The following is a 54,464-nucleotide window of genomic DNA, read 5'->3' as shown; positions in this document are numbered from 1 at the left end:
ACGCGATGGTCGTTCATCGCCGCCGCTGGCATCGTCGCGTAGACCGAGACCACTTCTTTCAGCGTCCGTCGCCGACGAGCGACAGCGCTACTCTTCGACGGCGTCGTGAGGGCCGACCGGCCCGTGGTTGGGACAGGCCCCGGCGATAGGCGTGTCGTTGAGACAGCAGTGACGCCGCTGTGTCGCGATGAGACCAGTCGTCAGCGGTTCCCCACAGCGCCGACAGCGGAGCGTGCCCATATCACCAGTTGCCCGTGCAGCGTTGTAACACCTGTGTACGGGGCGCGAGCGTCACAGGCCGAGTATCTCGCGGGCCTCGTCGGTGGTCGCCACTGGGCGACCGAGTTCCTCGGCGACCCGGACGACTCGTTCGACGAGCTGGGCGTTGCTCTCGGCCAGTTCGCCGCGTTCGTAGTAGACGTTGTCCTCCAGTCCGACCCGAACGTGGCCGCCGAAGAGGATACCCATGGTCGCGAAGGGTAACTGGTGGCGCCCGAACCCGAGGGTGTTGAACGTCGCGCCGTCGGGGAGGTCCGCGATAGCGGTGAGGAAGTGCTCCGGGCGTGGTCGCGTGAGCGTGCCGGGACCGAAGATGAGCGTGGCGTACACTGGGTCCGCGAGGTCACGGCGCGCCAGCAATCCGTGGACTTCGTTCCGGTGCCCGTCGTTGAACACCTCCAGTTCCGGCTTGATGCCCCGGTCGACCATCTCAGCGTGGAGGGAGTCGACGAGTCCGCGGGTGTTCTCGCTGGTGAGGTGGTCGTAGCGGTTCAGCGGTCCCATGTCGAGCGAGGCCATCTCGGGCGGCGGGTCGGTCCGCAGTGGGCGGTGTCGGTCGGCGTCGGGCGCACCGGTCCCACCCGTCGAGTGCTGGATGACGACGTCGTCCGTGTGCCGGCGGACGGCGTCGTCTATCTCCTGGAAGCGCTCCGTGTCGAAACTCCGTTCGCCGTTCGGTCGCCGAGCGTGGAGGTGGACCACGGACGCACCGGCGGCCTCGACCTCGCCGGCCGCTCGCCCTATCTCCTCTGGCGTCTCTGGAACGTTGGGGTTCGCCTCTTTCCCGTGGACGCCGCCGGTCAGCGCCGCGGTGACGATGACCGGGTCGCCGTCGAGGAAGGCCTCGTAGCTCACTCCTCGCCCTCCGCGTGGGCGCGATATATCTCGCAGTGGGACTCGTGGTCGAGTGCGTACCGGTCGTTACAGATGTCGGCCCGCATGGGCTGGACGAACTCCTCGACGACGGTACAGAAGGCACGGGCTTCGTCGAACGACTGGTCGGCGCTGGTATCGCGATACTCCAGATAGGGACACGGCATAGTGGGTGTAGTGAGTCGGCGGTGTTAACCGTTCACTTGCCCGCGGTGACGTGGTAACCCTCGTGTCCCCCGGTGACACGCGTGAGAGGAAAGGGCCACAAGCACCGGCCGCGTAGTACGGTGCATGTCACCCGAAACGTCCGGGATTCACCACGTCACGGCCATAGCCGGCGACCCGCAGCGGAACGCGAACTTCTACGTCGGGACACTCGGACTCAGGTTCGTCAAGAAGACGGTCAACCACGACGACAGCGGCACCTACCACTTCTACTTCGGCGACGGCGAGGGGACGCCGGGGACGAACGTCACCTTCTTCCCGTGGACCGACCGCGGCCGACAGGGCGAGTTCGGTGCGGGCCAGACGCAGGCCACGGCGTATGCCATCCCGACGGAGTCGGTGGCCTACTGGACCGAGCGACTGGAGTCCCACGGCGTCGACGTCGAGCGGACCGAGCGGTTCGGCGAGACGGTGCTCCGGTTCGACGACCCGGACGGCATCGGCATCGAACTCGTCGCGACCGACGCCGAGACGGAGGCAGTGCCATGGGACGAGAGCCCCGTCCCCGAAGAACACCAGTTGCGGGGGTTCTACTCGGTGACGCTCGCCGTCGACGCGGTCGAACCGACCGCCGAGATACTCGGCGACGTCCTCGGCTACGAACACGAGGCGACGGAGGGCGGACGAGACCGCTACCGCAGCGCGACCGGTGGGTTCGGCTCGGTCGTCGACGTCGTCGAGACGGACGACGGACGTGGTCGGATGGGTGTGGGGACGGTCCACCACGTCGCGTTCCGCGCCGAAGACGTCGCCGAACTCGAGGCCTACCGCGAGGCCTACGAGGAGAAAGGGCTCGGCCCGAGCGATATCATCGACCGCAAGTACTTCACGGCGCTGTACTGCCGCGAGCCCAACGGTGTCCTCTTCGAGATATCGACGATGGGACCGGGCTTCACCGCCGACGAGGACCGCGACGAACTCGGCGAGTCGCTGGTCCTCCCCGAGTGGCTGGAGGACGAACGCGAGGCCATCGAACGGCAACTCCCGGCGTTCGACGGGCCGACCGTCCCCACGGAGTGAGCCACTAATGTCCGACCACCGTGCCGACGACACGGCCGCGCCGTTCCGCTTCGAGTACGACCCCGCGACACTGCGCTACGGGCCGAACTGCGTCGACAGTCTGGCCGAGGAACTGGCCGCACTGAACTGTGAGCGAGCGCTCGTCGTCACCGGGTCGACGGTCGGCGAGACGGCGGCCGTGATGGACCCTATCAGAGCGGGTCTCGGTGACCGACTGGCCGGCGTCTTCGCGGAGACGACGCCAGCGAAGCGACTCGGGACGGCCTACGACGCGCTGGAGCGGTTCCGTGCCGTCGAGGCCGACGCGATAGTCGCCGTCGGCGGCGGGAGCAGTCTCGACGTGGCGAAGGTGCTCGCGACCGTCGCAGCAGCGGACCGTGGACCGGAGACCGTGGGAAGCGAGTTCGTCGAGACGGGGACGATACGGGTCCCGGACGACGGGCTCCCGCCCGTCGTCGCCGTGCCGACGACGCTCGCCGGCGCGGACCTCTCGCAGGTCGCCGGCGTCACGGCCGACCCGGACACCTGTCCCGTCGCGGAACCGGCGAGCGGCGGTATCTCCGACCCGAACCTGATGCCCGCTGCGGTGTGTTACGACCCCGAGGTGGTGGCGACTACGCCGCGCAGCGTGCTGGCCGCCTCGGCGATGAACGGCTTCGACAAGGGCGTCGAGACGCTGTACGCGAGTACGGCGACGCCGGTGACCGACGCGACGGCGATGCGTGGCCTCGACCTGTTACAGGACGGCCTGCTGGCGTTCGGCGAGGGGAACGACGACGACGCGGTGTACCAGCGACTCACGGAGGGCATCGCGCTCGTCCAGTACGGCATCTCCCGCCCGGGCGTCACGACCCTCTCGCTGATTCACGCCTTCGGGCACGGCCTCACGCGCACGTACGAGGTCCAGCAGGGTGCCGCCCACGCCGTCGTCGCGCCCCACGCGCTCGACTACCTGTTCGACGCCGTCGACGGCCGGCGTGACCTGCTCGCGGAGGCATTCGGCGTGGACGATGCCGAGGACCCCGCAGCGGCCGTCGTGGAGAGCGTGGCGGAGGTAGCCGCCGCGCTGGACCTGCCGACGCGCCTCCGTGACGTGGACGGCCCGACACGCGAGGAGTTCCCCCGAGTCGCAGAGGACGTCCTCTCGGACGCGTTCATGGCGAACGCGCCGGCGGGGTTCGACCCGACGCTCGAGGACGTCGAGCGGGTCCTCGACGCCGCGTGGTAGTCCGGCCGTGGTTTCGGTGTCGTTACGGGGTTACGGCCCAGTTGGCCGACGTTGATTACGAGACGGAGCACAGTTACCAGTAGTAACTATCATGGTCGACGGCCAGTCAGGACCGGGCCGCGCGTCGCTCGACTGCTCGCCCACCCCGGCCACGGTGGGCGCCGAAGCCGATACTACCGAGAGGGAGCGGTACGTAGAGAGGAGAGACCGATGACGGCGGAGACCACGGACGGGACGGCGGTCGATACGGCTTCCGCGACGGACGGACGCTGGCGGATGCTCGCGCTGGTCGGCGTCGCAGAGCTACTGGCGATGTCGCTGTGGTTCAGCGCCTCCGCCGTCGCGCCGGAACTGACCGCGCAGTGGGACCTCACCGCGACGGAGTCCGCGTGGCTCACCAGCGCCGTCCAGATAGGGTTCGTCGTCGGCGCGGTGCTCTCGGCGGCACTGACCCTCTCGGACGCCGTCCCGACGCGCTACCTGTTCGCCGCCTCGGCGTTCCTCGGCGCGGCGCTGACCGCGGCGCTCGGCCTCGTCGTCGACAGCGCCGGCCCGGCCATCGCGCTTCGCTTTCTCACCGGCGTCTCGCTGGCGGGCGTCTACCCGCCGGGCATGAAACTCGTCGCCGGATGGTTCAGGGGACAACGCGGCCTCGCTATCGGCGCGCTGGTCGGCGCGCTCACGCTGGGGTCGGCGCTCCCACACCTCGTCCGGGCCGTCGGCGGGGTGGGCCGTCCGCAGTTCGTCCTCCTCGTCGCCGCCGGACTGGCCGCCGTCGGCGGACTCCTCGTCCTCGGGGCACGGCCCGGACCCTACCAGTCGCCGGCCGCGCCGTTCGACCCCGGTGCCGTCCGCCGCATCGTCACCGACCGACCGACGATGCTGGCGAATCTGGGCTACTTCGGCCACATGTGGGAACTGTACGCCGTCTGGACGTGGATTCCCGTCTACCTCGCGGCGAGTTTCGCCGCTCGCGACAGCGCCGTCGCGACGCCGACGCTGGCCGCGTTCCTCGCGTTCGGCACCATCGGCGTCGGGAGTCTCGGCGCGCTGGTGGCCGGCAGACTCGCCGACGGCCTCGGCCGGACCAGCGTCACGGGTGCGAGCATGGTCGTCAGCGGGAGTTTCTCCGTCCTAGCCGGCGTCGTCTTCGACGCGCCGCTGGCCGTCCTCGTCCCCTTCCTCGCCGTCTGGGGGTTCACTATCGTCGCCGACTCCGCACAGTTCTCGGCCTGTGTGACGGAACTGGCCGAGGAGAGCTACGTCGGCACCGCGCTGACCCTCCAGACCGCCGTGGGGTTCCTGCTCACCATCGGCTCTATCCAGTTGCTCCCGATGGTCGCCGAACGGGTCGGCTGGCAGTGGGCCTTCCTCCCACTCGTCGTCGGACCGCTCGTCGGCACGCTGGCGATGTGGCGGCTCAGGAACCTGCCAGCGGCCAGCGCCCTCGCCGGCGGGAACCGCTGAGCGTCAGTCGAGTTCCCCGCGAAGCACCTTCGCCGCGACCAGAACTGGGTCCCAGACCGGGCTGAACGGCGGCGCGTACGCGAGGTCCAGCCGTTCGAGTTCGGCCACCGTGAGGTCCGACTCCAGCGCCGTGGCCAGCGTGTCGATGCGGATGGCCGCTCTGTCGCGGCCCACGATGGACCCGCCGAGGACTCGCCCGGAGTCGCGGTCGGCGGTCAGCGTCACCGTCGTCTCGTCGCCGCCGGGGTAGTATCCGGAGCGTGAGCCGGCGTCGATAGTCACCGAGACGGGATCGAACCCCGCGTCGCTGGCCGCGTCCTCGTGGACGAGGCCCACCCGGCCACACTCCAGTTCGAAGGCTTTCACGACGGCGGTACCGGCCACGTCGCCGACGGGTTCCAGATCGCCGGCGACCGTCTGTCCGATAGCGCGCCCGGCCCTGTTGGCGGTCAGCCCCAGCGGGACCCACGTCGACTCGCCAGTGACGGCGTGGCGGGCCTCGGCGCAGTCGCCGGCGGCGTAGACACCGTCGACCGAGGTGCGTCCGTAGTCGTCGACGGCGACGGCACCCGACTCGCCGAGTTCGACCGGCGTGTCCGAGAGGAGTCGCGTGTTCGGGGCGATGCCGATACCGACCAGCGCGAGGTCGACGGGCACGCGCCCGTCGTCGTGGACCACGGCCTCGACGCCGTCACTGCCGGCCAGTTCGGAGACGGCGGTGTTCAGGTGGAGGGAGACGCCCTGTTCGCGGAGGTGGTCGGCCACGCGCTCACAGACGGCGTCGCCGAACGGCGGGAGGAGGTGCGCCGACCGCTGGAAGACGTGCGTCTCCAGTCCGTGCGCGCGGAACGCCTCGGCCATCTCCACCCCGACGTAGCCGCCGCCGACCACGGCCACCCGTTCGGGGGGGTCGCGGTCGGTGTACTGCTGGACCAGTTCGGCGTCGACGTACTCGACGTCGGTGTCGACCCACTGCTCGCCGGCAGGAGAGAGCGCCGCCCGGACCGCCGCCGCCGAGTCCATCCCGTGCATCGTGAAGGCCATCTCGCGGTCGCTCCCCGGAATCGGGTCGGTGACGGCGTGGGCACCCGTCGCCACGAGGAGGTCGCCGTACGGTTGGTCGAACCGGTCGCCCTCGTGCTCGACCGTGACCGTCTCGGCGTCGGTGTCGACGCCGACCACCTCGTGTTCCCGCCGGAGGTCGATACCCCGGTCGGCGGCGTCCTCGGGCGACAGCGAGAGGAGGTCCGTCAGGTGTTCGACCTCCCCCTTGACGTAGTAGGGCGTCCCGCAGTAGGCGTAGGAGACCCAGCGCCCCTTCTCGAAGACGACGACGTCGCCGTCTGGGTTCTCGCGCGCGAACTTGCTGGCGGCACTGAGGCCGGCGGCGTCGCCACCGACGACCACGAACGGGTCGCTCATGACCAGAGACTCGGTCGGGCGGCACCTAATAGTTCAGTTACGGTGGGGTTACGTAGACGGCGACAGGGCCACCGCGTACTCGTCGCCGAACGGCGACGCTTCGGGGAGGTCGAGTCGGGCGTACACCCCGCTCGGGAGACCGATGTCGGCGAGGACGAGGTCGGCGTCGAGGCCGACGAGCCCCGTCTTCGGGAGTGCGAGCGTCACGACCCGGTCGGGGTCGACCGCGCGCATCTCGGCGGCCGTGAGCGCGGTGACGGAGTCACCGTCCGGCGTCCGGAACGCGTTCGGTTCCATGGCACGACACTCGTGTGCGAATCACGAGAGCAGTTGGTAACTACTAGTTACTCGATTACGCGGTGTAACTATTAGTCGGTGGAGTGCGAACGGCCCCGTATGAGCAAGACGTCGGAGAAACTCGAAGTATGGTGTGCGGGCGAGGACTGGTGTCCCATCACGACGACGGCGACGCTCATCGGGAAGAAGTGGCACCCGGTCATCGTCCACCGGCTCCTCGAGAGCGGGCCCTCGGGGTTCAACGAACTGAAAGAGAACGTCGACGGCATCTCCTCGAAGGTGCTCTCGGACAGCCTCGAAGACTTACAGGAGAAGGGCCTCGTCGACCGCGAAGTCGTCAACGAACAGCCGTTCCGGGTCAACTACTCGCTGACCGACCGCGGCGCGTCGCTCGAACCGGTCATCTCCGCGATGGCCCAGTGGGGCCAGGAGAACCTCCGGGAACCGGACAGCGACGACGACAGCGGTCGCTGAGAGCATCGCGTCCGGGGGTCCCGACGAGGCGTAGCGGGTCGCCGTCGACGCGCCAGCGGTCACCGCCAGTCGTCGAGGTCCAGCGACAGTGTGGCCTGTATCCACGCGTCTTCCGTCTCGGTGTCGTAGAGAATCGTCTCCGCACCGGTCGTGACGTGTCGGTAGCGGTCGTACGTCTCCGTGTGGGGCCCCGTCGTGGGGTACCTGTCGGCCGCGTCGTCGGTGTCGCTGGTGTTCGTAGCCATTGTCGTGGAAGTGGGTTACCTTACACTACTACGTACGGTCTCGTTACGTAAAATCGCTCGGTAACCGCCCGGTTATCGCGTATCCCGACGGCCCGTTCCCGGCCGTGAGGGGAAGTTAATGTGCAGGGGGTCGACGTTCCAGTCGAGTGATACGCCGTGACTGACCCCGAGTTCGACCTCAGCGCGCCCGACCTGACCCACGACGACTTCCTCGTTCTGGAGGACCCGTACTTCGAGGCCGACACCGTCGCCGTCGTCACCGGTGCGGCCTCCGGCATCGGCCGTGCGACGGCGGTCGCACTGGCCGCGAACGGCCTCACGGTCGTCGGCGCCGACATCGACCAGACCGGACTCGACGAGACGGCCGACATCGCCGAGGACTGTGGCGTCGACGGCCGGTTCCACGGCGTCGAGACGGACCTCACGGAGGACGCGGACGTGGAGGCCGTCGTCGACGCCGCCGCCGAGGAGGGCGACGTGCGCTTCGTCGCCAACATCGCCGGCATGCAACACATCGCGAGCATCCCCGAGTTCCCGATGGAGAAGTACGACCTCCTGACGGACGTGATGCTCCGGTCGCCGTTCAAGATGGCACAGGCCGCGATGCCGCACCTCCGGGACACCGACGACGGCGTCGGCGCCATCGCCAACATGTCCTCGGTCCACGGCCACTACGCGACGACGGACAAGGCCGCCTACATCACCGCGAAACACGGTATCACCGGACTGACGCGTGCCATCGCCGCGGAGGGCGACGGGACGCTCCGCGGGTTCTCGGTCAGCGTCGGGTACGTACTGACGCCGCTGATGGTGAACCAGATCGAGGACACAGCGGAAGAACGAGGCATCTCCGAACGGGAAGTCGTCGAGGACGTGATGCTCGGACAGGCCCGGACCAAGGAGATGATGGCCCCGGCGGAGGTGGCGAACCTGTTCGTCTTCGGTTTCTCCAGCCACGCGAGACACCTCAACGGCGGGGACCTGCTGTTCGACGGCGGCTACACCCACACCTACGAGTGACGGCGAGTCAGGACGACACCGTATCGGCCAGAGAACGAGTCGAGCAGGACAGTCGGGACGCCGCCAGACTCACCGCTCGGTCCCCGTTCGCTGTTGGACGAACAGATAGCCGTCGGAGTCGATTCGAACTCGCACACCGGTGTAGGAGAACGCGAGCTGAATCGAATCGGACGGGTCTCTCGTGAGGAGCGACTCCAGCGCGTCCGGGTCGATGGCGTCGTTCAGTGGCGGGAGGTCTGTCACGTCCTCACCCGTCTCGTCGGCGACGGCCTCCAGGAGTGACGTCGTCAAGTCGCCGACAGACGACCATTGGGCTCTGCGCGACTCGTCGGCGTCATCTTCGTCTGTCGATTGTGTGTCCTCTGACATAGCGTTCGACACCGTGCGTACCGGGTGTATTTCTGATACACGACATTGTCAGACCGGAGTTAAATCAGTTTTGTAAGCGGCACGCGACAGCAGGTAGCCGTGACGGACGCCCGAGTCTCGTCGAGCACCCACTCGAACATCGCTGCCGGTCGACCACCGGACCTGTCGGACGCCCCACTCTCCCGACCTGTGGTCTCGAATCGGCACGTCTGCGGGCCGTCGTCATCGACGGAGACGCGGGGACGCAGCCGACGAGAGTGCGCTCGCCAGTGGTCGCCGCGCGACGACCGCCAGTTTTTATCGCCGGCCGGCGTACCGTGGGGTATGCCAGTCACTGACGACGAGGAACTCCGCGAGATACTGGGGCTGAATCGGGTCGCCGTCGTCGGGTGTTCGGCCACGCCCGGGAAGGACGCCCACAAGATTCCGAAGTACCTCCTAGAGCAAGGATACGACGTCGTCCCGGTCAACCCGTTCGCCGACGAGATATTCGGCCGGGAGGCCTACGATTCGCTCGCCGACGTCCCCGGGGAGATAGACATCGTCGACGTGTTCCGGCCGAGCGAGGAGGTCGGCGACATCGTCGACGGCGTCCTCGAACGCGACGACGTACAGGTCGTCTGGCTGCAGCTCGGCATCCACGACGACGACGCCGTCGAACGGGCCGAGTCGGCGGGCCGCCGGGTGGTACAGGACCGATGTATGAAGCCGACCCACCAGCGACTTCTCGGGTAGCTACGTCGCCGTCTGAGCGCCGCTCTGCCGGGTTATCACCGTTCCAGCCACCGGCGTCAGACGGCTCTTTCAGCGCGTGAAAACGCTAGACCCTTTTGATTAGGACCACAGTCTAAGACTGGGTTAGAACAGCAAATGACGAGCATCGAAAGTTCAGATGGCGGGGGCAAAGCGATTACGGCGGACGTAGACGGTACGCAACCGGTTCGTCACCGGTTCGACTGGGACGAGATTCCACCGAGCGAGGCGGTCTGCCGGGCTATCGGCGTCGCGATGAACAGTGACCCGACGGAAATCGGGCCGCTGTACGAGACGGTGGACCTCGAAGCGATAGACGGCCTCCTCCGCTCTGCCGAGGACGACATCGAACTCTCCTTTACGCACGCAGGACTGCTGGTGGTCGTCCGCGGGTGCGGCGAAATCGTCGTCGACCCGGTCGAGAACTGACCGGTACCGTCGGCCGGTGCCGACCACTCGGGGGCCCACCCGACCGGGACTCGGCGGACACCGCGAGTCCGAAACGGTCGGGACGCCTCGGCACGGAGTCCCGTCGTCACGTCGCCGTGTGCGGAAGCCAACTGTTTTCCTCGCCGGGGACCTGACCGCTGATATGGACGCCGACGAAGTCGCGGCACTCATCGAGGCAGAGATTCCGGACGCAGCGGCGACGGTCACGACGCCGCGGGACCCCGACGACGACAAACACTACGCCGTCGACGTGGTGTCGCCGGCCTTCGAGGGGAAGTCCCTCGTCGACCAGCACCAACTCGTCCACGACGCCCTCGGCGAGCACCTCACCCGGGACATCCACGCCATCGAACTGACCACCTCGACGCCCGAGTGACCCGACGGCGGCGGTAGTCATTTCCCTCCCGACGTGTTACGGGGACCCATGAGCTTCGAACCCGAGGAACTCTCGCGCGAGGAAGTACAGGAGAAAGTCGACGAGACCATCGAGAACAACGAGGTGGCGCTGTTCATGAAGGGCACCGAGATGATGCCCCAGTGTGGGTACTCACGGAAGGCCATCGGCCTCATCCAGCAGTACCGCGACGACGTGGCGACGGTGAACGTCCTGACGGCCACGGAGGCCTACCGCGAGGCGCTCTCGGAGTACAGCGGCCGCGAGACCATCCCGCAGACGTTCGTCGACGGCGAGTTCGTCGGCGGGAGCGACATCCTCGAACAGTTAGACGAGAACGGCGACCTCGAAGCGACGCTGAACGCCTGACTGGCGACCCATCGCTGTCCGGTTCTCACAGCCTCGTTCGCTTCTCGAAAAACGCCGAAACAGTCGCGGCCGCCGCGGGTATCGCTGGTCGCTACTCGTCGTCTTTGATGTCGCCGAGCTTGTCGACGAGATCGCTCGTCGACGCCTCGGTGTCGAAGGAGACCTCGCCGTCGTGGTCGTTCTCGTGGACGGTGACGCCTTCGCTGTCGTCTGTGTCTACGTCCTGGTCTTTCTGTTCGGACTCGTCGTAGCTACCAAAACCCATGTGTGAACGATGGTGTGTCGCCCACTAAAATGGGACGGTCGCTCCGCTCGTCGGCGCACGGTATCGCGTCACACGTCGGCTTCCGGTCGTTTCGGTCGTCGTCTCGGGAAGCAAAGGTTCTTATCCGTGGTCGCACATCCCCTAGATAACGACATTCGATAGCCGTTGTTCTTCGACGGCCGAAGTCTTCAATCGCAGTTTCCCGCATACATGAGTACCGCAGACGAGACGCTCGAGAAGATCAAAGCACAGGTCGAGGAAGAGACGCCGGACGACATCACCGTTTCGTCGGTGACGTTCGAAGGCCCGGAGCTGGTGATATACACGCCCGACGCGAAGGAGATCGCCAACCGGGACGGTATCGTCCGGAACCTCGCACAGACCCTCCGAAAACGCATCAACGTCCGTCCGACGGCGGACGCACTGGTCCCTCAGACGGAAGCCCGGGCGAAGATAGAGGAGACCATCCCCGAGGACGCCGGCGTCCAGAACCTCGACTTCGACGACGCGACGGGCGAAGTGTTCATCGAGGCCGAGAAACCCGGCCGCGTCATCGGCCGGCACGGCGAGACGCTGGACCAGATAGCCGCCAGCGTCGGGTGGACGCCCGAGGTGGTCCGGACGCCGCCGATGGAGTCATCCACCGTCTCGAACGTCCGGAACTTCCTGAAACAGGAACGCGACGAGCGTCGGGACATCCTCGAACGCGTCGGCCGGCAGATAAACCGGCCGACGACGGCCGACGACGACTGGGTCCGACTGACGACGCTCGGGTGTTGCCGGGAAGTCGGGCGCGCCTCGTTCATCCTCTCGACGCCGGAATCACGCATCCTCATCGACTGCGGCGACAAGCCCGGCGCCGAGGGCGAGGTGCCGTACCTCCAGGTCCCCGAGGCACTCGCGGCCGGGCCGAACTCCATCGACGCCGTCGTCCTGACCCACGCCCACCTCGACCACTCTGCGCTCATTCCCATCCTGTTCAAGTACGGCTACGACGGTCCCATCTACACCACGGCGCCGACTCGTGACCTGATGGGACTGCTCCAGCTCGACTATCTCGACGTGGCCGCCAAGGAGGGCCGCGCGCCGCCCTACGAGAGCCAGCAGGTCCGGGACGCACTGAAACACACCATCCCGCTGGAGTTCGGCAACGTCACCGACATCGCGCCGGACATCAAACTCACGATGCACAACGCCGGCCACATTCTCGGGTCGGCGGTGTGTCACTTCCACATCGGCGAGGGCCGGTACAACGTCGCGTTCTCCGGCGACATCCACTACAAGGACACCCGTCTGCTGGACGGCGCGGTCAACGACTTCCCGCGCGTCGAGTCGCTCATCCTCGAATCGACTTACGGCGGGAAGAACGACTACCAGACCGACCAGGAGGACTCCGAACGCGTACTCAAGCGCGTCATCAACGAGGCCCACGAGAAGCAGGGTCACATCCTCATCCCCGCCTTCGCAGTCGGGCGTTCGCAGGAGTTGATGCTCGTCCTGGAGGAGGCGATGAGCAAGGGCGACATCCCGACGATGCCCGTCTATCTCGACGGGATGATTCGGGAGGCGACGGCCATCCACACGGCCTACCCCGAGTACCTCCGCGAGAGCCTGCGGAACCGCATCCTCTACGAGGACGACAACCCGTTCCTCGCCGAGCAGTTCCAGCAGGTCGACGGCGGCGAGGAGATGCGTCAGGACATCGTCGACGACGAACCGGCCATCATCCTCACTACCTCGGGGATGGTCACCGGCGGTCCCGTCATGTCGTGGCTCCGCCTGCTGGGCGGGGACCCCGACAACACGATGGTCTTCGTCGGCTATCAGGCCGAAGGGACCCTCGGCCGCCAGATTCAGCGCGGGCAGGACGAGATTTCGATGTCCGACAAGAGCGGCCCGCGCGCCGAGCGCGTCAGCCTGAAACTCGGCGTCGAGACGGTCGACGGCTTCTCCGGCCACGCCGACCGGCAGGGGCTCGAGACGTTCGTCGAGACGATGCACCCGCGGCCCGAGAAAGTGCTCTGCGTCCACGGCGACGAGAGCTCCACGAATCAGCTCTCCTCGGCGCTGTACCAGAACTTCAACATGCGGACGTTCAACCCGAAGAACCTGGAGACGTTCCGGTTCGTCTGAGCGTCAGTCCGCCTCCTCGTCGTCCTTGCTTCCGTCGTCCTCCTTGATGTTGAGCGCTGCGAGCAGTCGGCTGTTGATGACCTGTTCGACGATACCCACCAACACGTCGTCGTCGCTGGTGTAGTCGGAGAAGATGCCCAGTGGGACCTCGGCGCCGGCCATCTCGCGGTGGCCGCCGGCACTCCCGACGTCGTCGAAGCCCTTCTCCAGGACCTCGCCGATGTGAACTCTGGAGTCGGTCGTCCGGGCGCTGAGCTGAATCGAGTCGTCGATGATGCCGAAGACGATGGCTGTCTCGATGCCTTCGAGGGTGGCGAGGTAGTCGGCCGCCTGCGGGAGCGCGTCGCGTTCGCTGGTCCGGCCGACGTGGGAGATGAGGACGGAGCCTCTGACGCTCCGGTTGTGGATGGCGTCGGCGATGGCGTCGACCGTCGCGCCGCTGACCGCCGGCGTCGAGAGCTGTCTGAGGAGGTCCGACTCGGCGTACTCGTGAAGGTACCCCGCCGCGTCGTACTCCGCGCGCGTGACGCCCCGCAGGAAGCCGAGCGTCTCCCGGCGGATGGCGAAGAGCAGAGCCGTCGCGACGCGGGCGGTCGGGTCCATCGGTAACTCGCGGACGTACTCCGCGAGGATAGTCGCCGTCGCGCCCACGTCCTCGCGGTGGTCGACGAACCTCGCTTCGACGTCCTCGGCCGGGTGGTGGTCGAGGACGACGTCGACGGCCGTCCCCTCCGGCACCCGGTTGTTCCCGCCGGGCGTCGAGTGGTCGACGAACGCCAGTAGCGACCCTGCCGGTCGGTCCTGGACCAGTGCGGCGTCGAACGGTCGCAAATCGATGTCCAGCAGGTTGACGAACGCCCGGTTCTGCTGGTGGGATATCTCACCGCTGTAGAGGATGTGGTGTTCGTCGATGCCGGCGTTCGCCGCGATGTGGCCGAGCGCCAACGCGCTGGCCAGACAGTCCGGGTCCGGGTTGTTGTGGCAGACGATAGTGAGTTCGTCACTGTCCGAGAGGAGGTCCCACAGCGTCTGCGCGCGACTCATGTCCGCACTTGTCGCTCTGGATACAAGCATCTACTGGCGAAGACGGGTCGAGAGGACGGCGTTTGGTCGGGACGGCGCAGGTACCCTGCGTATCGGCACTCGTGCCGACCGACCCGTCCGGGGACGTGCCGACGTTCACCGTCTCCGTGGTGGCGACGGCCGTCGCCGTGGGTATCCTGTTGGGTGGTCTCGCCCGACCCACCGGCGGCCCCTCAGTCCTCGGGCGTCCGCGTCGTCAACAGCGGGACGGGCGACGAACGGACGAGTTTCGAACTCACGCCGCCGAGCGCGTACCAACTGAAGTTCGTCCGCCCCTGCGTCCCGAGGACGAGGAGGTCGATGCCTTCGTTCTCGACGTACTTCCGAATCCGGCGGTGGGGCGTCCCGTAGACGACGCTCCCGGTCACCGAGTCGAGTTCCGCCTCCGCCGTCTCGACCGCCGCGTCGACGATTGCGTGGGCTTGTTCGTCGAGTTCGCTGTCCTTGACGACCGACCGCGCGTCGGGACCGAGCGCCCCCGTCTCGACGACGTGGAGGACGTGCAGCGTCGCCCCCGTCGCCGCGGCGACGTCGACGCCCTCGGCCAGCGCTCGCTCCGCACCCTGACTGCCGTCCGTCGGCACGAGGACGCGCTGGCACGGGTACCGGTACGCCGCCTCGCCGTCAGGGTTGACGACGAGCACTGGCACCGGGGCGGCGTTGAGGACGCGTTCGGTGACACTCCCGAGCAACACGCGTTCGAGGCCGCGCCGGCCGTGGGTCGGCATCACGACGAGGTCCATCCCGTACTCGCCGGCGTAGTCGGCGATGGTCAGCGACGGGTCGCCCTGTAACACCTCGCCCTCTGCGTCTACCCCGCGGTCGGTCACGCGGTCGACCGTCGCCTCGACGACTCGCTCGCCCGCCTGTTCGAGGACGTCGACTATCTCCCCGCGGACGTCCGTGACGCTGTCGCGGTTCGTGTCCGCCACGTGCAGGACGTGGAGGGTCGCGTCGTGTGCCGTCGCGACGTCGCAGGCGTAGTCGAGGACCGATTCGGCCGTGTCGCTCCCGTCCGTCGGGAAGAGGATGTGCTCGTACATGGGCAGTCGTGACTGGCGGATGTCGGCGTGGTCGTCGGGACGACCCGCCTACACGTTCGTCGCCCGACAGGATAAAGCGCGGGGGCGAGTACGACGGGCGTCATCGAGTGGCCCGGTCCCACCGCCCGACCACGACGGCGACGGCGAGATAGGCCGGGAGCGAGACGGCGAGCACCGCCCCGACGAGACCCCAGTCGGCCGGCCCCAGCGGGACGGTGCCGAAGTACTCGTTCAGCGGCGTGTACAGCACGGCCAGTTGCAACAGGGCGGAGACGGCCACCGCGCCGGCCAGCCACGGGTTCGCGAAGGTGGGCGTCTCCCTGAGCCACCGGATGACGTAGAGCTTCTCGAACTCGATGGCGACGAACCCGGTGAACACCATCGTCATGGCGTAGGGCGTGACGGCGGGCGCGCCGTCGAGCGTCAGTACGAGGAGCCCCAGCATGACGAGTGTCGAGACGGTGCCCATCCCGCTCATCAGGCCGAGCATCCCTCGGTCGACGATACCCCGGTCGGGGTCCCTTGGCGGGCGGTCCATCACGTCGCCGCTCGCCGAGTCCGCTCCGAGCGCCACCGCCGGCAGGCCGTCGGTCAGCAGGTTTATCCACAGCAACTGCACCGCCGGCAGGACGAGGTAGCCGAACAGCGACGCGACGAAGACGATGGCCACCTCCGCGACGTTCGCACTGAGGAGGTACGCGACGAACTTCCAGACGTTGTCGAAGATGGCGCGGCCGCGTTCGACGGCCCGTTCGATGGTCGCGTAGTCGTCGTCCAGCAGGACGATGTCGCTGGCCTGCTTCGCGACGTCGGTGCCGCGCATCCCCATCGCGACGCCGATGTCGGCGTGTTTCAGCGCCGGTGCGTCGTTGACGCCGTCGCCGGTCATCGCGACGCGGTGGCCGTTGGCCTGCAACGCCCGCAGGATTCGCACCTTGTGTTCGGGCGCGGTGCGGGCGAAGACGTCGACCGATTCGACACGTTCCCGGAGCGTCTCGTCGTCCATCTCGGCCAGTTCCCGGCCCGACATCACCTCGGTGCCATCCCCAGCGACGCGGCGATAGCGGCGGCCGTCCGGACGTTGTCGCCGGTCACCATCTTCACCTCGATGCCCGCTCGCTCCGTGGCGGCGATGGCGTCCGCCACCTCCTCGCGTGGCGGGTCGATGAGGCCGGCGAGGCCGACGAAGACGATGGCGTCGTCGCTGGCCCCGTCCTCGGCCAAGTCGCCCTCGGTGTACGCCACGGCCAGAACCCGGAGGGCGTCGTCGGCGAACGTGCGGACCTGCTCGCGAATGCGGTCGGCCGCCGCCTCGGTCAGCGGTTCCGGTCCGTCGTCGGTCAGGACGTGGTCGGCCTTCGAGAGGACCACTTCCGGCGCCCCCTTCAGGTACGAGCGCTCGTCGTGGACCGTCCCCATCCACTTGCGCTCGGAGGAGAACGGTATCTCGTCGGTCCGGGGGTGTGCCCCACGCAGCGCCGCCACGTCGATACCGGCGTCCTCGGCAGCCGCCACGAGCGCCCGTTCCGTCGGGTCGCCACCGTCCTCGCCCGGCGTCGCGTCGTTACAGAGCGCGGCGGCCCGCAACAGCAGGTCGACCCGGTCGCCGGACGCCTCGCCGGCGTCGGGTTCGACCACGCTGTCGTTGACCCAGACCCTGCTGACCGTCATCTGGCCCCGCGTGAGCGTCCCCGTCTTGTCGGTACAGATTACGTCGACGCCGCCCAGCGCTTCCACCGCCGGCAGGCGGCGGACCAGCGCGTTCTCGTCGGCCATCCGCCGGACGCCGAGCGCGAGCGTCAGCGTCACGACGGCCGGCAACCCCTCGGGGACGGCGGCGACGGCGAGCGACACCGCCGTCAGCGCGGCCTGAAACGGGTCCGTGCCCTGCCAGAGCAACAGCGGCACGACGAGACTGGCGAGGACGACGACGCCGATACCGAGCGTTCGCCCGAGCGAGTCCAGTTCCCGCTGGAGCGGCGTCTCCGTCGACTCGGTCCCGGCCAGTTCCTCAGCGATGGCCCCCACCTCGGTGTCCATCCCCGTCGCCGTGACGACGGCGAGGCCCCGGCCGCGGGTGACGTTCGTCCCCTTGTACGCCATCGACGTCCGTTCGGCTAGTGGCGTATCCGCCTCGACCGGGTCGGCGGCCTTCGCGACGGGGGCGCTCTCGCCGGTCAGGGCCGCATCGTCGATTTCCAGCCCCGTCGTCTCGACGAGGCGGCAGTCCGCCGGCACGACGTCCCCGCCGGTCAGTTCGACGACGTCGCCCGGCACCAGTTGCGTGGCCTCCACCTCGGTCGTCGTCCCGTCGCGCCTGACGGTCGCGGTCGGCGCGGTCAGTTCCCGGAGCGCGGCGAGACTCTCCTCGGCGCGGTAGTCCTGCACGAACCCGAACAGGCCGTTGGCGACGACGATGACGGCGATGAGGACGGCGTCGACGGCGTGGCCGGCCCAGACCGACAGCGCCGCCGCGACCACCAGCACGTAGATGAGGACACTCTGGAACTGTGCGAGGAAGATACTGGGCACCGACCGTCCCGCGTCGCGAGCCACCTCGTTCGGGCCGTGTTCGGCCCGTCGCTCTCGGACCGACTCGGCGGACAGCCCCCCGGAGTCGCTGTCGAGAGCGTCGTACACGGCGTCGGTGTGCTGGGCGTGTGCGGGGGGGGTCCACAGCCGAACCGACTCCGCCCGGCGCCAAAATTGTTTGGCGTTGACACGAGCCCGGATTTACGTACCGTCCGACCGGAGTGTCGCCTATGGCCCCAGTTCGCCGACTCGTCGTGGACGTGCTGAAACCACACGACCCGCCGTTACTGGAGTTCACCGACCGAATCAGCGACACGGAGAGCGTCGGCGGTGCGACCACCTCCCTCATCGAACTCGACCAGGAGGTCCAGAACGTCAAGGTCACCGTGGAGGGCGACGCCCTCGACGTGTCGGCCATCGAGTCGACCATCGAGGAACTCGGCGGCACCGTCCACTCCGTCGACCAGGTCGCCTGCGGCGAGTACGTCGTCGACGACCGGCCGACGTTACAGGACGGGTGACTCCGTGGTCTCCGCACGCGAGTTACTGGCCCGCTTGCTGGGCAAGGAGGACGTCCTCGCCATCTCGCGGCGGTACTTCGTCTCCAACGGGTTCGACGGGACGCTGACCTGTATCGGCGTCGTCGTCGGAGCGGTGCTCTCGGGGGTCCCGGACGGTCTCACGGTCGTCAAAATCGGGCTCGGAGCGGCCGTCGGCCTCGGGACCTCGGCGGTCTGGAGCGTCTGGGAGATAGAGCGCGCGGAGACGCGCGCCGAGATACGCCGCCTCGAACGCGCGATGCTCACGGACCTCGACGACACCCGTATCCAGCGCGAACACCGCGGCGCCAGACTGCTCCACGCGGTCATGAGCGGGTTGGGACCGACCGTCGGCGTGCTGATTCCGCTGTCGCCGTTCCTGCTGGAGGGGACGCTACTGACCATGACTGAGGCCGCAATCGTCGCCGTCGGCCTCGGCATCGGCGTCCTCGGTGCCTTCGGGGCGTACATGGGGTCTATCTCCGGTCAGCGGTGGTACGTCGCGGCGGCCCGGATGGCGCTGGCCGGCCTCGTCGTCGCCGTCGCCAACCTCCTCCTGCCCGGTTAGGTCCGACCGGGCGACTCTGCGCGACCGGTCAGTTCCTCGGGGGCGAGGCGGTAGAACTCGAAGTCCACCACGCGTGTGGGGTCCTCGAAGACGTCTATCAGCGGAATCTCGACTCGGCCGAGGCCGTCGAGCGTCTCGCTCGCGATGTCGTCTCGCTCGACGTCCTCGAGGTCGCCGGTAGCGACCACGCTCTGCCACCGTTCGTCGACCTGTCGGTGGACGACGAAGGACACCGGTCGGTCGTCGAGGTCGGTCTTCGCACTCTCCGGGCCGACGGCGAGGCGGAAGTAGAACGTCCGGGTGTCCGCGTCGTAGCCGTACGACACCGGGACCGAGTGCGGGGAGTGGACCGCCGTTCTCGACAGTGAGAGGACGCCAGTACCGCCGGTACCGAGGAACGCGTCTACCTCGTCGTCCGTCATCGACACGGGGTGGTCTGACTCCATATCTGTACCAGTTTGGTTGGGTGGACTATAAGTCCTGACTGCCGCTCGCCGAGTCCTCACCGACGCCGTGCTCTCACTCGTCTCGCTGGCGCGAGCGGACCGTGAGGACGGGGGCCGTCGACCGGCGAACGAGGCGCTCGGCCGTGCTCCCCAGTACGACCCGGTCGAGACCCGTGTGTCCGTGGGTCCCCATCGCGACGACGTCTATCCCGGCGTCCTCGACGTACGCCAGTAGTTCGTGTCCCGGATAGCCCGTCGGCGTCGCCGTGACCGCCTCGAGACCGGTTTCGCGGGCGACGTCGGCGACCGATTCCGCCGCCTCGGCGGCCGACGCTTCGAGTCGGTCGAGCACGCCCTGCGGGATACCCATCTCCGAGCCGGTGGTGACGTCGCCGAGGTTGACCACGCTGACGGCGTGGACCCGGGCGTTGGCCCGCCGGGCGACGGCGACCCCGTGGTCGACGGCGGGCGCCGCCGCCTCGCTTCCGTCGGTCGGAATCAGCACGTCGTCGTAGCCGTCGTCGACTTGCGTGTCCTCGGTCGCACGGACGCTGAGAACCGGAACCGGTGACCGGCGGAGGACGTGTTCCGCGACGCTGCCCGTCAGCACTCGCTTGAGACCACTGCGTCCGTGGGTCCCCATCGCGACGACGTCGACGTCGTGGTCGGCCACGTAGTCGAGAATCACGTCCGACGGCCGGCCGGTCACGACCTCACGCCGGACCGGTTCGACGCTCCCCATCCCGGACGCGGTGGCATCGACGGCGGACTCGGCTTTGGCCTCCAGTCTCGCGACGAACTCGTCGTCGACGCCGCCCGCCGAGAAGGGGCCGCTGGCGGCGTTCACGTCGACGGCGGCGAGCAGGTGGACCGACGCGTCGAACAACTCGGCGAGGTACGCGCCGTGTTCGGCCGCCCTGCGCGCGTGGTCGCTCCCGTCGGTCGGCACGAGGATGGTGTCGTACATCGGTACCGGGGCGGTACGCGCGGCGAGGTGATAGTTCCACGTCACGACCGCGGCGGTGGACACGCCCACCCCACCGTGTCGAGTGTTCTGCGTTTGGGGGTGGAGGTGAGGCGAAAGGGGTGCGCGTTCGGGCGGAAATCGACGACGGTAATTTACACGATTCGTCGGGCACGGGCAGTGACTCGGCTACGCGTCGAGCCCCTCCCACCCCACCGTGTCGAGTGTTCCCGCGGTCCGTCCAGCCCCGTGGCTCATCGACGGACGTGCGGTTCGACCGTCCACCGTGACCGACCCACCACCCGTGACCGACACCCCCACCCCACCGTGTCGAGTGTTCTCACGGCGGCGTCGCTAGGGCGGACGCGTCGCCGGCCGTCGCCGCCGTCCGGTCAGATGTGCCGAGCGACGACGTTCGGCATGGCGATGTCGTCCAGTTCCCTGACGACGTCACAGACTAAGTCCAGCGGTACGTCGAACTCGTACTCGTGGTACTGTCCGCCGGCCCGACCCTCGTTACGGACGGTCCGCTGGAGGATGCCGACCATCGCGAGGTCGGCGAGATGGTCGTGCATCCGACGGCGAACCAGCGGGTCCGTCCCCGACTGGTCCGCGACGGACCGGTAGACTGGGTAAATCTCGCGAACGCGCGCCGGCATCTGGTCCTCGAACGCCAGCGAGAGCGTCGCGATGAGCGTGAGGTGGCCGTGGTGGGTCAACTCCCGCATCCCGTGGCGTATCTGCCCCCGTTCGAGTTCCTGTGAGGCTTGTCGGACGTGTTCCTCGACGATGGGTGGGTCGTCCTGCGTCCGGGCGATGTCGCCGGCCTTGTACAGGAGGTCGAGCGCCTGCCGTGCACTACCCGTATCCTGTGCGGCGATGGCGGCACAGAGCTGTAAGACCCCCTCGGAGAGCGCGTCGGCACGTAACGCGCCTTCGACGCGCTGGGTGAGTATCGACTCCAGTTCGGGCGCCTGATACGGTGGGAAGTGAATCTCCTCCTCACAGAGGGTGTCCTTGACCTTCGGCGAGAGCGTCTCCCGGAAGCCGAAGTCGTTGCTGATGCCGATGACGCCCGGTTTGACCGTCTCCAGATACCCGTTCGAGCGCGCCCGCGGGAGTTCGTAGAGGATATCGTCGTCTTCGCCGATGTGGTCTATCTCGTCCAAGACCAACAGGACCGTCCCGCCGATGTCCTCCAGTTCCTCGTACAGCATGTCGAAGACGGTCTGCTGTGGGTAGCCGGTGGTGCTTATCTGCTGGTTCGCCGGCCGCAGGAGGTTCACGAGGTTCGCCGCGACCTGATACGACGAGGAGAAGTTCGTACAGTTCAGCCAGTACACCGAGAGATCGACGTCGTCGTACTCGGCGACGTCCTGCCGCAGATGTGAGAGGAGGAACCGCGTGACGGCAGTCTTCCCCACGCCGGCCTTCCCGTAGAGGAAGATGTTGCGCGGTTGCGCGCCGTTGATGACCGGTTGGAGCGCGTTCTCGTAGGACGCCAGTTCCTCGTCCCGAGCGGCGATAGAGTCCGGCTGATAGTCCTCCCGCAACATGTCCTCGTCACGGAACACCTCCTCGTCACGGGTGAACCTCGCCATTGCCACACCGTATGGACATTCGATACATAAAACCACCGTGTCGACTGCGTCGAGTGAACCGATTTCGGCCCCGAAACACCACCCCACCGCGTCGAGTGTTTGTCCGTCGGATAGCGACTCGTCCAACGATTGGACCGAAGCCTCGTCAATGGTCCGTTCTCACTGCGGCGAAACCGGGACAATCGAAGGTTCGTCGACACGTTCCGTCGACGGCCACGCACCGAACTCGCCGGGCTGTCGGCCCGCCGTCGGTCTCCCAGAACACTCGACACGGTGGGGTGGGTGGGGAGAGTATCGGGCACTCGGTCGTCGAGTGTCGTGAGTCCACCGTCGTGCCGGACCACTCCGGCACACCACCCCGCGACGACCGGAGAAACACTCGACACGGTGGGGTGAGGGGATGGCGCAATCGGTCGGCGTCGACCGCTCTGGTGACCGTCCCCACCGCGGGCCCGAACCCATCACTCCGAGAACACTCGACGTGGTGGGGTGACGGGGCACCTGACTGCGTCGTCGCGCCCCCGTCAGCCGCCGAGGTAGAGTTTCGAGACGTCTTCGTTGTCCAGTAGTTCCGAGGCGGCGTCTTCGAACCGTACCGTCCCCTGGTCGAGTACGTACCCCCGGTCGGAGATGCCCAGCCCCTTCTTCGCGTTCTGTTCGACCATGAGGATGGCCGTGTCCATGTCGTTGACCGCCTGCACGTGGCCGAACACCTCGTCGGCGGTGTTGGGTGCCAACCCGGCCGACGGCTCGTCGATGAGGAGCACGTCGGGTTCCATCACCAGCGCTCGCGCGAACGCGAGCACCTGTCGCTGGCCGCCCGACAGCGTCTTGGCTTTCGCCTTCCGGGTGTCGTCCAGCAGGGGGAACCGGTCGTAGAGGTCCTCGATGACCTCGTCCAGCCCACTCTCGCGGGCGACACCGCCCATCCGCAGGTTCTCCTCGATGGTGAGCGTCCCGAACACGTTGTCGGTCTGTGGGACGTATCCGATGCCCTCGCGGACGATGTCCTCGGGGGCCATCCCGCCGATGTCGTCGCCGTGGTAGGTGACAGTCCCCTCCCACGGCGTCAGCATCCCGAAGGCCGTCTTGAGGACCGTCGACTTCCCGGCCCCGTTCGGGCCGATGAGACAGACGATTTCGGACGCGTTCAGGTGGAGCGTGAGGTCGTCGAGGACCTGCACCTCGCCGTAGCCGCTGTCGACGTCCGACAGTGCCAGCACGGCGTCGTCGCTCATGGACTCCCCCCGAGGTAGGCGTCGATGACGCGCTCGTCGGTCTGTACCTCCTGTGGCGTCCCCTCCATGAGGACGCTCCCCTGGTCCAAGACGATGACCGGGTCGGCGAGTTTCATCACGAAGTCCATGTCGTGTTCGATGAGCAGGAACGTCGTCCCCTGCTCGTTGAGGCGGCGTATCTGTTCGGCGAGTTTGTTCCGCAGCGTCGGGTTGACCCCCGCGGCCGGTTCGTCCAGCAGGAGTAGTTCCGGTTCGGCCAGCATCGCGCGGGCGAGTTCGACGAGTTTCATCTGCCCGCCCGATATCTTGGTCGCCGGTTGCGTGGCGAGGTGGTCTATCTCGAACTCTTCGAGGATGCGCTCGGCGTCGGCCAGGTTCGCCGCCTCGTGCTCGCCGACGTCGCCGGGTCTGAAGAACAGGTTCAGGAACGACTCGCCGGGTTGTTTGCGCGGGCCGACGAGCATCGCCTCCCGGACGGTCATCCCCTCTAGCTTCCGCGGCGTCTGGAAGGTCCGGATGAGGCCGTGGTCGGCGATTTCGTACGGTTCCATCCCCGTGACCTCTGTGCCGTTCACTTCGACGCGGCCGCCGTCCGGTTCGTAGAACCCGGAGACGAGGTTGAACAGCGTGGACTTTCCGGCCCCGTTCGGGCCGATGAGTCCCGTGATGGTCCCCCGTTCCACCTCGAAGGTCGCGTGGTCGGTGGCGGTCAGCGCGCCGAAGGACTTCTGTAAGTCCTCGACGCGGAGGACCACGTCGTCTTTCGACTGGTCGGCCGCCACGTCCGTCGCGGCGGCGTCCGCCGCCGTCGCGTCGGCGTCAGTCATCGCCACCACCTACCTTGGCCTCGCGGACGCCGGAGTCCGGCCGGTCCGGTGCCTCGTCGACGACTTTCGGCCAGATGAGTTCTCGCTGTGGCGGAAGCACGCCCTGCGGGCGGTACCGCATGAGGACGACGATGAGCACGCCGATGAGCAGCAGTCGGAGCGGCGCGACGTCGATGGGAATCCACGCGAACTCGTTGAGGAAGCGGGTCCCCTCCCGGATACCGACGATGACGAACCCGCCGAACAGCGCGCCGCGGTTCGACCCGCTCCCGCCGAGGATGACGGCGACCCAGACGTAGAACGTCGTCACGGGGTCGAGGTCGCCGGGACTCACGAAGAGGTTCAGGTGGGCGTAGAACACGCCCGCCAGTGCCATGATGAGGCTCCCGAGGACGAACGACTGCATCTTGAAGCCGTAGGTGTTCTTCCCGAGGGCCCGCGCGAGGTCCTCGTCCGAGCGGATGGTCCGCAGGACGCGCCCCCACGGCGAGCGGTGGGCCCGCCGGAGGACGGCGTAGCTCACGCCGACGAACCCGAGGACGACGACGACGTTCAGGAGTGCGCCCCAGAACGGCGTCTCCAGCACGATGGTCGTACCGGGGAGCGGTCGAATCGCCAGTCCCGGCATCATCTGTGGGAGGTCCGCGAGCACGGGGAACCCTTCGAAGAACGGCGGGATGCCCCGCACACCGGCGCTCCCGTTGGTGAACTGCCGCTCGTTCAGCACGACGAGGCGGACGACTTCCGCCAGTCCGAGCGAGGCGATGGCGAGGTAGTCCGCACGCAGGCGCAGCGTCGGAATCCCGATGGCGAGCGCCAACAGGGCGGCGACGACCAGTGCGACGACGAGGCCGACGATAGGGAGCAGGTCGCCGGCGATGGGCGAACTGCTGGCGCTCATCAGCGCCGTCCCGTACGCGCCGATGCCGAAGAACGCCGCCACGCTGAAGTTGATGAGGCCGGTGAACCCCCACTGCGAGTTCAGGCCGAACGAGAGCAGTGCGTACATCCCCGCGAGGCCGACGAGATAGAGGAAGTACGTCGGCGCGAGCGCGCCCGTCAGCAGGCCCACGAGCAGGAGTCCGGCGAAGGCGACGATGAACGCGACGACGCCCTGCTCGGACCTCGTGAGGTCCGCCCAGTACCCTTTCGGGTCGGAGAGCACGCGCATCTCAGGTCGCCTCCCCGGCGATGCCGTTCGGTCGGACGAGCAACACGGCCACCATGATGACGAACGCGATGGCGTTGGCGTACTCGATGCCGATGGGGATGCCGAAGCTATCGGGCACCAGCGGCAACAGTGCCCCCAGTTCCGTCAGCACGGGCGTCAGTTGGTTTATCATCCCGATGAGGAATCCGCCGAGCATGGCCCCGTAGACGGAGCCGATGCCGCCGAGGATGACGGCGGCGAAGATGAGCAGCAGGAGGTTGAACCCCATCCGTGGCGAGAGCTGGTTGTACAGGCCGAGGAACACGCCGCCCGACCCCGCGAGGCCGGCGCCGATTATCCACGTCCACAGTTTCACGCGGTCGGTGCGGATACCGCTGACCCGCGCGAGGTCTGGGTTGTCCGCCATCGCGCGCATCTTCCGGCCGAGGTCGCTGTACTGGAGGAGGGTGTGGAGCGACCCGACGAGGACGAGCGCCGAGAGGACGATGGCCACGTCGTGCTGGGTCACCCGAACGCCGTAGGGGAGCAACGCCTCGATGGGCCGCAGCGTCTGGACCTCGTAGCGCGTGAAGTCCGCGCCGAACCCTATCTGGATGATGGCGCGGTAGACGAACGCGATGCCGATGGACGTGATGAGCAGTTCGATGGACCCCGCGCTCATGCCGTCGTACACCACTTTCTCCGTGACGACGGCGACGACGGCGGCGACGGCGATACCGGCCACCAGCGCCACGAAGAACCCTATCGGGAGGCCGAGGACGCTGGTGCCGAGGCCGCCGACGGCGCCGAACGTGACGAACGCCGCGTAGGCCCCCACGGTCATCGTGTCGCCGTGGGCGAAGTTCGCGAAGTCGGCGATGCTGTAGATGAGCGACAGTCCGATGCTGCCGAGCACGATGATACTGCTGAATACGAGCCCGCTGGCGAGATAGTCGAAGACCATAGCGTGGCCTCAGGATTCGAGGAAGCCGGTGCCGACGTAGTCGTGGTCCTGGACGGTCAGAATCTGCAGGAAGCCGACGGGGTCACCGTTCTCGTCGAAGTCGATGGGGCCGCTGACGCCCTGATAGTCGACGTCGCTGGGGCCACCGCCGTCGGCGAGAATCTGGCTCGCAGCCTCGAAAGAGGTGACCTGCTCACCCTCCGGGCGGGTCACGTCGCGGACCGTCTCCTGTAGTGCGGCGCCGGTGAACTCGTCGGCGGCCTGAATCGACAGCGCGGCGGTGACCACGCAGTCGTAGGCGTAGGCCGACCACGCGGTCGGTTGCTCGCCGTAGGCTTCCTCGAAGTCCGACGCGAACTGCTGGTAGTTCTCCTCCTCTACGGGAGCGGAGGGGACGACGATTTTCATGCCCTCAATGCTCCCCTCGGGGGTGTTCTCGATGACGTTGTCGCCGGAGACGGAGTCGGCGCCGTAGAACTGCGCCTCGTAGCCGCTGGAGTACACCTCGTTGACCATCGTCGCGAACTCGGCCTGATAGGTGATGAACAGCCACGCGTCCGCGCCCGCGGAGTTCATCTCGGAGACGACCGAGGAGTACGACTGCTGTTCCTGGTCGTGGGGGCTGTTGTAGACGACCTCGCCCTCGTAGGCGTCGACGAACGCGTCGGCGAGACTCTGGCCGTAGTCGTTGTTGACGTAGGTCAGCGCGACGTTGTCGTAGCCGTCCTCGGCGATGATGTTCGCGAGCGCCGTCGACTGGGTCCGGCCAGTCGGGGACATCCGGAGCAGGCCGGGGAAGTCGGTGAGCGACAGGCCCGTGGAGTTCTGGCTCAACTGGACGACGTCGGTGCCCTGTACGACGCTCTCGTAGATAGCCAGCGAGACGCCGGAGCCCACCGCACCGATGAGGAACGGGACCCCGTCCTGATTGACGAGTTTCTGGGCCGCCGAGACGCCACCCTGACTCTCACTCTCGGAGTCCTCGACGGTGATGGCGAGTTCGCGGCCGTCGATGCCGACCTCGTTGACGTCTTCGAGAGCGAGGTCCTTCCCGCGCTGGTTCCGCTCGCCGAACGCGGACAGCGACCCCGTGAGGGCGTCGACCATCCCGATGTTGTAGGGGCCGCTCCCGCCGTCGCCGCTCCCCCCGTCGCCGTCGGTCTCCGTGCTGCCGCCGTCACTACCGCCATCGCTCCCGTCGCTGCCGCCGCCGTCGCCACCGTCGTCGGTGGTACTGACGCAGCCGGCGAGGCCGGCGAGGCCGGCGAGGCCTGACGCTTTGAGGACTGTTCGACGGTCGAGTTGCTTCGATGAATCGTCTGACTCCATGTCTATGTGCCTCATGGCACAAGGACCATCGTTAACGGGGCCCCGACCATGGACGGGCCGGCCAGTCGATGCCGGCACAGCGACGGATTACCACCCTTTGGTTCACCCACAAACCGGCGAAAAGTTTGGTCGGGGGCCGTTATAGGTGGGGGTAGTCCCTGCCTGCGTGTATGATACCACCTATCGCCAGCAATTTCGTCGCGGGCGAGACGGCGTCGGCGGCGATGGCCCACGTCGACGACCTGAACGACCGTGGCGTCCACGGTATCCTGAACCTGCTGGGCGAACACTACCACGACCGCGCGGACGCCGACGCGGACACGCAGGCGTACGTCGACCTCGTGCGAGCGCTCGCGGCGCGAGACACCGACGCCTGTGTCTCCGTCAAGCCGAGTCAAATCGGCCTCGACGTCGGCGACGAGGTGTTCGAGGAGAACCTCGCCCGCATCGTCGACGCCGCCGAGTGTCTCGTCTGGATAGACATGGAGGACCACACGACGACCGACGTGACGCTGGACGCGTTCGAGCGCCACGCCCGAGAGACGGACGGGAACGTGGGCGTCTGCGTGCAGGCGAACCTCAGACGCACCCGCGACGACCTCGAACGCCTCGCCGACCTCCCGGGCAAGGTCCGGTTGGTCAAAGGTGCCTACGACGAACCCGCCGAAGTCGCCTACCGTGAGAAGGCCCGCGTGGACGAGGTCTACCGGGAGTACCTCGAGTACATGTTCCAGCACTTCGACGACGGTATCGCCGTCGGGAGCCACGACCCGGCGATGATAGCGTACGCCCGCGAACTCCACGCGGAGTACGGGACCCCCTACGAGGTGCAGATGCTCACCGGCGTCCGGGAGCGCGCACAGTTCGACCTCGCGGACGACGTCACCGTCTACCAGTACATCCCCTACGGCGAGAAGTGGTTCTCGTACTTCTACCGACGCATCCGAGAGCGGAAGTCCAACGCCCTGTTCGCGCTTCGGGCCGTCGTCGGCCGCTGATTACGGGTCCAGAAGTTTCGCTTCTGCCTTCCGCAGATGTTCTAACAGCGTCGTCTTCGAGACGTCCATGTCGTCGGCCAGTTCGCGGGTCGACGTCTCGCGGGGCCACTCGTAGTACCCCGAGTCGCGGGCGTGTTCGAAGACGTTGCGCTGTGCGGACGTCAGCGAATCGAGGCGCTGTTCGCGTTCCGAGGTGGCTGACTCGGAGGCGGTGATGGCGGCGACGCTCACCTCGGCACCGGCCTGTTCACGGACCTTCTCGAGGGCGGGTTCTATCTTCGAGCGCTCGTCGGCGAAACACACCTGCCACTCCTCGCGGCCGTCCTCGATACGGACCGGCGCGCTGTGGACGAACCCGTTCTCCAGCAGCGTGGGACACACCATGTCGTCGGGGTCGTACTCGAGGAAGAACTCCCGGACCACGTTGCCCGGCGCGTTGCGCTGGCGGCCGAACCGCTCCTGCAGTTCCTTCAGTTCGCCGGCCCGCTCCGACTCGCTGATCGCTTCGAGCAGTCGCTCGACTTCGGCCTCGGTGTCCCCGAACGCCGTGAACAGACCGTTGACCGACGTCGGTATATCGCCGCTCGTCGCCGGCGAGTTGTATATCGCGTGTGCCAGTACCCCGCCGCCCGTCTGCCCGGTGGCCTCGATGGCCCAACAGTTCGGGTGCCAGAGGTCGAGGGTCAGCCTCGTCCCCGGTACCTGCTTCTGGATGCTCATAGATATGGTAGCCTCTATCTGGCTATGTACGTGACGCTTTCACAAACCCCTGCCGACCATGGTCGGTCCCCTTTTATGAACAGCGTTCAGACCGACCCTGAATCGTCCACCCGTCCATGGTCGGATGGGGCTATTGGCACTCGCTCGGCGTAGAAGGTGATATGGCAGCGACACATCAGCACTACATCGACGGCGAGTGGACCGACGGCGAGGGCTCCGAGACGTTCGTGAGCCAGAACCCCGCGACGGGGGAGACGCTGGGCGAGTTCCGCCGCGGGACACCCGAGGACGTAGCACGGGCCGTAGAGGCCGCCGACGCGGCTTACGAGGAGTGGCGCGAACTCTCCCGCATCGACCGCGCGGAGTACCTCTGGGACGTCTACCACGAACTGAAGACCAACGTCGACGAGTACGGCGAAATCGTCACCCGCGAGTGCGGCAAGGAGATTAGCGAGGGGCGCGCCGACGTCGTCGAGGCCGCCCACATGGTCGAGTGGGCCGCCGGCGACGCCCGCCACCCCAGCGGCGACATCGTCCCCTCGGAGATTCCCGCGAAGGACGCCTACATGCGCCGCAAACCGCGCGGCGTCGTCGGCTGTATCACCCCGTGGAACTTCCCCATCGCCATCCCCTACTGGCACATGGCCGTCGCTCTCGTCGAGGGCAACACCGTCGTCTTCAAACCGGCCGAACAGACACCGAAGTGCGCGAACGTCATCGCGGAACTGTTCGCCGAGGCCGGCCTCCCGGACGGCGTGTTCAACATGGTACAGGGGTACGGCGACGCCGGCAACGCCATCGTCCAGTCGGACGCCGTGGAGACGGTCCTCTTCACGGGGTCGGCGGAGGTCGGCCACGAAATCGCCGACTCCGTCGGCGGTGTCTCCGGCAAGCGCGCCGCCTGTGAGATGGGTGGGAAGAACGCCGTCGTCGTCACCGAGGAGGCCGACATGGACATCGCCGTCCACTCGGCGGTTATGTCCTCGTTCAAGACGACCGGCCAGCGCTGTGTCTCCTCGGAGCGTCTCATCGTCCACACGGACGTCTACGACGAGTTCAAGGAGCGGTTCGTCGACGTGGCCTCGAAGGTCGCCGTCGGCGACCCCCTGCAGGAGGACACGTTCATGGGGCCGCTCATCGAGGCCGAACACCGCGAGAAGGTCACCGAGTACAACGACCTCGCACGCGAAGAGGGCGTGAACGTCCTCGTCGACCGGGCGGACCTCGACGCCGACGAGATTCCCGACGGCCACGAGGACGGCCACTGGGTCGGCCCATTCGTCTACGAGGCCGACCCCGACGCCGACCTGCGCTGCACGCACGAGGAGGTGTTCGGTCCCCACGTCGCCCTGCTGGAGTACGACGGCGACATCGAACGTGCTGTCGACATCCAGAACGACACCCCGTACGGACTCGCCGGGGCCATCGTCTCGGAGGACTACCGCCAGATAAACTACTACCGCGACCACGCGGAACTCGGCCTCGCCTACGGGAACCTCCCCTGCATCGGCGCCGAGGTGCAACTCCCCTTCGGCGGCGTCAAACGCTCCGGGAACGGCTACCCCTCGGCCCGCGAGATCATCGAGGCGGTCACCGACCGGACGGCGTGGACGCTCAACAACTCGAAAGACATCCAGATGGCGCAGGGCCTCTCGGCGGATATCATCACCAGTGACGACGAGTAAGACGACACTGGCGAGCGACCCGACCGCAGTCTGCCCGTCCTGTGGCGGCCACCTTCACCAGCGGGTGAGCGTCGATACCTGCGGCGACTGTGGCTGGGTCCGCTGTCAGGGCGCGGACTGAGGCCCTCGACGGCCTCTAGCTCTCCGACCGCCGGAACACCCGGACGGTGTCGCGCTTCCGCTCGGACGACGTGCTCTCGACGAACCCGCGGTCGGTGAACACGCGGTTCCAGTCCCGGTAGTACAGCGGGATGTCCTCGTCGACGTAGTTGACCTCGCCGTACTCGCCGCCCTCGTTCTCGACGGTCACCACGACGTCGCCGGCGATACGCGCGATATCGTCGAACACCCACTCGACGTCGGGGTGGATGTGCTGGAGCGTCTCTACCGAGAAGACGGCGTCGAAGGCGCCGTCGGCGACGTCGGTGGCGTACGCCTCGATGGCCTCGGCGTGGAACGACCCCGTCTCGGCCAGTTCGGGGTACGTCTCCGCGAGGACGTCTAGCGCCTCCGCGTTGACGTCGACGCCCGTCAGGTCCGTAAAGCCCGCCTCGGCGAGCGCGGCGAGGTGGCGGCCAACGCCACACCCCACCTCCAGCACGCTCGCGTCCCGTCCGACTTCGGCTTCGAGAATCGACTGCACCAACTCGCTCGTCTCGTCCGGCCCGTAGTGGGCGTAGTACGTCGGCGAGTACTCGCCGGAACGGTCTGCCCACTCGTCACGGACATCGTTAGAATCCACGGTAGAGAAGCGGGGCCGGTCCGTATAGGTCTACCGACACGACGACCGGTACGGCGGCCCAGTTCACAACTCGACGGTCGCGAGGTCCGACTCCAGTTCCGCGACGTGGTCGTTGTACGCCGCGACGAACCCGCGGAACCGCGGTGCGTACTCACGGATGTCGGCCGCCGACGGCGGTTCGTACTGCGAGAGCAGGTAGAGGCCACCGGTGCCGCCGACCCGGAGGTACGACGCCCGCGCACCCTCCCACTTCAACTCCCAGCGGGTGCCGTCGACCCGCGTGGCGTAGGTGCCGTAGTCGCCGCCCTCGTAGCGCTGGAGTTCGCCGGCGATGCGGTCACACACCTCGCGGATGCGGCCGAGGACGCGGTCACGTTCGCCGACGATGCCGTCGGTCGTCGCCACCACCGGGAAGTCGGTCGCGACGTCGTCCAACACGCCGTCGAGCGAATCGACGTAGTCGCGAAAGCCCTCGACGAAGGCGGGATAGTCGACCAGTGCGTCGGCCAGTGCGTCCGGTTCCGGGGGCTGTTTGGTCGAGATGACGTACACCTCGGTCCCCCGGCCGGGGTCGTAGCGGAGGTACTCTAGGTCGCCACCCTCGTACTTGACCGTCCACTCGCCGCCGTCCGTCTCGACGGTCGCCTGCCCGTAGTCGCCGCCCTGCAGTCGTGCCAACTGATAGGCGATTTGCCCGGCGTGGTCGCGGACCGCGGCGACCAGTTCGTCACGTCGTTCGGCGACTGCCGTCGCGTCGGCGGGGTCGGCCGGTGGCCAGTCTGTCACACACCCTGCCAGTACCCAGAGCGCAATAACCGGTGCGGTCGGTGTCGACACCGAGCGTCTGTGGGCCCGGTCGCCGGATTCAGGCCCGACTCGACGTCCAGTTGAGCACCACACTCGTGCCGGGGTCGACGCGCTCTGTCGGCGTCACCTGAATCACACGCGCCCACGTCCCACCACCCGGGGCCGTGTAGATGTCGCCGCCGCAGTAACAGTCGACGCCTAGCGCGGGGTCCGACTCGTCGTGGCCGTCGTACGGATAGCCGGTCCGCGACCAGGCGCTCCAGTCGAACGTCTCCCCGTCGTGGCGTGCGACGAGCGTGACCGCCAGTGGCTCACCGACGGCCGTCGTTCCGTAGTGGACGTCCTCGCGGTCCGTCTCGACGGTTTCGAGTGCCTGTGGCGACTCGGGCACCAGCCCCACCTCCGAGAGGTCCTGCGTGTCGTACGTCTCCGTGGCCTGCACCTCGGCGTCGTCCGGCGCGTGATACACCTCGGTCGTAAACGGAAGCGACGAGTCCTCGAGACGGAAGCCGAGCAAGACTTCGTCTGCGGGGACCGACGTCTCCTCGACCAGCGTCGGATGGACCGCCGCCGGATTTTCGACGAACTGGGCGGCGTCGGACGTCTCGGTGGCCGTGCGCTCGGGCGTCCGAGTGTCGGTCGGCGTCGTTGTCTGGGTCGGTGTCTCGGTCGGGTCGCGTGCCGAATCCGAAGAGCCGATCGAGGTACAGCCAGCGAGACCAGCGATTGCGACGCTACATATCGATTGGAGGGCGCTCCGTCGGGTGTGATTCGTCTCCTCGCTCACAGACGCGGGTGGCGTCGCGGCCTCTTAGGTACCCGTGACGCTTCACGTGACACGCTCGACTTAGCACCCGGCTAAACACCCGTACCGACGTGCTCGACCGAATCGGATTCGTGCGGTCGTACGTTGTGCAGACGCCGAAGGGTCTCTGCGGCGCGTTTCGCCGCACCGGGCACACCGAGGAGACTGTGGCCCGGTTCTGCTGGGACTACCGCCGGTGTGACGTCCACGTATCCGGACAGAATGACGCATTAACTACTATGAGTTCCAGCACGGTGGGACGCCCGACGGGGGATTCGGCACGTCCTACCACCCCGCGACGCTCCGTGGTTTCACGCCCGTCGTCGATGTTCGCGGTGGCTCACTGTCACGTCCGTTCCTCGCAAAACCACGGGCGCTGAGAGATTTGAACCACGGTCGGAGCAAGCGCCTCCCTGATGCAAATCCCTCAGCCGACGCTCTCCAGCGCTCACTGTCGTTCGCGCAGAAATCACGGGCGCTGAGGGATTTGAACCCCCGACGGTTTGGTCCGAAGCCAAGCACTCTGTCCAGGCTGAGCTAAGCGCCCTACGTGAATACGTAATTCGGTGTTCCGGTTTAAACCAACCGGTTCTGTATCGCGCTCGTGAGGGACCCGCACGCTCGACCCGTCGACGTCGCCACCTCTCGCGCATACGACAAGACAAAGATTATACGTCTGTTCGAATACTCGTACAAATATCGCGTCGAGACACTCGCTAACAACGGCAGTCCAGTGAGTTCGGAATGTACGATATCGGACACGGACCGTTCGATTTCGCTCTCGACCCCGGGACGAACGTCCTCGTCACGGGACCACCACTCTGTGGTAAACGTCGATTCGGGATGCGAGCACTCGCGACTGGGTCCCGACAGGGGGAGGGGGCACTCGTCGTGACGACGCGGGACACCGCCCACAGGGTGCGCTCGGACTATCGGGTCCTGTTCGGCGGGGAGAGCGGGGACACGCCGACGCTCGGGGTCGTCGACGCCGTCTCGGAGACCATCGGGCAGTCGGTCGCGGGCGACCGGGACACGAAGTACACGTCGTCACCGAGAGACACGAGCGGTATCGGGAGCAAGTTCTCCGAGTTCGTCGAGTCGTACTACACGGCACGAGGCATCGAACGAACCCGCGTACTGGTGGACTCGCTCACGCCGCTACTGGTCTACTCGAACCTCCAGAGCGTGTTCCGGTTCGTGCACGTCTTCACGTCGCGCGTCGACAACGCCGACGCAGTGGGGTTCTACACGGTCACGGCGACGGCTCACGACGACGAGACGATAGCCTCCCTCACGCAGTTGTTCGACGGCACCGTCGAACTGCACGGCGACGGGACTGCGACGGTTCGGCTTCCGGACCTCGACGAACGAACCGTCGACCTGTGACTGGCGCCGTCACTCCTCGCCGTGGGCCGGCCCCGCCGAATCCGACGCCTCGGCGTCGGCGAGAACCGCATCCACGTCGACGTCCCGTTCCTCGGCGAGCGCTTCGAGCAGTGCGCGCTGCTCGGCCAACTGACGCTCTACGTCGTCGACCCGGCCGTTCGTGTCCTCGACCGTGTCGTTGAGCTCCTGTACCTGCGTCTTTAGCTCGTTGACCTTCGTGTAGAGTTTGTCGGCGACGTCGGCCACTTTCTGTATCTTCTTCGCCGTCGAACCAAGTCCCATGTCCCGGGCTAGAGCGAGTGGCCATTTCGTCGTTTCGCTCGAACGTCGGTGTTAAGACGCCGCCGGCCGGAGCGCGGGTATGAACGACCTCCGGACCGCACCGGCCGTCGGTATCGCCGGTTGCGTCCTCTATCTGCTGTCGCTCGGGGTGCCGTACCTCCTCGTCGAGACGACGAGCGCCGTCGGCGCCTACTACGGGTCGGGCGGCGTCTCACCGGTCATCCCCGGCCTGCTCGCACTGGTCGCCATCATCGTCCTCGCGGCGGGGCGTGAGGGGCGGACCGACCCCAGCATCGCCGCCGGCGCGACGCTCGTCCTGGGCCTGTTCATCGTGGGATTGAGCCTCGTCTGGGCGGCGACGGTGCCGGTCAGTCTCGTACTGGGACTCTCGGAGTCGACGCTCATCGAACACCACCGGTGGGCCGTCGTCGTCGCCAGCGTCCCCGTGCCGGTCGGGTCGGCGTGGTTCGCTCGTGCACTCGGACTCTTCTGACCGTATCGCCGCGCAGTCCCCGGGTGTTCCGAAAGGCCCTTATGGGGCGGCGGCGGACCATCGAAGTGGACTAGGTCGGGGGGCTTGGCCCCCCTCCTCGCCCGCACTGTGGTCATGAGCGGGGACCGAACCCCGGGGGCGTCCGGTCAGACGGGCGTGGACCCCGTGAGCCAACGTAGAAGCCTCGTCCCACGGGGACGGCGGTCCACGTGGTCGCATCTGCAGGGATGCGCCCTCGTGGTTGATCGATGGCAGCCCGTCAGGCACGGAAGTGAGCAGCGGACCATCGGACACCCGTCGCTCGTGGGGTCGCGGGGTGGAGGAGGCAAACGGGATTACCCACGCCCGAACGTCGGGCAATCCCGGCTGTCCGTCCATTCATCCGCTATCTACGCCCGGTAGTCCTACGTCTGCGAGACGACACTCCTGCGCGACGCCCTCGTGAGCGAACCGACCGTATTCGTGGCTCTATCGGCGTCGAGCGGTCGGTACGGCCGTGGCTCGACGGCGACGGAGAGACAGAAAAACCGAGGGTCGGTCAGTCGTCGGCGGGTTCGACCACGCTGTCCATCCCGGCGAGTTCGAGGCCGCCGCCGATGGTGCGGTTCGGGTAGGGGATGTTGATGTCCTCCTCGTCGAACCGCTCCTTGACGGACTGGACGTACTCGCCGCGGGCCTTCACGAAGTCCGAGCGACTGGGGTTGTCTATCCAGATGCGGGACTGGAGGCCGACGGAGGAGTCACCGAGTTCGACCAGTCGGACGGACGGTGCGGGGTCTTCGAGGATGCCCTCGTGTTTCTCGGCCTCCTCGAGGATGATGTCGGTCGCCTTGTCGATGTCGTCGTCGTAGCCGATGCCGAAGACGAACTTCAGGCGGAGTTGGTCCTTCGCGACGGGGTTCTTGATGACGCCGTCGGTGAGTTCGGAGTTCGGGACCGTCAGCAGTTCGTTGTCGAACGTGCGCACGCGAGAGACGCGGAGGCTGATGTCCTCGACGACGCCGGCGTTGCCGTCCCACTCTATCCAGTCACCGATGCGGAACGGTTTGTCGGTGAAGATGAAGATGCCGGCGACGAAGTTCTTCAGCACGTCCTGCATCGCGAACCCGATAGCCAGCGTCGCGGCCGCGGCCACCGTGGCGAGCGACTGCAGGAAATCACCGTAGCCGGCCATGCCGAACGCGACGGCGATAGCCACGAACACGAGTACGATACTCGTCACCTTGAGTAGCGGCTTGCGAGCGTGTTCGTCGAGGTCGCGGCGCTTGAGCACCCGGTCGACAAGCGGCACGACGAACGCACGGCCGAGCAGGTAGATGACGACGAAGACGAGCAAGAACGTGAGCGCCGACCCGATGGCGTCGGCCGCCGGGACGCCGATGCTATCGAGGAACCGCGCGATTGGCGTGAGTCCCTGCTGGAGCATCATCGTTCGAACACCGCCGTGTGACCACGCACCTGTGCGACCGACGCGCTCACCTGCTCGGCCATCTCGTCGGCCAGTTCCTCGGTCGTGGTGCCGCCGCGGGCCGACCGGAGGAACTTCACCTTCACGAACTGGCTGTCACCTAACTGCGTGTCGAGTTCGTCTACCACGGGTTCGATACCGTTCTTTCCGACGCGAAGTGTCGCGTCGAGTTCGTGGATTCGCTGTTCGCGAGACGTCTCGGGCATATGGGGAGACAAAGGTCGTCGATACGTTTAAAACCAGCAGTCGTAAAGAAGTTCAGTCGTACGGGTAGCGAGCGTGTGACCCACACTCACAGGTGACGACGACGTGACCAGACTGGGTCCGGACACGCGCGTTCCGGCCCGGGACGAGGAACGTATCACACGAGCGGCATATCGACCGCTCGAAGGCCCGCGGGAGACGGAGACGGTGCCGCTCGGCGATACGTCGCGCCCGCCTGACGTACTCCCGCGCCCGGTCGTCCCGGCCTTCGCGGACGGCCTCGCGAGCCATCGACTGGAGGCGGTCGATGCGCTCGCGGGCGATGGTCGCCTCGTCTGTCATCACGCTGTCTCCGGCCGGCGCGTAAAAACGCCTTCCGGACTGCGTACGGAGTCGGTACAGTTTTGCTCGCGGCCACGGTCGGACCGTCCGTGCGCGTCCTGAACTACCTCGAACTCGCCGACCGACTCGACCGGTCGGGCATCGGTACGTCCGTCGACCACCAGCGACAGGCGCTCGCCGACACCGACGTCGACGTCCTCACCACCCCGTGGACCGACGGCCACCCCGGGTGGGCGGTCGGTGGCAACCTCGCGTTCGACGACCCGGTCTTCCGTGAGTACGACGTGGCCCACTGCAACATGATAGGGCCGGGGTCGGTCGCCGTCGCCCGCCACGCCACGCGCAACGACATCCCGCTGGTCCTCCACGCCCACGTCACCCGCGAGGACTTCCGCGGGAGTTTCCGCGGGTCGAACCTCGTCGCGCCGGCGCTGGGCGAGTATCTGCAGTGGTTCTACTCGCAGGCGGACACGGTGCTCTGTCCCTCCGAGTACACGAAGGGCGTCCTCGAAGAGTACCCCATCGACGCCCCCATCCGCCCCGTCACGAACGGCGTCGACACGGCCCCCTTAGAGGGGTTCGAGTCGTTCCGCGAGGAGTACCGCGAGCGGTACGATTTGGACGGGATGGTCGTCTTCGCCGTCGGGAGCGTCTTCGAGCGGAAGGGGCTGACCACCTTCTGCGAACTGGCCCAGCAGACCGACTACGACTTCGCGTGGTTCGGCACCTACGACGACGGACCCCACGGGTCGGCCGAGGTGCGGAAGTGGACCTCCGACCCGCCCGAGAACGTCACGTTCACCGGCTGGGTCGACGACGTCCGCGGTGCCTACGGGGCGGGTGACGTGTTCCTGTTCCCCTCGAAAGTGGAGAATCAGGGCATCGTCGTGCTGGAGGCGATGGCCTGCGGGAAGGCCGTCGTCCTCTCGGATATCCCCGTGTTCCGCGAGTACTACGAGGACGGCCACGACTGTCTCATCTGTTCGGACGAGGCGGAGTTCCGCGAGGCGCTGGCGCGTCTCGATGCGAACCCGGACCTCCGCGAACGACTCGGCGAGAACGCCGAGGAGACGGCCCGCGAACACGGACTCGACCGGGTGGGCGAGCGACTGATCGAGACGTACGAAGGACTGGTCTGAGCGGGCGTGCGTGTCAGTCGGCGGTCGTCGCAGCGCTCGGCGTGGACTGCGGGGCGCGTCGCCAGAGGACGGCGACGAGGACGGTCCCGACGAAGACGAGCGCACCGGCGGCACCGAACGCGACGGTGAACCCGTACCCCGCGAGCCACCCGCCGAGGACGGACCCGACGCCGCTCGCGAGACCAGATATCGCCGTGTAGAGGCCCAGCGCCTCCCCACGGATGGCGGGCGGGGCGAGACGCGTGACGATGCTGGCGGCGGTGACGGCGACGACGGCCCACGCCACGCCGATGCCGACGAAGACGACGCCGGTCGTCACGAGTCCGAACGCCGCCACCGGGACGAGGGTTCCGACGACGGCCACGGCGGGGTGGAGCGCGGCCCGGGCCAGCAACCCGCCCGCCTGGAGCCCGGTGGCGTCGTAGCGTTCGGCCAACCGACCGGCGACGCCGTAACACAGCGCCGACCCGACGCTCGAGACCAGATACAGCGCGAAGATGACGCTCGACCCGTAGCCGAGCGTCCCCGCGAGGTACGACGGGAGCGGTCCCCAGAACACGCCGAAGCCGGCGAAGACGGCGACGACGGCGACGAAGTACAGCGAGAGGGCCGGCGTGAGGCGGGCCGCGAGTTGCCGCGGATGCATCGAGCGAGTGAGCCAGTAGACCCGGGCCGGGCCGACGGGGAACGTCGCACTCCGAACGGGGAGTCGCCGAGAGCGTGCGATGGCGCGGGCGACGCGACTGGGGCGTGGCCGGTCGAACGCCTCTCCGGGGTCGGCCGGGAGCCACTTCGCGCCCAGTGCCGCCGAGACGAGAACGACGCCGGCACAGACCCACAGCAGCGTCTGCTGGGCGACTTTCGTCCCCAGCGGTCCGGAGAGTGCGGCCGTCCACGCCAGTCCGAGGACGAGGCCACCGGCCCAGCCCCACCCCTGATAGCGGTTGAGCGTCGCGAACCGGCCCGGCCAGTCGCGCTCCAGCGCGCCGACGGTGACGAGCAGCGTGAGGACGGGGGCGGCCGCGCCCGCCGCGAACCACAGGAGACCGTTGCCGAGGATGACGACCCACTCGACGTCCGTGAGGGCGACGAGCAGTATCGACCCGGCGGCGAGTCCGAGCGCCGCGAGGACGAGCGAGCGCCGTCTGCCGGTGCGGTCGGCGATACGGCCGAAGAGGAGCGCGCCGGGTGCGCCTGCCGCGGCGGCCACGCCGGCGAGAACGCCCAACAGGAGCGTGCTCCCCCCGATAGTGACGAAGTACAGTGGAACGAGTAGCGATGCCGCCCCCAGCGCGACCGACCCGAACGCCCACGCGTACAGCCAACGGTCCGAAGCCATTGGCAGATGCACTGCACGGGGGCTGAAAAACGCACCGACGGAGGCGGGCCTCGCGGCCAATAGCAAGGGTTTACCCGCTGGTCTGTTTACGCCGCGTCGATGACACTGCCGCAGGTGGCCGCGTTCACCGACACGTACCTCCCGACCGTCAACGGGGTGACGTACACGGTCAAGACGTGGCGGGACCGCTGGCACGCCCGCGGCGGCCGGATGGACGTCGTCTACCCGAAGAGCGACCACGACCCCGAGAACGGGGAGTACCCCGTCCGGAGCCTCCCGTTCCCGTTCTACGAGGGGTTCCGCCTCGGCATGCCCCAGATACCCGACGCGGTCAACGACGCCGACGTCGTCCACGCCCACACGCCGTTCAGTCTCGGGATGGCCGGCCAGCGACTCGCGCGGAAACTCGACGCGCCGCTGGTGGCCTCCTACCACACGCCGACCGGCGAGTACGCCGAGTACGTCTCGACGAACACCACCGTCGAGGCGGCCGTTCAGTCCAGCGCCGAACACTACGAGCGGTGGTTCCTGGACCACGCCGCCGTCGTCGTCGCGCCGAGCGAACGCGCCGCCGCCCACATCCGAGAGACAGTCGGCGCGGACGCTCGCGTCGAGGTCATCTCCAACGGCGTCGACACGGAGTTCTTCGCGCCGCGACCGGACAGCGACTTCCGTGCCCGCCACGGCCTCCCCGACGGCCCCCTCGTTGGCTACACCGGCCGACACGGCCACGAGAAGTGCCTCGAAGACGTCGTCACGGCCTGTGACGGACTGGACGTGACCGTCGTCTTCGGCGGCGACGGCCCCGCTCGCGAGGACCTCGAAGCGATGGCCGCCGAGGCCGACGTCGACGTCCGGTTCCTCGGCTTTCTCGACCGGGCGGAACTCCCGGAACTGTACGGCGCGCTGGACGTCTTCGCGTTCCCGAGTCCCGTCGAGACGCAGGGACTCGTCGCACTGGAAGCCAACTGCTGTGGGACCCCCGTCGCCGGCGTCGACGCCGGCGCGCTCTCGGACACCATCGACGACGGCGAGACTGGGTACAGCTACGAGGAAGGCGACGTCGAGGGGTTCCGCCGGGCTATCGAGCGGACGCTCGAGGAACGCGACCGACTCGGCGAGAACTGTCTGGCGCGCCGGGAACGGGTCAGCGTCGACCACGCCGTCGACCGACTGGCCACCGTCTACGACTCCATCCTGTGACTCAGAAGTCCGAGAGGCTGGCTTGCCCGGACGCACCGTCGTCGCCGTCGGTCCGGTCCCGGCCCCGGTTCGAGAACGAACAGCGACGCCGGACCCGCGGGTCCGAGAGCGCCTCCTCGGCCCGGTCGGCGAGCGAGGCGTACAGGTCCCGCGCTCGCTCGGCCTCGTGGTCGTAGTCGACGACCGGATACGGGTAGTCCTCGCCGACGTCGACGCCACACTCCCGCTGGACGTGGACCGGCGTCCGTTCGGGGCGTGCGAGGTGTTCGTCGGGGAGGGCGGCGATTTCGGGGACGTACTCGCGGACGAACTCGCCGTCGGGGTCGTACTCCCGGACCTGCTTGGCGGAGTCGTACACCCGCACCGGGTGGACGCCGGTGAGGTTGCACTGTGACTGCCACTGCGTGTAGTTGATGGCCGGGTCGGCGTCCACGAGGTGGTAGTACACGAAGTCCGCTCCCCGCTTCCACCACTGCTTCAGAACGTAGACGTAGAACGTCGCGACGAGCGCCCGCCACCGGAAGTTGACGTAGCCCGTCTCGGTCAGCGCCCGCATCGCGGCGTCGACGGCCGGAAACCCCGTCCGCCCCTCGCGCCACGCCCGGTCCAGTTCCGGGTCGTGTTCGTCGCGGAACAGGCCCCGGAAGACGGGATTGACCGCGCGCTCGGTCCAGCCCGGCCAGTCGGCGAGTTTCTGGTGGTAGTGGCGGTTCCAGTACAGCCGCGAGGTGTACATCGACCGCCCTCGCGAGGACGGGGCCGCCTGCACTCGCTGGTACACCTCGCGGTGGGAGAGCGCGCCGAACTTCAGGTACGGCGAGAGCCGCGACGACCGCGCCTCGGCGGCGGCCGGTGGCGAGACGACGCTCGGGTACTCACCGAGTCGCTCGACGAACGCCGAGAGCCGTTCGTTGCCCGCGACGGTGCCGCCCTCGGGGACCCTCGACTTCGACGGCGACACGTCGTAGTGGGCCTCGACGTCCGCGACGGTCACCTCGCTGTCGATGGGATTCGGTCCGAGCGACCCCGGTCGCGGGTGCGGGTCCCCCTCGAAGTACGCCTCGCAGTGGTCGTCCCAGTCCTCGCGGGTGTCGACGGCGACGGTCCCGTCAGGGTCTCGCGTCTCGGGCCAGCGGATGCCGTCGTCCGCGAAGACGGTGACGCCCTCTCTGTCGAGCAGGGTTCGGTCCCGCTCCAGACCGCGTCTCGCCGTCACGTCGCGGTTGACGTACACCTCGTAGCCCTCGGCGAGCAGGTCGGACAGCCGTTCTCGTGGGTCGCCGTGCAACAGGGCGAGGTCACTCCCGAGCGACCGGTACTGCTGTCGCAAATCCGTGAGACACTCGTGGAGAAAGCGCAGGCGCGCGTCACAGGCCAGTCCGTCGGGCCCGTAGTAGCCGGGGTCGACGACGAACACCGGCGCGATCCGGTCGGCGTCCGTCGCGGCCGCCAGCGCGGCGTTGTCGACCGTTCGGAGGTCCGCTCTGTGCCAGACGACGACGTCGCTCACAGACGGAGTTGGTCGTAGCCAGACAAAAGCGGGACACCTGATTACCGGGGTGTCACCGCGAGCGCGACCACCCGATGCCGAAGGCGATACCGTTCACCACGCCCAACACCATCCCGAACACGAAGTCCTCCAGCATCAGTGCGAGGATGAGGCCGACACCGACGCCGAAGGCGACGCCCTTCGCCATGGTCGGCCAGTGAATCCACGCCAGTCGTCCGTCGTCGTCGCTCATACCCGACCGTCGAGACGGAGTGACAAAAACGTCCCTCTCAGGCCAGCGCACTGCCGGCCCGGATAATCGTTCGCTCGCCGAACGCCGGCCCGACGAGTTGCAGACCCACCGGGAGGCCGTCGTCCGTCTCGCCGGCCGGGACGGAGATAGCCGGGAGGTTCGCGAGGTTGACCGGCGTCGTGTTGGCGTCGGCCAGATACATCGTCAGCGGGTCGTCCAGACTCTCGCCGCGCTTCATCGGCGGCACCGGCATCGTCGGCGACGCCAGCACGTCGGCCTCCGAGAGCGCCTCGTCGAAGTCCTGCTTGACCCACGCACGGGCGTCCTGCGCTTTCTTGTAGTACTTGTCGTGGTAGCCGGCCGAGAGGGCGTAGGTGCCCAGCAAGACGCGGCGCTTGACCTCCTCGCCGAAGCCTTCCTCGCGGGCGTTGGCGAAGGACTCGTTCCAGTTGCCCTCGTAGCCGCCGGACTGGCCGTACCGGACGCCGTCGAAGCGGGCGAGGTTCGAGGACGCCTCGGACATCGCGATGACGTAGTACGCTTCGACGGCGTGTTCGACGCTCGGGAGGTCGACCTCGTGGTAGGTCGCGCCCTGCGATTCGAGGTCGGCCATCGCGTCCCAGAACGTCTCGACCACTTGCTCGTCGGCGCCGTCGAGCAGTTCGGTCGGGACGCCGATAGAGAGGCCGTCGACGTCGCCGTCGGCGGCGTCGGCGAACTCGTAGCTCTCGACTTTCTCGCTCGCGTCTCGGGTCGTGCCGTCACGCTCGTCGGGACCAGCGACGACTTCCAGCAGTTCCGCGGCCTCCTCGACGGAGGGGGCGATGGGCCCTATCTGTTCGAGGCTGTTCGCGTACGCGACGAGGCCGTACCGGGAGACCAGTCCGTAGGTCGGCTTGATGCCGACGACGCCGCAGAAGGCGGCCGGACAGCGAATCGAGCCACCGGTGTCACTGCCCAGCGCCATGTCGGCGTCGCCAGCGGCGACGACGGCCGCAGAGCCACCGGAGGACCCACCGGGGACCCGACCTTCGGCCACGGGATTCTCGACGGGACCGTAGGCCGATGTTTCCGTCGTCGTCCCCATCCCGAACTCGTCCATGTTAGTCTTCCCGGGGATGGTCGCACCGGCCTCTTTCAGACGCTCGACGACCGTCGCGTCGTACGGCGGGACGTACCCCTCCAGCATCGCCGACCCGCAGGTCGTCTGGACGCCTTCCGTCGAGATGTTGTCCTTGACTGCGACAGTCCGACCAGCGAGCGGGCCGTCGTCGGCCCCCTCGATGGTCTCCGTGGCGATGTAGCCGTTGTAGTCGGTCATCTCACGACACCTTCGGGCCTTTGAACTGCCCCGCCTCGGACTCGGGGGCGTTCTGGAGCGCTTCCTCCTGACTCAGGCTCTCGCGGACCTCGTCGGGGCGCATGACGTTCGCGAGGTCGGCCTCACGCTCGGTCTCGGGCACCTCGTCCAGCGCCTCGAAGGCGGCCAGAATCTCGCCGAACTGCTCGGTGAACCGCTCGACCTCGTCGTCGTCGAGGTCGATGCGGGCGAGGTCGGCGATGTGACGCACCTCGCTCGGTTCGACGGCGTTGTCGCTCATGTCCGGGCGGAGTATCGGCCCGGCGGTAAGCGTTTCGAAACAACGGGCCAAACTGTTGGGGATGGTTCTCACAGAGAGAGTATTTCGGCAAGAACTGCCAACAGAGTTTTTCGAAAGGCAAACTATACCTTTGCGATTTGGGAAAGGTTTTAAGTTGCTCCGGCCACAACAAAAGGGTACAAGAGACGTTTTTCGGGTACCCAGACCCGTCAGTTCGCAACCAATGACCGATACCACCATCCGCCGATACACGAATGAAAACGAAACCGACGTGGAGGAGACGACAGAGGAGGCAGACGAGGAGCTCGTCTGTCCCGAGTGTGGTGGCTCCCTGCTCTCCGACAGCGAGCGCGGCGAGACCGTCTGTGAGGACTGTGGGCTGGTCGTCGAGGAAGACGAGATAGACCCCGGCCCCGAGTGGCGAGCGTTCGACTCGAAGGAGAAAGACGAGAAGTCCCGCGTCGGCGCGCCGACGACGAACATGATGCACGACAAGGGGCTGTCGACCAACATCGGCTGGCAGGACAAGGACGCCTACGGCAACTCCCTGTCCTCGCGCCAGCGCGAGAAGATGCAGCGGCTTCGGACGTGGAACGAGCGGTTCCGCACCCGCGACTCCAAGGAGCGCAACCTCAAGCAGGCGCTCGGCGAGATAGACCGCATGGCCTCCGCGCTCGGTCTCCCCGAGAACGTCCGTGAGACGGCGTCGGTCATCTACCGTCGTGCGCTGGACGAGGACCTGCTTCCGGGCCGTTCCATCGAGGGCGTCTCGACGGCGTCGCTGTACGCCGCCGCACGACAGGCCGGCACCCCCCGCTCGCTGGACGAAATCGCCAACGTCTCCCGGGTCGACAAAGACGAAATCGCCCGCACCTACCGCTACGTCGTCCGGGAACTCAGTCTGGAGATTCAGCCCGCCGACCCCGAGAGCTACGTCCCGCGGTTCGCTTCCGACCTCGACCTCTCGGAGGAGGTCGAACGCCGTGCCCGCCAGCTGCTGAAGAACGCCAAAGAGGAGGGCGTCCACTCCGGGAAGTCCCCCGTCGGCCTCGCCGCCGCCGCCGTCTACGCCGCCTCGCTGCTGACCAACGAGAAGGTCACCCAGAGCGAGGTCAGCGAAGTCGCCAACATCTCCGAAGTCACCATCCGCAACCGCTACCACGAACTGCTGGAAGCGGAAGACAGCGTCCACCCCTGAACTTCGTAACGTAGACTTTCCCCTGTCCCGTCGCCACCCGTATGGAGACGACCCGCCACTTCGTCGCGACCGTCTACGCCGTCAGCGAGGGGAGCGTCGCCCTGCACGAACACGACAAACTCGACATGTGGCTCCCCGCCGGCGGCCACGTCGACCGTGACGAACTGCCCCACGAGGCCGCCCTCCGGGAGACTCGCGAGGAACTGGGCATGACCGTCGACCTCGTCGCCCCACGGGAGGCCATCGAGAGCGAGACGGTCCGCTCGATACCCCAGCCACAACACTTCCTGCTGGAGGACATCAATGTCCACGAGAACGGCGAGGTGGGCCACCAGCACGTCGACTTCGTCTTCTACGGCGAGGCCCCCTCTCGTGACATCGACCCCGGCCCCGGCGAGCAACCCGCCGCCGACTGGACGTGGTTCACGGCGGCGGACCTCGCCGACCGGCGCGACGAGATTCCGGCCGACGTCGTGGAGATAGGGCGGCGAGCCATCGAGACGGTAAGCGGTCGGTAACTATCGGCGCGACGGCCGTCTCGGGGGGCATGTATCAGGTGTTACTCCCCGTGGACGCGAGCGAGGCGCGGGCGACGGCACAGGTGGCCGCGACGACGGCGCTCCCGTACGCCGACGAGGAGGTAGCGGCCGTCGTCCTGCACGTCTTCGACGACGAGGAGACGGCCGAGAAGACTACCGTCGAGCAGACGCCGGCCGGCAAGACCATGGTCGAGGCGTTGCGCGAGGCCAGCGTCGGCGTCGAGACACAGACCACCTACGGCGACCCGGAGGAACGCATCGTGGCCGTCGCCGACGAGCACGACGTGGACATGATAATCCTCGGGGGCCGGAAACGCTCGCCGCTCGGGGCTCTCGTCTTCGGGAGCGTGAGTCAGGCGGTCATCTTGGACTCCGAGCGTCCCGTCGCCATCACCGGGAGCGGCGCCGCACGGGAGTAGTCACTCGACCAGCGACTCGACGTACTGGGTGACGTGGTCGTCCATCCGGCGCTTGTAACCGGCCTGCCGGGCCAGTCGGTCGAGTTCCCGGGCGGCCAGCGACCCGTACTGGGCGGCCTTCTTGTCTCGCATCGCGACGGCCTCGGGCAGGGACCCCAGCGCCGCCTTCCGGAGGGCCCACTTGCGCGTCTCGCCGTCGACGAGCATCCGGTCGTCCAGCCGAAGTGCCGCCGCCACCACGCGGTCGTGGAGCAGCGGCGTCACCGGTTCGACGCCCGCGGCCCGGAGCGTCAGGACATCTCGGGGCAGTTGGTCGGGGAGCGTCGCGAGGACTTCGCGCTGGGCACCGCGGACGGTGTCGGCGTCGACGCGGGGGTCCTCGGGCGCTTTCGCCACCTTGGCGTAGCCGCCGAACAGTTCGTCGGCGCCCTGTCCGAGCGCGAGGCGGTCGAAGCCGTCGGCCGCGACGCGTCTCGCGGTCAGGTACAACGGGAGGGCAATCTGGACCGCCATCGCGTTCGTCCGGCCCGTGGCGGCGACGATGTCGGGCACCGCGCGTTCGATTGCGTCGTGGGTCAACTCGACCACTCGCAGGTCACGGTCCAGCAGGTTTGCCGCCGACCGCGCCGCCTCGACGTCGTGGCTGTCGGGGAACCCGGCGACGTACAGCGGCGCGTCCAGTCGGGCGGCCAGGAGCGCGGAGTCGACCCCGCCCGAGAAGGCAACCGCGAGGCCGTCGGCGTCCACGGCGTCGATACTCGTCTCGACGGCGTCCCGGACGGTCTCGACGGCCGTCTCGCGGTCCGAAAAGGGGTCCGGGTCCGGCAGGGACCACACCTCTCGCGTCCCGTCGGCGTCGCGGAGATGGCCCGCCGAAAACGGGTCGGGGTCGTCAAGTTCGGTGGGGTCCGGACTCCAGTCGGCGTCAGAGACCGGACCCTCGGCCGCACCCCGCTCGACGAACAGGGGATACCGCCCGAGGACGTCCCGGACGAGCGCGTCGTCGAGTCGCCCCGCGAACCCGACCGTGCCCGGGAGGGGGTCACGGGACTCGACGGCGGCGCGAACGGTCGCCTCGTCTGCGCCCTCCATCAGTCCAGAAAGCTCCCGAGTCGGCTCTTCACGCGGCGCTTCGCGCCCCCGGCAGCCTGCCGGAAGCTGATGCGCCACGGCGTTCGCTCGCCCTCGACGGTCGTCCGTCCCTTCGCGACGGCGTCGAGGATGGCGTCGACCGAGCGGTCGTCGGTGTCGACCTTCGTGACCGCCTGCCCGACCATCTCGGCGATGTGGGCGTCGCTCCCGGCGGTCATCGGCAGGCCACGACGCCGGGCGAACCGCTCGGCCTGCCGGTTCGACCGCCCGGTCAGCAGGCGGGAGTTGTACACTTCGATGGCGTCCGCCGTCGCGAGTTCGTCCTTCGAGATGTGTTCGAGGACGCCGTGACGGGACTCCTGAAACGGGTGGGGGACGACGGCGAGGCCCCCCTGGTCGCGGATGCGGTCGAGCGTCTCGGCGAACGACAGGCCCGCCGGAATCGGCGACTCGATACCCAGCGCGAGGACGTGGCCCGCAGCGCACGTGACCTCCATCCCGGGGATGCCCACGAGGCCGTACTCGGGCGCGAGTTCGGCGGCCTCCAGACTCGCGTCGAGTTCGTCGTGGTCGGTGACCGCCAGCGCGTCCAGTCCGACGGCCTCCGCCTGCGCCAGCAGTAGCTCGACCGGGTCGCGCCCGTCGTGGGACAGCGCAGAGTGCGTGTGAAGCTCGACCGACAGCACGGACGGTCATAGAGGTGGCCCGGGCAAAAACGCCCCGGTACACCGGCCGTACTGTCACTGAAAGAGAACACGAGCAGTGACCGCCCGTGCCCAGCGGGCGGTCGGTGGCCCGAACGAACCGAACTGCTCACTCCCACGAGACTGGAGTCACTGACACGATACGTCGCGACCGTGGTACGACGGCCGCACGTAGGCGTACCGTCGGTAGTGGCATCAGGGCGTAGCCTCAGCACAGTGGGCTTTGATGTAGCCTACCGACCCGACGGGACGGCCGGCTAAACGGCGCTCAGTCCGCCGGACTCGTCGCGTCGCCGCCGGCGAACGGTTCCGGACCGCGAATCTCGTCGTCGTCGAGGTAACACTGCGGGTCCGGCGCGAACAGGTCGTCCTCGACGGTGAGCGCCCGGAGACGGGAGCCACCACGACAGACGTCCGAGTAGCGGCAGTCGGCACACTTCCCCGTGAGACGGTCTTCGCGCTCCCGGAGCGCCCCGAGGAGCGGGTTCGACTCGTCCTCCCAGATGTCGCCGAACGGCCGGTCGCGGACGTTGCCCAGCGAGTACCCCTGCCAGAACTGCGTGAGGTGGACGTTGCCCTGATAGTCGACGTCGGCGACGCGTTCGCCGGTCGGGTCGCCGCCGTTGACCCGCAGGTACTCGTACACTCTGCGGGCTTGGGCTTCGCCCATGTGCTCGCGGGCGTACTCGACGAGGTAGGCCGCGTCGGCGTAGTTGCCCACCAGCAGCGTCTCTATCTCCTCACCCCGGTCGTGGTACTCCCGGGTCATGTCACACACCCGCTCGACGGCCTCGCGGCGCTCGACGGGCGTGAGGTCGGCGTCGACGATTTCGGTGCCGCGGCCGCCGTAGTCCAGATGGTAGAAGCAGAAGCGGTCGACGCCCACGTCGGTCAGGAGGTCGACGACCCCCTCCAGGTCCGGCGCGTTGCGCTCCGTGATAGTGTATCGAAGCCCCGTCTTCAGTCCCGCGTCCAGACAGTTCTGGATGCCCTGCACGGCGCCGTCGAAGGCGCCCTCCATCCCCCGGAAGTCGTCGTTGCGCTCCGGGAGGCCGTCGACGGAGATGCCCGCGTACTTCAGTCCCGCAGCTTTCAGCGACGCCGCTCGCTCCTCGGTGATGAGGGTGCCGTTGGTCGAGAGGACGGGGCGGACGCCCACCTCGTCGGCGTAGGCGACGAGTTCTTCGAGGTCCTGTCGGACGAGCGGTTCGCCGCCGGAGAACAGAATCACCGGCGCGCCGTAGTCGGCGAGGTCGTCGAGCAGGGCCTTTCCCTCCGCCGTCGTGAGTTCGCCGTCGGCGATGTCGGTGTCGGCGGCGGCGTAGCAGTGGTCACAGTAGAGGTTACACTGCTTGGTGACGTTCCAGACGACGACCGGCCGGCGCTGTTTCTCGTCGCGAATCTGGGCCTTCGTGGACTCCTCGGCGGCGTCGTAGCGCAGGCCGTCTCCCTCGGCGTCGAGGTCGGTGAGCAGTTTCGAGACGGATATCACTCTGCCTCACCCCGAAGCGTCTCGTCGTGCATCGCCTGTTCGTCCATCGTCGCGTCGGCCCCGTCCGAGTCCGGGTCCAGCGCCAGCGACTCGTCCTGCACGCGGACCGTCTCGTCGGCCGGACAGAGCCAGAGGGCCTCGGCGGCGTGGGCGAACAGTCGAGTCGCCTGCTCACGGGCGATGTCCGCCGACGGGGCGCTGACGCTCCCGACGTGAGTCAGCGGGTCCGCCGACGCCTCGCGACAGAACACTTCCCACTCGCGGCTGGTCGCACCGCGCGGGGCGTCCACCTCGTGGTCGAGTTCTCCCATACGCGTCACTTGTCTGCCCCACAAAAAACGGGTGTACCGTGTTCCCAAGCGATGGGAACCCGAGCGAACCCGTCCGGGGTCGATACAGTCACATGGAGTTTATCGGCGACGACGGCCCGCCGCTCAGTCGTCGGAGACGACTGGGTCGGAGACGGGTTCGTCCTCGCCGGCCAGCACCGACCGCAGGGAGAACCGCTTGCGTAGCACGTCGGCGGTGAAGATGGTCGTCCCGAGGATGATGAGCGTGTCACCGGGCATCCGCGCCCAGAACAGCAGTTCCACGAGCGGCCGCTCGTAGAACGCGACGCTCCGGGCGGCGGCGTAGCCCTCGGTGAACGCCACCTCTAGCTGGAGGAAGCCGACGGGGGTGACGGAGCCCAGCACCATCACCGCGAGGCCGACGTTCCAGCACCAGAAGGCGGCGCGGAGCCACGACCCGTCCCAGTCGCTCGGGTCGACGGTGATGCGGAGCATGTAACTGGCCATCCCCAGCGCGAGGAAGCCGAAGGCCCCGAACATCGCCGCGTGAGCGTGGGCGACGGTGAGGTAGGTGCCGTGCTCGTAGTAGTTGATGAGCGGCAGGTTGATGAAGAACCCGAGCACGCCGGCCCCGACGAAGTTCCAGACGCCGGAGGCGACGATGAACATGAACGGAATCGTGTACGGGAAACTCTCCCCGCCGGCCGCCATCGCACGGTACTCGTTGATGGCCTCGTAGAGGATGAACACCAGCGGGACGAGTTCCAGCGTGGAGAACGCGCTCCCGATGGGCACCCACAGGTCGGGCATACCTATCCACCAGTAGTGATGCGAGACGCCGATGACGCCGGTGCCCATCACCAGCAGCGCCTCGAACATCACGGCCTTGGCGGCGCTCTGGCGCTTCAGGAGGTTCATCGACACCAGCGTGATGCCGACGATGGCGACGATGAAGAACTCGAAGGCCCCCTCGACCCACATGTGGACGACCCACCAGCGCCAGAACTCCGTGACGGCCATGTTGGTCTCCGGGGTGTACAGCAGGCCGGCGGTGAACAGCAGGGCGATAGAGCCGCCGGCGTAGAGGATGAGGTGGGAGAGGCCGTACTTCGGTTCGTCGTCCAGCAGCGGCTTGAAGCCGCGGTAGGCGAGGCCGGCCCAGATGAGGAAGCCGGCGAGCAGGCCGAGTTGCCAGACGCGGCCGACTTCGAGGTACTCCAGCCCCTCGTTGCCGAGCCACCACCAGAGGTCGCCCTCGAAGAAGCCCTGCATGCCGAGCCAGATGCCGACGAGGCCGCCGACGACGACGACCACCAGCGCACCCAGCAGGACGTTGACGAGCGTCCCCTGCCGCTCCGGTTCCTGTCCGGTCAACAGCGGCGGGAGGAACAGGCCGGCACCGAGCCACAGCGTCGCTATCCAGAGGATACCCATGTCGATGTGCCACGTCTTCGCGATGGCGAAGGGGAGCCACTGGAGGATGTTCACCCCGACGAGCTCGCCCAGCCCGAAGAACGCGGCGCGCTCGACGTAGAAGTGCGCGAGCAGGCCCCCGAGGAGGACCTGCCCGAGGAACAACCCGGCCGCGATGGGGATGAACCGCGTGGCCGCCCGCTGGCCGGGGAACAGTGCCACCTCGTCGGGCGCGGGCACGTCGATGCCCTCGACTTCGGGTTCGGGGAGGTCGACACTGCGGTAGAGCCACACCGCCGCGCCCGCGCCGGCGACGAGCAACACCATGGCGACGACGCTCCACGTCATCGCTGCGGCGGTGGCGTCGTTGCCGGCACCGGGTGCGTACGGCCACTCGTTCGTGTAGGAGTGGTCACCGGCCGGCCGGTCGGCGTGGGAGAACCACGCCGTCCAGAGCGCGAAGTCGGCGAAGTCGCGAGCGGCGTCCTCGCTGGCAATCATCCCCTCGGGGACGCCACGTTCGTGGCTCCCCTCGTGGTACCGCTCGACGTACTCCTCCCGAATCTGCTGGTGTGCGTACACCTCGGCGGCGGAGTACTGCACCACCTCGCCGGAGGCCTGCCGGTCGAGGCGCTGCTCGACGCGCGTCTCGATGGCGGCCTGTCGCTCCGCCGAGAGCGCGTCGAAGTCGCTACCGTACTCCTCTCTGGCGTGGTACTGGCGCATGTACTGCACCTTCAGGTCCAGCGTGTCGGCGGTGTAGTCGACGCCGTAGTACGCGCCGTTGCCCAGTATCGACCCGTGGTTCATCAGGCCGTCTTTCTGGAACGTCTCTTTGCCGTGCTGCACGTCCGCACCCGTCGCGATGGTCTCGCCGTCGGGACCGACGATTCGGTCGGGGATGGGCGGCGCCTTCTCGTAGGCGAGCGCAGCGCCCGCGCCCATCACCACGAGGTTGACGACGAACGCGGCGACGAGCAGTTTCGCGAGCGTCTGTCGTGATACTTCCATACAGGCGGCGGTTCTCCGTCCTCGGGTTTGTATGCGACCCCAGTTCTCGGGGACCGACGACGGGGACGAACACGTTCGGGCGAACGTACTTTTTAGGCTAGCCTAAATAATCGTGAAGAACCGTCGTGTTCGGCGGTACCGCGTGGGCGCGGTCGAGCCAACGACGTCGACCCACGGGTACCGGGTGTTCGTAGACGGTCAGCGGAGAAGTCGGTCGTCTCGGTCCGGGTGAGCCACACTGTTTCTGGCCCGTCGGACTAGGTCGAGGGGGGCGCGCAACCCTCGCCGCTCGCTCGTGGCGAGAGCCTCCCTACGGTCAGCTCTCGTGGCTCGCGGGTCGTTCCTCCCCGCTCGCTCGTGACGAGGGTTTCGCTTCGCTCAACCCTCGTACCCCGCGTACTCCATCAACTGCTTGAAGATGTCCGTCTGCATCGCCTCCTTGTAGACGACGCCGGTGAGCATCCCGCCGGGGTAGGCGCTCCCGTTCATGACGTGGTTGACCTTGTGGCAGTGCATGAGGTAGATGCCGGGGTCGGCGTCGGCCGTGAACTCCACGGTTCGGCGGCCCGCGGGCGGAATCGAGCAGACGTCCTGCTCGTGGCGGGCCACCTCGGGAATCTCGCCGCCGTCCTTGTGGGTCACCTGGAAGCGGTGGTTGTGGATGTGCATCGGGTGGTCCATGTACCCCGCGTTGAGCATGTGCAGGCGGACCGTATCACCCTGTTCGACGATGATGGGCGAGCCGTCCTCGGGGTGGAGGGTGCGCGGTGCGGACTTCCCGTTGACGGTGAAGGTGTCGGGCCGGCGGTTCCGCGGGTCGTAGGTTGCGTCCATCCCGGCCATCTGGCGGTTGAGCCGGGAGTCCCACTCCTTGAACGAGAGGAAGTACTCCTTGTCGGCCGGTTCGTACCCCTTCGGGTCCACGCGGAAGATGCCGTACATCCCCATGTCGAGGTGCCGCGGGGTCTGGTAGTGGCAGTGGTAGAGGTGCGTGCCGGGCACGTCCGCCGGGATGGTGTAGGTGTGTTTCTCGCCCGGGTCGACGCGGACGCCGGTGGTCGTCGGGACGCCGTCGTCCTCCCACTTCTTCGAGACGGCGTGGAAGTGGACCGTGTGCGGGCGCATGCCGTTCGTGTTGTCCAGCGTCACCTCCATGTCTTCCCCTTCGGTCGTCCGAAGGATGGGGCCGGGGACGCTCGGGTCGCCGTCGTCGGCTTTGAACGCCCACACCTGCGGTAGTTCGACAGGGCCACCCATCGACTCACCCGGGTGCGCGTGGTGCTGTGCGGGAACCGAGGAGAGCGTCACTTCGCCACCCTGTTCGTCGACGTTGACGATTTCCGGCGGCGACGTCGACGGTAGGTCTCCGCCGGTCTGACTGGCACTCGTCTCGGTCGACGTGTCGACGGACTCCTGTGGGTCGCCGGGGGCCGTACAGCCAGCGAGAGCGAGCGTTCCGCCGAGGCCGGACGCCTTCACGAAGTCACGACGCGAGATACCTGAACCGGGTGCACCGACTCGTTTGCTCATGGACACCTGAACGTAACGAGTGTGAGTATAAACCCCCGCAGGGACGTTCTCACCGGGGTAGAACCGTTCTCAGCAGCTGGGAATGGGGCGCAAGCGCCATCAAATACTGCCCCGAATACTTCGGGTATACACGCCTGAGACTGCCGCAAACCGACGTTCGCCGTGAGTCGGTTAGATTAAAAGGTACGGGAGATGAGTTGGCGACAAGGATGGTTCGGGACCCGTTCGCTGACGAGGAGACACCGGAACTCAC

60 protein-coding genes, 1 tRNA gene, 1 other RNA gene and 1 pseudogene (1 of these 63 cut by a window edge) are annotated in these 54,464 nt (G+C 67.5%); 24 read left to right on the top strand and 39 right to left on the bottom strand.

Annotation, left to right across the window (positions count from 1 at the left end; genetic code table 11):
- Positions 1 to 87: 87 nt before the first annotated feature.
- From EGH21_RS16860 to EGH21_RS16850, 3 genes are read right to left on the bottom strand one after another with little or no spacing between them, the layout of a single operon-like run.
- Positions 88 to 240 carry a hypothetical protein gene (locus EGH21_RS16860; RefSeq protein WP_220619649.1) on the bottom strand — a complete coding sequence of 51 codons (153 nt, stop codon included), beginning with the start codon at positions 238 to 240 and terminating at the stop codon, positions 88 to 90.
- 51 nt (positions 241 to 291) lie between these two features.
- Positions 292 to 1,134 carry a beta-keto acid cleavage family enzyme gene (locus tag EGH21_RS16855; protein ID WP_220619648.1) on the bottom strand — a complete coding sequence of 281 codons (843 nt, stop codon included), beginning with the start codon at positions 1,132 to 1,134 and terminating at the stop codon, positions 292 to 294.
- A complete protein-coding gene (locus tag EGH21_RS16850; protein WP_220619647.1) occupies positions 1,131 to 1,319 on the bottom strand; it encodes a hypothetical protein in 189 nt (62 codons plus the stop codon). Before EGH21_RS16850 ends, EGH21_RS16855 begins: the two co-directional genes overlap by 4 nt.
- 124 nt (positions 1,320 to 1,443) lie before the next feature.
- Here EGH21_RS16850 and EGH21_RS16845 point away from each other — a divergent pair, with 124 nt between their 5' ends.
- From EGH21_RS16845 to EGH21_RS16835, 3 genes are all read left to right on the top strand, one after another.
- A complete protein-coding gene (locus tag EGH21_RS16845) occupies positions 1,444 to 2,397 on the top strand; it encodes a ring-cleaving dioxygenase (RefSeq protein WP_220619646.1) in 954 nt (317 codons plus the stop codon).
- A 7-nt stretch (positions 2,398 to 2,404) separates the two neighbouring features.
- Positions 2,405 to 3,625, top strand: a complete 1,221-nt coding sequence (locus EGH21_RS16840; protein WP_220619645.1) for an iron-containing alcohol dehydrogenase family protein — start codon at positions 2,405 to 2,407, stop codon at positions 3,623 to 3,625.
- 210 nt (positions 3,626 to 3,835) lie between these two features.
- Positions 3,836 to 5,092 carry an MFS transporter gene (locus EGH21_RS16835; protein ID WP_220619644.1) on the top strand — a complete coding sequence of 419 codons (1,257 nt, stop codon included), beginning with the start codon at positions 3,836 to 3,838 and terminating at the stop codon, positions 5,090 to 5,092.
- Positions 5,093 to 5,095: 3 nt separating this feature from the next.
- Here EGH21_RS16835 and EGH21_RS16830 read toward each other — a convergent pair whose 3' ends face one another.
- Entirely contained in the window at positions 5,096 to 6,514 is a 1,419-nt protein-coding gene (locus EGH21_RS16830; protein ID WP_220619643.1) for an FAD-dependent oxidoreductase, read from the bottom strand.
- A 48-nt stretch (positions 6,515 to 6,562) separates the two neighbouring features.
- Positions 6,563 to 6,811: a hypothetical protein gene (locus tag EGH21_RS16825; RefSeq protein ID WP_220619642.1), complete on the bottom strand. Its 249-nt coding sequence runs from the start codon at positions 6,809 to 6,811 to the stop codon at positions 6,563 to 6,565.
- A gap of 99 nt (positions 6,812 to 6,910) precedes the next feature.
- Between EGH21_RS16825 and EGH21_RS16820 the strand changes: the two genes are divergently transcribed.
- Entirely contained in the window at positions 6,911 to 7,285 is a 375-nt protein-coding gene (locus tag EGH21_RS16820; RefSeq protein ID WP_220619641.1) for a winged helix-turn-helix transcriptional regulator, read from the top strand.
- 59 nt (positions 7,286 to 7,344) lie between these two features.
- On the opposite strand, the gene EGH21_RS16815 is transcribed toward EGH21_RS16820, so the two are convergent.
- Positions 7,345 to 7,530 carry a DUF7331 family protein gene (locus EGH21_RS16815; RefSeq protein WP_220619640.1) on the bottom strand — a complete coding sequence of 62 codons (186 nt, stop codon included), beginning with the start codon at positions 7,528 to 7,530 and terminating at the stop codon, positions 7,345 to 7,347.
- A gap of 156 nt (positions 7,531 to 7,686) precedes the next feature.
- Here EGH21_RS16815 and EGH21_RS16810 point away from each other — a divergent pair, with 156 nt between their 5' ends.
- Positions 7,687 to 8,550 (top strand): SDR family oxidoreductase, encoded by an 864-nt coding sequence (locus tag EGH21_RS16810; protein ID WP_220619639.1) that lies wholly within the window; start codon positions 7,687 to 7,689, stop codon positions 8,548 to 8,550.
- Positions 8,551 to 8,619: 69 nt separating this feature from the next.
- Here the strand turns inward: EGH21_RS16810 and EGH21_RS16805 are convergent, their stop codons facing one another.
- Positions 8,620 to 8,919, bottom strand: coding sequence for a HalOD1 output domain-containing protein (locus EGH21_RS16805; protein WP_220619638.1), 300 nt, complete (start codon positions 8,917 to 8,919; stop codon positions 8,620 to 8,622).
- A gap of 324 nt (positions 8,920 to 9,243) precedes the next feature.
- Here EGH21_RS16805 and EGH21_RS16800 point away from each other — a divergent pair, with 324 nt between their 5' ends.
- The 4 genes from EGH21_RS16800 (at position 9,244) to EGH21_RS16785 (ending at position 10,885) form a co-directional block, all read left to right on the top strand.
- Positions 9,244 to 9,654, top strand: coding sequence for a CoA-binding protein (locus tag EGH21_RS16800; protein WP_220619637.1), 411 nt, complete (start codon positions 9,244 to 9,246; stop codon positions 9,652 to 9,654).
- Positions 9,655 to 9,789: 135 nt separating this feature from the next.
- A complete protein-coding gene (locus tag EGH21_RS16795; RefSeq protein WP_220619636.1) occupies positions 9,790 to 10,101 on the top strand; it encodes a HalOD1 output domain-containing protein in 312 nt (103 codons plus the stop codon).
- 163 nt (positions 10,102 to 10,264) lie between these two features.
- Positions 10,265 to 10,498: a BolA/IbaG family iron-sulfur metabolism protein gene (locus tag EGH21_RS16790; protein WP_220619635.1), complete on the top strand. Its 234-nt coding sequence runs from the start codon at positions 10,265 to 10,267 to the stop codon at positions 10,496 to 10,498.
- A 48-nt stretch (positions 10,499 to 10,546) separates the two neighbouring features.
- Entirely contained in the window at positions 10,547 to 10,885 is a 339-nt protein-coding gene (locus tag EGH21_RS16785) for a glutaredoxin family protein (protein ID WP_220619634.1), read from the top strand.
- A gap of 91 nt (positions 10,886 to 10,976) precedes the next feature.
- Here the strand turns inward: EGH21_RS16785 and EGH21_RS16780 are convergent, their stop codons facing one another.
- Positions 10,977 to 11,150 (bottom strand): DUF5786 family protein, encoded by a 174-nt coding sequence (locus tag EGH21_RS16780; protein WP_220619633.1) that lies wholly within the window; start codon positions 11,148 to 11,150, stop codon positions 10,977 to 10,979.
- Between the two features lie 210 nt (positions 11,151 to 11,360).
- Here EGH21_RS16780 and EGH21_RS16775 point away from each other — a divergent pair, with 210 nt between their 5' ends.
- Positions 11,361 to 13,283, top strand: coding sequence for a beta-CASP ribonuclease aCPSF1 (locus EGH21_RS16775; protein WP_220619632.1), 1,923 nt, complete (start codon positions 11,361 to 11,363; stop codon positions 13,281 to 13,283).
- Between the two features lie 3 nt (positions 13,284 to 13,286).
- Here EGH21_RS16775 and EGH21_RS16770 read toward each other — a convergent pair whose 3' ends face one another.
- The 3 genes and pseudogenes from EGH21_RS16770 to EGH21_RS24735 form a co-directional block, all read right to left on the bottom strand.
- On the bottom strand, positions 13,287 to 14,327 hold the full coding sequence (locus EGH21_RS16770; protein WP_220619631.1) for a DHH family phosphoesterase: 1,041 nt from the start codon (positions 14,325 to 14,327) through the stop codon (positions 13,287 to 13,289).
- A gap of 212 nt (positions 14,328 to 14,539) precedes the next feature.
- Entirely contained in the window at positions 14,540 to 15,409 is an 870-nt protein-coding gene (locus tag EGH21_RS16765) for a universal stress protein (RefSeq protein ID WP_220619630.1), read from the bottom strand.
- A gap of 100 nt (positions 15,410 to 15,509) precedes the next feature.
- A pseudogene (locus EGH21_RS24735) lies at positions 15,510 to 18,088 on the bottom strand (cation-translocating P-type ATPase).
- Between the two features lie 83 nt (positions 18,089 to 18,171).
- On the opposite strand from EGH21_RS24735, the gene EGH21_RS16755 reads away from it, so the two are divergent.
- Both EGH21_RS16755 and EGH21_RS16750 read left to right on the top strand, forming a co-directional pair.
- Entirely contained in the window at positions 18,172 to 18,462 is a 291-nt protein-coding gene (locus EGH21_RS16755; RefSeq protein WP_220619629.1) for a DUF211 domain-containing protein, read from the top strand.
- A gap of 4 nt (positions 18,463 to 18,466) precedes the next feature.
- Positions 18,467 to 19,048, top strand: coding sequence for a VIT1/CCC1 transporter family protein (locus EGH21_RS16750; RefSeq protein WP_220619628.1), 582 nt, complete (start codon positions 18,467 to 18,469; stop codon positions 19,046 to 19,048).
- Here the strand turns inward: EGH21_RS16750 and EGH21_RS16745 are convergent.
- The 8 genes from EGH21_RS16745 to EGH21_RS16710 form a co-directional block, all read right to left on the bottom strand.
- The gene (locus tag EGH21_RS16745; RefSeq protein ID WP_220619627.1) at positions 19,045 to 19,494 is read right to left on the bottom strand and encodes a pyridoxamine 5'-phosphate oxidase family protein; all 450 of its coding nucleotides are present in this window, start codon (positions 19,492 to 19,494) and stop codon (positions 19,045 to 19,047) included. The two genes, EGH21_RS16750 and EGH21_RS16745, sit on opposite strands and share 4 nt — an antisense overlap.
- Before the next feature lie 73 nt (positions 19,495 to 19,567).
- Entirely contained in the window at positions 19,568 to 20,524 is a 957-nt protein-coding gene (locus EGH21_RS16740) for a universal stress protein (RefSeq protein ID WP_328765692.1), read from the bottom strand.
- Positions 20,525 to 20,850: 326 nt separating this feature from the next.
- Positions 20,851 to 22,059: an orc1/cdc6 family replication initiation protein gene (locus EGH21_RS16735; protein ID WP_220619626.1), complete on the bottom strand. Its 1,209-nt coding sequence runs from the start codon at positions 22,057 to 22,059 to the stop codon at positions 20,851 to 20,853.
- A 524-nt stretch (positions 22,060 to 22,583) separates the two neighbouring features.
- A complete protein-coding gene (locus EGH21_RS16730) occupies positions 22,584 to 23,297 on the bottom strand; it encodes an ABC transporter ATP-binding protein (protein WP_220619625.1) in 714 nt (237 codons plus the stop codon).
- Positions 23,294 to 24,124, bottom strand: coding sequence for an ABC transporter ATP-binding protein (locus EGH21_RS16725; RefSeq protein ID WP_220619624.1), 831 nt, complete (start codon positions 24,122 to 24,124; stop codon positions 23,294 to 23,296). The genes EGH21_RS16730 and EGH21_RS16725 overlap by 4 nt, the downstream gene beginning before the upstream one ends.
- The gene (locus EGH21_RS16720; RefSeq protein ID WP_220619623.1) at positions 24,117 to 25,295 is read right to left on the bottom strand and encodes a branched-chain amino acid ABC transporter permease; all 1,179 of its coding nucleotides are present in this window, start codon (positions 25,293 to 25,295) and stop codon (positions 24,117 to 24,119) included. The genes EGH21_RS16725 and EGH21_RS16720 overlap by 8 nt, the downstream gene beginning before the upstream one ends.
- A 1-nt stretch (position 25,296) precedes the next feature.
- Positions 25,297 to 26,238 (bottom strand): branched-chain amino acid ABC transporter permease, encoded by a 942-nt coding sequence (locus EGH21_RS16715; RefSeq protein WP_220619622.1) that lies wholly within the window; start codon positions 26,236 to 26,238, stop codon positions 25,297 to 25,299.
- Between the two features lie 9 nt (positions 26,239 to 26,247).
- On the bottom strand, positions 26,248 to 27,567 hold the full coding sequence (locus tag EGH21_RS16710) for an ABC transporter substrate-binding protein (protein ID WP_220619621.1): 1,320 nt from the start codon (positions 27,565 to 27,567) through the stop codon (positions 26,248 to 26,250).
- 170 nt (positions 27,568 to 27,737) lie between these two features.
- Here EGH21_RS16710 and EGH21_RS16705 point away from each other — a divergent pair, with 170 nt between their 5' ends.
- Positions 27,738 to 28,565 carry a proline dehydrogenase family protein gene (locus tag EGH21_RS16705; protein ID WP_220619620.1) on the top strand — a complete coding sequence of 276 codons (828 nt, stop codon included), beginning with the start codon at positions 27,738 to 27,740 and terminating at the stop codon, positions 28,563 to 28,565.
- On the opposite strand, the gene EGH21_RS16700 is transcribed toward EGH21_RS16705, so the two are convergent.
- Positions 28,566 to 29,285, bottom strand: a complete 720-nt coding sequence (locus EGH21_RS16700) for a helix-turn-helix domain-containing protein (RefSeq protein ID WP_220619619.1) — start codon at positions 29,283 to 29,285, stop codon at positions 28,566 to 28,568.
- 161 nt (positions 29,286 to 29,446) lie between these two features.
- Here EGH21_RS16700 and EGH21_RS16695 point away from each other — a divergent pair, with 161 nt between their 5' ends.
- Both EGH21_RS16695 and EGH21_RS24455 read left to right on the top strand, forming a co-directional pair.
- On the top strand, positions 29,447 to 30,970 hold the full coding sequence (locus EGH21_RS16695) for an aldehyde dehydrogenase family protein (RefSeq protein ID WP_220619618.1): 1,524 nt from the start codon (positions 29,447 to 29,449) through the stop codon (positions 30,968 to 30,970).
- Complete coding sequence (locus EGH21_RS24455) at positions 30,957 to 31,091, top strand: hypothetical protein (RefSeq protein ID WP_268899073.1); 135 nt, start codon at positions 30,957 to 30,959, stop codon at positions 31,089 to 31,091. The genes EGH21_RS16695 and EGH21_RS24455 overlap by 14 nt, the downstream gene beginning before the upstream one ends.
- 15 nt (positions 31,092 to 31,106) lie before the next feature.
- On the opposite strand, the gene EGH21_RS16690 is transcribed toward EGH21_RS24455, so the two are convergent.
- The 4 genes from EGH21_RS16690 to EGH21_RS16675 form a co-directional block, all read right to left on the bottom strand.
- Complete coding sequence (locus EGH21_RS16690) at positions 31,107 to 31,712, bottom strand: class I SAM-dependent methyltransferase (protein WP_220619617.1); 606 nt, start codon at positions 31,710 to 31,712, stop codon at positions 31,107 to 31,109.
- A gap of 63 nt (positions 31,713 to 31,775) precedes the next feature.
- The gene (locus EGH21_RS16685; protein WP_220619616.1) at positions 31,776 to 32,498 is read right to left on the bottom strand and encodes a profilin-fold protein; all 723 of its coding nucleotides are present in this window, start codon (positions 32,496 to 32,498) and stop codon (positions 31,776 to 31,778) included.
- Positions 32,499 to 32,577: 79 nt separating this feature from the next.
- Entirely contained in the window at positions 32,578 to 33,306 is a 729-nt protein-coding gene (locus tag EGH21_RS16680; RefSeq protein ID WP_220619615.1) for a hypothetical protein, read from the bottom strand.
- 490 nt (positions 33,307 to 33,796) lie between these two features.
- A tRNA-Arg gene (locus EGH21_RS16675) sits at positions 33,797 to 33,871 on the bottom strand.
- Between the two features lie 197 nt (positions 33,872 to 34,068).
- Between EGH21_RS16675 and EGH21_RS16670 the strand changes: the two genes are divergently transcribed.
- The gene (locus EGH21_RS16670) at positions 34,069 to 34,710 is read left to right on the top strand and encodes an RAD55 family ATPase (RefSeq protein WP_220619614.1); all 642 of its coding nucleotides are present in this window, start codon (positions 34,069 to 34,071) and stop codon (positions 34,708 to 34,710) included.
- A 9-nt stretch (positions 34,711 to 34,719) separates the two neighbouring features.
- On the opposite strand, the gene EGH21_RS16665 is transcribed toward EGH21_RS16670, so the two are convergent.
- Positions 34,720 to 34,992 carry a DUF5798 family protein gene (locus EGH21_RS16665; protein WP_220619613.1) on the bottom strand — a complete coding sequence of 91 codons (273 nt, stop codon included), beginning with the start codon at positions 34,990 to 34,992 and terminating at the stop codon, positions 34,720 to 34,722.
- A 79-nt stretch (positions 34,993 to 35,071) separates the two neighbouring features.
- On the opposite strand from EGH21_RS16665, the gene EGH21_RS16660 reads away from it, so the two are divergent.
- A complete protein-coding gene (locus EGH21_RS16660) occupies positions 35,072 to 35,485 on the top strand; it encodes a DUF7548 family protein (RefSeq protein WP_220619612.1) in 414 nt (137 codons plus the stop codon).
- A gap of 63 nt (positions 35,486 to 35,548) precedes the next feature.
- Positions 35,549 to 35,865: signal recognition particle sRNA (ffs, locus tag EGH21_RS16655), an RNA gene on the top strand.
- Between the two features lie 158 nt (positions 35,866 to 36,023).
- On the opposite strand, the gene EGH21_RS16650 is transcribed toward ffs, so the two are convergent.
- The 3 genes from EGH21_RS16650 to EGH21_RS16640 are packed head-to-tail and all read right to left on the bottom strand — an operon-like array spanning position 36,024 to position 37,499.
- The gene (locus EGH21_RS16650; protein ID WP_220619658.1) at positions 36,024 to 36,911 is read right to left on the bottom strand and encodes a mechanosensitive ion channel family protein; all 888 of its coding nucleotides are present in this window, start codon (positions 36,909 to 36,911) and stop codon (positions 36,024 to 36,026) included.
- Positions 36,911 to 37,159, bottom strand: a complete 249-nt coding sequence (locus tag EGH21_RS16645) for a YhbY family RNA-binding protein (RefSeq protein WP_220619611.1) — start codon at positions 37,157 to 37,159, stop codon at positions 36,911 to 36,913. Before EGH21_RS16645 ends, EGH21_RS16650 begins: the two co-directional genes overlap by 1 nt.
- A 52-nt stretch (positions 37,160 to 37,211) precedes the next feature.
- Positions 37,212 to 37,499 carry a ribonuclease P protein component 4 gene (locus EGH21_RS16640; protein WP_220619610.1) on the bottom strand — a complete coding sequence of 96 codons (288 nt, stop codon included), beginning with the start codon at positions 37,497 to 37,499 and terminating at the stop codon, positions 37,212 to 37,214.
- A gap of 89 nt (positions 37,500 to 37,588) precedes the next feature.
- Here EGH21_RS16640 and EGH21_RS16635 point away from each other — a divergent pair, with 89 nt between their 5' ends.
- A complete protein-coding gene (locus EGH21_RS16635; protein ID WP_220619609.1) occupies positions 37,589 to 38,638 on the top strand; it encodes a glycosyltransferase family 4 protein in 1,050 nt (349 codons plus the stop codon).
- Between the two features lie 13 nt (positions 38,639 to 38,651).
- Here EGH21_RS16635 and EGH21_RS16630 read toward each other — a convergent pair whose 3' ends face one another.
- A complete protein-coding gene (locus tag EGH21_RS16630; protein ID WP_328765689.1) occupies positions 38,652 to 40,172 on the bottom strand; it encodes an MFS transporter in 1,521 nt (506 codons plus the stop codon).
- Between EGH21_RS16630 and EGH21_RS16625 the strand changes: the two genes are divergently transcribed.
- Positions 40,077 to 41,180, top strand: coding sequence for a glycosyltransferase family 4 protein (locus EGH21_RS16625; protein WP_220619607.1), 1,104 nt, complete (start codon positions 40,077 to 40,079; stop codon positions 41,178 to 41,180). The genes EGH21_RS16630 and EGH21_RS16625 overlap by 96 nt on opposite strands.
- Before the next feature lies 1 nt (position 41,181).
- Here the strand turns inward: EGH21_RS16625 and EGH21_RS24585 are convergent, their stop codons facing one another.
- From EGH21_RS24585 to gatC, 4 genes are read right to left on the bottom strand one after another with little or no spacing between them, the layout of a single operon-like run.
- A complete protein-coding gene (locus EGH21_RS24585; RefSeq protein ID WP_220619606.1) occupies positions 41,182 to 42,690 on the bottom strand; it encodes an FAD-binding domain-containing protein in 1,509 nt (502 codons plus the stop codon).
- A 52-nt stretch (positions 42,691 to 42,742) separates the two neighbouring features.
- On the bottom strand, positions 42,743 to 42,922 hold the full coding sequence (locus EGH21_RS16615) for a hypothetical protein (RefSeq protein ID WP_220619605.1): 180 nt from the start codon (positions 42,920 to 42,922) through the stop codon (positions 42,743 to 42,745).
- 37 nt (positions 42,923 to 42,959) lie between these two features.
- Complete coding sequence (gene gatA / locus EGH21_RS16610) at positions 42,960 to 44,243, bottom strand: Asp-tRNA(Asn)/Glu-tRNA(Gln) amidotransferase subunit GatA (protein ID WP_220619604.1); 1,284 nt, start codon at positions 44,241 to 44,243, stop codon at positions 42,960 to 42,962.
- A gap of 1 nt (position 44,244) precedes the next feature.
- The gene (gene gatC, locus EGH21_RS16605; protein WP_220619603.1) at positions 44,245 to 44,523 is read right to left on the bottom strand and encodes an Asp-tRNA(Asn)/Glu-tRNA(Gln) amidotransferase subunit GatC; all 279 of its coding nucleotides are present in this window, start codon (positions 44,521 to 44,523) and stop codon (positions 44,245 to 44,247) included.
- Positions 44,524 to 44,746: 223 nt separating this feature from the next.
- Between gatC and EGH21_RS16600 the strand changes: the two genes are divergently transcribed.
- Genes EGH21_RS16600 through EGH21_RS16590 form a run of 3 tightly spaced genes read left to right on the top strand, consistent with a single transcriptional unit; the run spans position 44,747 to position 46,679 of the window.
- On the top strand, positions 44,747 to 45,721 hold the full coding sequence (locus tag EGH21_RS16600; RefSeq protein ID WP_220619602.1) for a transcription initiation factor IIB: 975 nt from the start codon (positions 44,747 to 44,749) through the stop codon (positions 45,719 to 45,721).
- Positions 45,722 to 45,762: 41 nt separating this feature from the next.
- Positions 45,763 to 46,239: an NUDIX domain-containing protein gene (locus EGH21_RS16595; RefSeq protein ID WP_220619601.1), complete on the top strand. Its 477-nt coding sequence runs from the start codon at positions 45,763 to 45,765 to the stop codon at positions 46,237 to 46,239.
- A 29-nt stretch (positions 46,240 to 46,268) separates the two neighbouring features.
- A complete protein-coding gene (locus EGH21_RS16590) occupies positions 46,269 to 46,679 on the top strand; it encodes a universal stress protein (RefSeq protein ID WP_220619600.1) in 411 nt (136 codons plus the stop codon).
- Here EGH21_RS16590 and EGH21_RS16585 read toward each other — a convergent pair whose 3' ends face one another.
- The 6 genes from EGH21_RS16585 to EGH21_RS16560 form a co-directional block, all read right to left on the bottom strand.
- On the bottom strand, positions 46,680 to 47,771 hold the full coding sequence (locus EGH21_RS16585) for an asparagine synthase C-terminal domain-containing protein (RefSeq protein ID WP_220619599.1): 1,092 nt from the start codon (positions 47,769 to 47,771) through the stop codon (positions 46,680 to 46,682).
- Complete coding sequence (locus EGH21_RS16580; protein ID WP_220619598.1) at positions 47,771 to 48,457, bottom strand: PHP domain-containing protein; 687 nt, start codon at positions 48,455 to 48,457, stop codon at positions 47,771 to 47,773. The genes EGH21_RS16585 and EGH21_RS16580 overlap by 1 nt, the downstream gene beginning before the upstream one ends.
- A 286-nt stretch (positions 48,458 to 48,743) precedes the next feature.
- On the bottom strand, positions 48,744 to 49,967 hold the full coding sequence (locus tag EGH21_RS16575) for a TIGR04347 family pseudo-SAM/SPASM protein (RefSeq protein WP_220619597.1): 1,224 nt from the start codon (positions 49,965 to 49,967) through the stop codon (positions 48,744 to 48,746).
- Positions 49,964 to 50,278: an Htur_1727 family rSAM-partnered candidate RiPP gene (locus tag EGH21_RS16570; protein ID WP_220619596.1), complete on the bottom strand. Its 315-nt coding sequence runs from the start codon at positions 50,276 to 50,278 to the stop codon at positions 49,964 to 49,966. The genes EGH21_RS16575 and EGH21_RS16570 overlap by 4 nt, the downstream gene beginning before the upstream one ends.
- 123 nt (positions 50,279 to 50,401) lie before the next feature.
- Positions 50,402 to 52,681 (bottom strand): nitric-oxide reductase large subunit, encoded by a 2,280-nt coding sequence (locus EGH21_RS16565; RefSeq protein ID WP_220619595.1) that lies wholly within the window; start codon positions 52,679 to 52,681, stop codon positions 50,402 to 50,404.
- Positions 52,682 to 53,059: 378 nt separating this feature from the next.
- A complete protein-coding gene (locus EGH21_RS16560; protein ID WP_220619594.1) occupies positions 53,060 to 54,211 on the bottom strand; it encodes a multicopper oxidase domain-containing protein in 1,152 nt (383 codons plus the stop codon).
- Between the two features lie 209 nt (positions 54,212 to 54,420).
- On the opposite strand from EGH21_RS16560, the gene EGH21_RS16555 reads away from it, so the two are divergent.
- Positions 54,421 to 54,464, top strand: partial view of a winged helix-turn-helix domain-containing protein gene (locus EGH21_RS16555; protein WP_220619593.1) — the 5' end (the start) only. The gene runs 334 nt beyond the window's last position; 44 of the gene's 378 nt are visible here — the first part of the coding sequence; the start codon lies at positions 54,421 to 54,423; its stop codon lies off the right edge, out of view.

The organism is Haloarcula rubra (genome assembly GCF_019599465.1).
Taxonomy (GTDB): Archaea; Halobacteriota; Halobacteria; order Halobacteriales; family Haloarculaceae; genus Haloarcula; species Haloarcula rubra.
The sequence above is the reverse complement of the archived record's forward strand: the minus strand, read 5'-3'. Positions and strand labels throughout refer to the sequence as shown.

Coding starts and splice junctions, on each gene's coding strand:
- EGH21_RS16825 (WP_220619642.1), bottom strand. CDS start 6,811: ATGGAACCGAACGCGTTCCGGACGCCGGACGGTGACTCCGTCACCGCG.
- EGH21_RS16695 (WP_220619618.1), top strand. CDS start 29,447: ATGGCAGCGACACATCAGCACTACATCGACGGCGAGTGGACCGACGGC.
- EGH21_RS16765 (WP_220619630.1), bottom strand. CDS start 15,409: ATGTACGAGCACATCCTCTTCCCGACGGACGGGAGCGACACGGCCGAA.
- EGH21_RS16715 (WP_220619622.1), bottom strand. CDS start 26,238: ATGGTCTTCGACTATCTCGCCAGCGGGCTCGTATTCAGCAGTATCATC.
- EGH21_RS16785 (WP_220619634.1), top strand. CDS start 10,547: ATGAGCTTCGAACCCGAGGAACTCTCGCGCGAGGAAGTACAGGAGAAA.
- EGH21_RS16815 (WP_220619640.1), bottom strand. CDS start 7,530: ATGGCTACGAACACCAGCGACACCGACGACGCGGCCGACAGGTACCCC.
- EGH21_RS16720 (WP_220619623.1), bottom strand. CDS start 25,295: ATGCGCGTGCTCTCCGACCCGAAAGGGTACTGGGCGGACCTCACGAGG.
- EGH21_RS16735 (WP_220619626.1), bottom strand. CDS start 22,059: ATGGCGAGGTTCACCCGTGACGAGGAGGTGTTCCGTGACGAGGACATG.
- EGH21_RS16725 (WP_220619624.1), bottom strand. CDS start 24,124: ATGACTGACGCCGACGCGACGGCGGCGGACGCCGCCGCGACGGACGTG.
- EGH21_RS16835 (WP_220619644.1), top strand. CDS start 3,836: ATGACGGCGGAGACCACGGACGGGACGGCGGTCGATACGGCTTCCGCG.
- EGH21_RS16595 (WP_220619601.1), top strand. CDS start 45,763: ATGGAGACGACCCGCCACTTCGTCGCGACCGTCTACGCCGTCAGCGAG.
- EGH21_RS16700 (WP_220619619.1), bottom strand. CDS start 29,285: ATGAGCATCCAGAAGCAGGTACCGGGGACGAGGCTGACCCTCGACCTC.
- EGH21_RS16640 (WP_220619610.1), bottom strand. CDS start 37,499: ATGACAGACGAGGCGACCATCGCCCGCGAGCGCATCGACCGCCTCCAG.
- EGH21_RS16820 (WP_220619641.1), top strand. CDS start 6,911: ATGAGCAAGACGTCGGAGAAACTCGAAGTATGGTGTGCGGGCGAGGAC.
- EGH21_RS16660 (WP_220619612.1), top strand. CDS start 35,072: ATGAACGACCTCCGGACCGCACCGGCCGTCGGTATCGCCGGTTGCGTC.
- EGH21_RS16805 (WP_220619638.1), bottom strand. CDS start 8,919: ATGTCAGAGGACACACAATCGACAGACGAAGATGACGCCGACGAGTCG.
- gatC (WP_220619603.1), bottom strand. CDS start 44,523: ATGAGCGACAACGCCGTCGAACCGAGCGAGGTGCGTCACATCGCCGAC.
- EGH21_RS16705 (WP_220619620.1), top strand. CDS start 27,738: ATGATACCACCTATCGCCAGCAATTTCGTCGCGGGCGAGACGGCGTCG.
- EGH21_RS16780 (WP_220619633.1), bottom strand. CDS start 11,150: ATGGGTTTTGGTAGCTACGACGAGTCCGAACAGAAAGACCAGGACGTA.
- EGH21_RS16830 (WP_220619643.1), bottom strand. CDS start 6,514: ATGAGCGACCCGTTCGTGGTCGTCGGTGGCGACGCCGCCGGCCTCAGT.
- EGH21_RS16560 (WP_220619594.1), bottom strand. CDS start 54,211: ATGAGCAAACGAGTCGGTGCACCCGGTTCAGGTATCTCGCGTCGTGAC.
- EGH21_RS16755 (WP_220619629.1), top strand. CDS start 18,172: ATGGCCCCAGTTCGCCGACTCGTCGTGGACGTGCTGAAACCACACGAC.
- EGH21_RS16670 (WP_220619614.1), top strand. CDS start 34,069: ATGTACGATATCGGACACGGACCGTTCGATTTCGCTCTCGACCCCGGG.
- EGH21_RS16745 (WP_220619627.1), bottom strand. CDS start 19,494: ATGGAGTCAGACCACCCCGTGTCGATGACGGACGACGAGGTAGACGCG.
- EGH21_RS16650 (WP_220619658.1), bottom strand. CDS start 36,911: ATGCTCCAGCAGGGACTCACGCCAATCGCGCGGTTCCTCGATAGCATC.
- EGH21_RS16585 (WP_220619599.1), bottom strand. CDS start 47,771: ATGGAGGGCGCAGACGAGGCGACCGTTCGCGCCGCCGTCGAGTCCCGT.
- EGH21_RS16795 (WP_220619636.1), top strand. CDS start 9,790: ATGACGAGCATCGAAAGTTCAGATGGCGGGGGCAAAGCGATTACGGCG.
- EGH21_RS16590 (WP_220619600.1), top strand. CDS start 46,269: ATGTATCAGGTGTTACTCCCCGTGGACGCGAGCGAGGCGCGGGCGACG.
- EGH21_RS16570 (WP_220619596.1), bottom strand. CDS start 50,278: ATGGGAGAACTCGACCACGAGGTGGACGCCCCGCGCGGTGCGACCAGC.
- EGH21_RS16600 (WP_220619602.1), top strand. CDS start 44,747: ATGACCGATACCACCATCCGCCGATACACGAATGAAAACGAAACCGAC.
- EGH21_RS16850 (WP_220619647.1), bottom strand. CDS start 1,319: ATGCCGTGTCCCTATCTGGAGTATCGCGATACCAGCGCCGACCAGTCG.
- EGH21_RS16710 (WP_220619621.1), bottom strand. CDS start 27,567: ATGGAGTCAGACGATTCATCGAAGCAACTCGACCGTCGAACAGTCCTC.
- EGH21_RS16800 (WP_220619637.1), top strand. CDS start 9,244: ATGCCAGTCACTGACGACGAGGAACTCCGCGAGATACTGGGGCTGAAT.
- EGH21_RS16845 (WP_220619646.1), top strand. CDS start 1,444: ATGTCACCCGAAACGTCCGGGATTCACCACGTCACGGCCATAGCCGGC.
- EGH21_RS16730 (WP_220619625.1), bottom strand. CDS start 23,297: ATGAGCGACGACGCCGTGCTGGCACTGTCGGACGTCGACAGCGGCTAC.
- EGH21_RS16615 (WP_220619605.1), bottom strand. CDS start 42,922: ATGAGCGACGACGACGGACGACTGGCGTGGATTCACTGGCCGACCATG.
- EGH21_RS16645 (WP_220619611.1), bottom strand. CDS start 37,159: ATGCCCGAGACGTCTCGCGAACAGCGAATCCACGAACTCGACGCGACA.
- EGH21_RS16565 (WP_220619595.1), bottom strand. CDS start 52,681: ATGGAAGTATCACGACAGACGCTCGCGAAACTGCTCGTCGCCGCGTTC.
- EGH21_RS16840 (WP_220619645.1), top strand. CDS start 2,405: ATGTCCGACCACCGTGCCGACGACACGGCCGCGCCGTTCCGCTTCGAG.
- EGH21_RS16775 (WP_220619632.1), top strand. CDS start 11,361: ATGAGTACCGCAGACGAGACGCTCGAGAAGATCAAAGCACAGGTCGAG.
- EGH21_RS16790 (WP_220619635.1), top strand. CDS start 10,265: ATGGACGCCGACGAAGTCGCGGCACTCATCGAGGCAGAGATTCCGGAC.
- gatA (WP_220619604.1), bottom strand. CDS start 44,243: ATGACCGACTACAACGGCTACATCGCCACGGAGACCATCGAGGGGGCC.
- EGH21_RS16770 (WP_220619631.1), bottom strand. CDS start 14,327: ATGAGTCGCGCGCAGACGCTGTGGGACCTCCTCTCGGACAGTGACGAA.
- EGH21_RS16665 (WP_220619613.1), bottom strand. CDS start 34,992: ATGGGACTTGGTTCGACGGCGAAGAAGATACAGAAAGTGGCCGACGTC.
- EGH21_RS16860 (WP_220619649.1), bottom strand. CDS start 240: ATGGGCACGCTCCGCTGTCGGCGCTGTGGGGAACCGCTGACGACTGGT.
- EGH21_RS16625 (WP_220619607.1), top strand. CDS start 40,077: ATGACACTGCCGCAGGTGGCCGCGTTCACCGACACGTACCTCCCGACC.